General features: G+C 72.9%; 52 protein-coding genes and 2 pseudogenes (1 of these 54 cut by a window edge). 31 read left to right on the top strand and 23 right to left on the bottom strand.

Going from position 1 to position 56335, the window contains the following annotated elements; translation table 11 throughout:
* The 5 genes from AB0F52_RS41380 to AB0F52_RS41360 form a co-directional block, all read left to right on the top strand.
* Positions 1-285 carry the 3' portion of an ABC transporter permease gene (locus tag AB0F52_RS41380; protein WP_360183106.1) on the top strand. It extends 480 nt beyond the left edge of the window, so only the last 285 of its 765 coding nucleotides appear in the window; the start codon falls outside the window, past its left edge; it ends in the stop codon at positions 283-285.
* A complete protein-coding gene (locus AB0F52_RS41375) occupies positions 285-1415 on the top strand; it encodes a streptophobe family protein (protein WP_360183104.1) in 1131 nt (376 codons plus the stop codon). Before AB0F52_RS41380 ends, AB0F52_RS41375 begins: the two co-directional genes overlap by 1 nt.
* Positions 1412-2104 (top strand): response regulator transcription factor, encoded by a 693-nt coding sequence (locus tag AB0F52_RS41370; protein ID WP_360183281.1) that lies wholly within the window; start codon positions 1412-1414, stop codon positions 2102-2104. The genes AB0F52_RS41375 and AB0F52_RS41370 overlap by 4 nt, the downstream gene beginning before the upstream one ends.
* Positions 2101-3555, top strand: coding sequence for a HAMP domain-containing sensor histidine kinase (locus AB0F52_RS41365; protein ID WP_360183102.1), 1455 nt, complete (start codon positions 2101-2103; stop codon positions 3553-3555). The genes AB0F52_RS41370 and AB0F52_RS41365 overlap by 4 nt, the downstream gene beginning before the upstream one ends.
* A gap of 85 nt (positions 3556-3640) precedes the next feature.
* On the top strand, positions 3641-4405 hold the full coding sequence (locus AB0F52_RS41360) for a ribonuclease activity regulator RraA (protein ID WP_360183100.1): 765 nt from the start codon (positions 3641-3643) through the stop codon (positions 4403-4405).
* Positions 4406-4440: 35 nt separating this feature from the next.
* Here AB0F52_RS41360 and AB0F52_RS41355 read toward each other — a convergent pair whose 3' ends face one another.
* The 5 genes from AB0F52_RS41355 to AB0F52_RS41335 all read right to left on the bottom strand — a co-directional run bounded on the left by AB0F52_RS41355 (position 4441) and on the right by AB0F52_RS41335 (position 11256).
* Positions 4441-5709: a mandelate racemase/muconate lactonizing enzyme family protein gene (locus AB0F52_RS41355; protein ID WP_360183098.1), complete on the bottom strand. Its 1269-nt coding sequence runs from the start codon at positions 5707-5709 to the stop codon at positions 4441-4443.
* A complete protein-coding gene (locus AB0F52_RS41350; protein ID WP_360183096.1) occupies positions 5706-7721 on the bottom strand; it encodes an ABC transporter permease subunit in 2016 nt (671 codons plus the stop codon). The genes AB0F52_RS41355 and AB0F52_RS41350 overlap by 4 nt, the downstream gene beginning before the upstream one ends.
* Positions 7718-9142: an extracellular solute-binding protein gene (locus tag AB0F52_RS41345; RefSeq protein ID WP_360183094.1), complete on the bottom strand. Its 1425-nt coding sequence runs from the start codon at positions 9140-9142 to the stop codon at positions 7718-7720. Before AB0F52_RS41345 ends, AB0F52_RS41350 begins: the two co-directional genes overlap by 4 nt.
* Positions 9143-9311: 169 nt before the next feature.
* Positions 9312-10460, bottom strand: a complete 1149-nt coding sequence (locus AB0F52_RS41340) for a Gfo/Idh/MocA family oxidoreductase (RefSeq protein WP_360183092.1) — start codon at positions 10458-10460, stop codon at positions 9312-9314.
* 49 nt (positions 10461-10509) lie between these two features.
* The gene (locus tag AB0F52_RS41335; protein ID WP_360183090.1) at positions 10510-11256 is read right to left on the bottom strand and encodes an FCD domain-containing protein; all 747 of its coding nucleotides are present in this window, start codon (positions 11254-11256) and stop codon (positions 10510-10512) included.
* 73 nt (positions 11257-11329) lie between these two features.
* Between AB0F52_RS41335 and AB0F52_RS41330 the strand changes: the two genes are divergently transcribed.
* From AB0F52_RS41330 to AB0F52_RS41295, 8 genes are all read left to right on the top strand, one after another.
* Complete coding sequence (locus tag AB0F52_RS41330; protein WP_360183088.1) at positions 11330-12487, top strand: mandelate racemase/muconate lactonizing enzyme family protein; 1158 nt, start codon at positions 11330-11332, stop codon at positions 12485-12487.
* A gap of 186 nt (positions 12488-12673) precedes the next feature.
* Positions 12674-13435 carry a 3-oxoacyl-ACP reductase FabG gene (gene fabG / locus AB0F52_RS41325; RefSeq protein ID WP_360183086.1) on the top strand — a complete coding sequence of 254 codons (762 nt, stop codon included), beginning with the start codon at positions 12674-12676 and terminating at the stop codon, positions 13433-13435.
* A 4-nt stretch (positions 13436-13439) separates the two neighbouring features.
* Positions 13440-13892: a MaoC family dehydratase gene (locus tag AB0F52_RS41320; protein WP_013225005.1), complete on the top strand. Its 453-nt coding sequence runs from the start codon at positions 13440-13442 to the stop codon at positions 13890-13892.
* Between the two features lie 89 nt (positions 13893-13981).
* Complete coding sequence (locus AB0F52_RS41315) at positions 13982-14998, top strand: phosphotransferase family protein (RefSeq protein ID WP_360183084.1); 1017 nt, start codon at positions 13982-13984, stop codon at positions 14996-14998.
* A complete protein-coding gene (locus AB0F52_RS41310) occupies positions 14999-16222 on the top strand; it encodes an acyl-CoA dehydrogenase family protein (RefSeq protein WP_360183082.1) in 1224 nt (407 codons plus the stop codon).
* A complete protein-coding gene (locus tag AB0F52_RS41305; RefSeq protein WP_360183080.1) occupies positions 16219-17403 on the top strand; it encodes an acyl-CoA dehydrogenase family protein in 1185 nt (394 codons plus the stop codon). Before AB0F52_RS41310 ends, AB0F52_RS41305 begins: the two co-directional genes overlap by 4 nt.
* Positions 17400-18494: an acyl-CoA dehydrogenase family protein gene (locus AB0F52_RS41300; RefSeq protein ID WP_360183078.1), complete on the top strand. Its 1095-nt coding sequence runs from the start codon at positions 17400-17402 to the stop codon at positions 18492-18494. The genes AB0F52_RS41305 and AB0F52_RS41300 overlap by 4 nt, the downstream gene beginning before the upstream one ends.
* A 310-nt stretch (positions 18495-18804) precedes the next feature.
* The gene (locus tag AB0F52_RS41295; RefSeq protein ID WP_360183076.1) at positions 18805-19683 is read left to right on the top strand and encodes an alpha/beta hydrolase; all 879 of its coding nucleotides are present in this window, start codon (positions 18805-18807) and stop codon (positions 19681-19683) included.
* Between the two features lie 125 nt (positions 19684-19808).
* Here AB0F52_RS41295 and AB0F52_RS41290 read toward each other — a convergent pair whose 3' ends face one another.
* The 4 genes from AB0F52_RS41290 to AB0F52_RS41275 are packed head-to-tail and all read right to left on the bottom strand — an operon-like array spanning position 19809 to position 25531.
* Entirely contained in the window at positions 19809-22247 is a 2439-nt protein-coding gene (locus AB0F52_RS41290) for a hypothetical protein (protein ID WP_360183074.1), read from the bottom strand.
* 9 nt (positions 22248-22256) lie between these two features.
* On the bottom strand, positions 22257-22880 hold the full coding sequence (locus tag AB0F52_RS41285) for a TetR/AcrR family transcriptional regulator (RefSeq protein ID WP_103337831.1): 624 nt from the start codon (positions 22878-22880) through the stop codon (positions 22257-22259).
* Positions 22881-22894: 14 nt separating this feature from the next.
* Entirely contained in the window at positions 22895-23875 is a 981-nt protein-coding gene (locus tag AB0F52_RS41280; protein ID WP_360183071.1) for a phosphotriesterase-related protein, read from the bottom strand.
* 3 nt (positions 23876-23878) lie between these two features.
* Positions 23879-25531 (bottom strand): AMP-binding protein, encoded by a 1653-nt coding sequence (locus AB0F52_RS41275; RefSeq protein ID WP_360183069.1) that lies wholly within the window; start codon positions 25529-25531, stop codon positions 23879-23881.
* A gap of 345 nt (positions 25532-25876) precedes the next feature.
* Here AB0F52_RS41275 and AB0F52_RS41270 point away from each other — a divergent pair, with 345 nt between their 5' ends.
* Complete coding sequence (locus tag AB0F52_RS41270; protein ID WP_360183067.1) at positions 25877-26734, top strand: hypothetical protein; 858 nt, start codon at positions 25877-25879, stop codon at positions 26732-26734.
* A 43-nt stretch (positions 26735-26777) separates the two neighbouring features.
* Here the strand turns inward: AB0F52_RS41270 and AB0F52_RS41265 are convergent, their stop codons facing one another.
* The gene (locus AB0F52_RS41265; RefSeq protein ID WP_360183065.1) at positions 26778-29852 is read right to left on the bottom strand and encodes a glycoside hydrolase family 2 TIM barrel-domain containing protein; all 3075 of its coding nucleotides are present in this window, start codon (positions 29850-29852) and stop codon (positions 26778-26780) included.
* Positions 29853-30024: 172 nt separating this feature from the next.
* On the opposite strand from AB0F52_RS41265, the pseudogene AB0F52_RS41260 reads away from it, so the two are divergent.
* The 3 genes and pseudogenes from AB0F52_RS41260 to AB0F52_RS41250 all read left to right on the top strand — a co-directional run.
* Positions 30025-30153 (top strand): annotated as a pseudogene (locus AB0F52_RS41260) (enoyl-CoA hydratase); the annotation flags it as partial.
* A gap of 77 nt (positions 30154-30230) precedes the next feature.
* Positions 30231-30812 (top strand): enoyl-CoA hydratase-related protein, encoded by a 582-nt coding sequence (locus AB0F52_RS41255; protein ID WP_360183063.1) that lies wholly within the window; start codon positions 30231-30233, stop codon positions 30810-30812.
* A gap of 30 nt (positions 30813-30842) precedes the next feature.
* On the top strand, positions 30843-31358 hold the full coding sequence (locus AB0F52_RS41250; RefSeq protein WP_360183061.1) for a dihydrofolate reductase family protein: 516 nt from the start codon (positions 30843-30845) through the stop codon (positions 31356-31358).
* A 169-nt stretch (positions 31359-31527) separates the two neighbouring features.
* Here the strand turns inward: AB0F52_RS41250 and AB0F52_RS41245 are convergent, their stop codons facing one another.
* The 4 genes from AB0F52_RS41245 to AB0F52_RS41230 all read right to left on the bottom strand — a co-directional run bounded on the left by AB0F52_RS41245 (position 31528) and on the right by AB0F52_RS41230 (position 35035).
* Positions 31528-32298 carry an SDR family oxidoreductase gene (locus AB0F52_RS41245; protein ID WP_103337836.1) on the bottom strand — a complete coding sequence of 257 codons (771 nt, stop codon included), beginning with the start codon at positions 32296-32298 and terminating at the stop codon, positions 31528-31530.
* A complete protein-coding gene (locus AB0F52_RS41240; protein WP_360183058.1) occupies positions 32295-33047 on the bottom strand; it encodes an SDR family oxidoreductase in 753 nt (250 codons plus the stop codon). The genes AB0F52_RS41245 and AB0F52_RS41240 overlap by 4 nt, the downstream gene beginning before the upstream one ends.
* A 112-nt stretch (positions 33048-33159) precedes the next feature.
* A complete protein-coding gene (locus AB0F52_RS41235) occupies positions 33160-34122 on the bottom strand; it encodes a zinc-binding dehydrogenase (protein WP_360183056.1) in 963 nt (320 codons plus the stop codon).
* Positions 34123-34204: 82 nt separating this feature from the next.
* The gene (locus AB0F52_RS41230; protein ID WP_360183054.1) at positions 34205-35035 is read right to left on the bottom strand and encodes an alpha/beta fold hydrolase; all 831 of its coding nucleotides are present in this window, start codon (positions 35033-35035) and stop codon (positions 34205-34207) included.
* Between the two features lie 56 nt (positions 35036-35091).
* Between AB0F52_RS41230 and AB0F52_RS41225 the strand changes: the two genes are divergently transcribed.
* From AB0F52_RS41225 to AB0F52_RS41210, 4 genes are all read left to right on the top strand, one after another.
* Positions 35092-35700, top strand: coding sequence for an SGNH/GDSL hydrolase family protein (locus AB0F52_RS41225; protein ID WP_360183052.1), 609 nt, complete (start codon positions 35092-35094; stop codon positions 35698-35700).
* Between the two features lie 233 nt (positions 35701-35933).
* The gene (locus tag AB0F52_RS41220; RefSeq protein WP_360183050.1) at positions 35934-36299 is read left to right on the top strand and encodes a hypothetical protein; all 366 of its coding nucleotides are present in this window, start codon (positions 35934-35936) and stop codon (positions 36297-36299) included.
* Between the two features lie 180 nt (positions 36300-36479).
* Entirely contained in the window at positions 36480-37622 is a 1143-nt protein-coding gene (locus AB0F52_RS41215) for a cytochrome P450 (protein WP_360183048.1), read from the top strand.
* Between the two features lie 63 nt (positions 37623-37685).
* Positions 37686-40871: a BTAD domain-containing putative transcriptional regulator gene (locus AB0F52_RS41210; protein WP_360183046.1), complete on the top strand. Its 3186-nt coding sequence runs from the start codon at positions 37686-37688 to the stop codon at positions 40869-40871.
* 114 nt (positions 40872-40985) lie between these two features.
* On the opposite strand, the gene AB0F52_RS41205 is transcribed toward AB0F52_RS41210, so the two are convergent.
* The 3 genes from AB0F52_RS41205 to AB0F52_RS41195 are packed head-to-tail and all read right to left on the bottom strand — an operon-like array spanning position 40986 to position 42934.
* The gene (locus tag AB0F52_RS41205; protein ID WP_360183044.1) at positions 40986-41717 is read right to left on the bottom strand and encodes a metallophosphoesterase; all 732 of its coding nucleotides are present in this window, start codon (positions 41715-41717) and stop codon (positions 40986-40988) included.
* Positions 41714-42523, bottom strand: coding sequence for a nucleotidyltransferase (locus AB0F52_RS41200; protein WP_360183042.1), 810 nt, complete (start codon positions 42521-42523; stop codon positions 41714-41716). Before AB0F52_RS41200 ends, AB0F52_RS41205 begins: the two co-directional genes overlap by 4 nt.
* Positions 42524-42553: 30 nt before the next feature.
* Positions 42554-42934: an STAS domain-containing protein gene (locus AB0F52_RS41195; RefSeq protein ID WP_360183040.1), complete on the bottom strand. Its 381-nt coding sequence runs from the start codon at positions 42932-42934 to the stop codon at positions 42554-42556.
* 115 nt (positions 42935-43049) lie between these two features.
* Here AB0F52_RS41195 and AB0F52_RS41190 point away from each other — a divergent pair, with 115 nt between their 5' ends.
* From AB0F52_RS41190 to AB0F52_RS41165, 6 genes are all read left to right on the top strand, one after another.
* A complete protein-coding gene (locus AB0F52_RS41190; protein WP_360183038.1) occupies positions 43050-43514 on the top strand; it encodes an SRPBCC family protein in 465 nt (154 codons plus the stop codon).
* A gap of 8 nt (positions 43515-43522) precedes the next feature.
* Complete coding sequence (locus AB0F52_RS41185) at positions 43523-44350, top strand: MerR family transcriptional regulator (RefSeq protein ID WP_360183036.1); 828 nt, start codon at positions 43523-43525, stop codon at positions 44348-44350.
* 77 nt (positions 44351-44427) lie between these two features.
* Positions 44428-45321, top strand: a complete 894-nt coding sequence (locus AB0F52_RS41180; protein WP_360183034.1) for a hypothetical protein — start codon at positions 44428-44430, stop codon at positions 45319-45321.
* Positions 45321-45749, top strand: coding sequence for a phage holin family protein (locus tag AB0F52_RS41175; RefSeq protein ID WP_360183032.1), 429 nt, complete (start codon positions 45321-45323; stop codon positions 45747-45749). The genes AB0F52_RS41180 and AB0F52_RS41175 overlap by 1 nt, the downstream gene beginning before the upstream one ends.
* Positions 45746-46357 carry a DUF3618 domain-containing protein gene (locus AB0F52_RS41170; protein ID WP_360183030.1) on the top strand — a complete coding sequence of 204 codons (612 nt, stop codon included), beginning with the start codon at positions 45746-45748 and terminating at the stop codon, positions 46355-46357. Before AB0F52_RS41175 ends, AB0F52_RS41170 begins: the two co-directional genes overlap by 4 nt.
* Positions 46358-46436: 79 nt before the next feature.
* Positions 46437-47243: an MBL fold metallo-hydrolase gene (locus AB0F52_RS41165; RefSeq protein WP_360183029.1), complete on the top strand. Its 807-nt coding sequence runs from the start codon at positions 46437-46439 to the stop codon at positions 47241-47243.
* A 249-nt stretch (positions 47244-47492) separates the two neighbouring features.
* Here the strand turns inward: AB0F52_RS41165 and AB0F52_RS41160 are convergent, their stop codons facing one another.
* From AB0F52_RS41160 to AB0F52_RS41150, 3 genes are all read right to left on the bottom strand, one after another.
* The gene (locus AB0F52_RS41160; protein ID WP_360183027.1) at positions 47493-47789 is read right to left on the bottom strand and encodes a hypothetical protein; all 297 of its coding nucleotides are present in this window, start codon (positions 47787-47789) and stop codon (positions 47493-47495) included.
* 97 nt (positions 47790-47886) lie between these two features.
* Entirely contained in the window at positions 47887-49659 is a 1773-nt protein-coding gene (locus AB0F52_RS41155; protein WP_360183025.1) for a GMC family oxidoreductase N-terminal domain-containing protein, read from the bottom strand.
* Between the two features lie 13 nt (positions 49660-49672).
* Positions 49673-50338, bottom strand: coding sequence for a hypothetical protein (locus tag AB0F52_RS41150; RefSeq protein WP_360183023.1), 666 nt, complete (start codon positions 50336-50338; stop codon positions 49673-49675).
* A 434-nt stretch (positions 50339-50772) separates the two neighbouring features.
* Between AB0F52_RS41150 and AB0F52_RS41145 the strand changes: the two genes are divergently transcribed.
* The 3 genes from AB0F52_RS41145 to AB0F52_RS41135 all read left to right on the top strand — a co-directional run bounded on the left by AB0F52_RS41145 (position 50773) and on the right by AB0F52_RS41135 (position 52997).
* Entirely contained in the window at positions 50773-51432 is a 660-nt protein-coding gene (locus AB0F52_RS41145; RefSeq protein ID WP_360183021.1) for a lytic polysaccharide monooxygenase, read from the top strand.
* A 100-nt stretch (positions 51433-51532) separates the two neighbouring features.
* Positions 51533-52123, top strand: coding sequence for an HD domain-containing protein (locus AB0F52_RS41140; RefSeq protein ID WP_360183019.1), 591 nt, complete (start codon positions 51533-51535; stop codon positions 52121-52123).
* A gap of 1 nt (position 52124) precedes the next feature.
* Positions 52125-52997 (top strand): NADP-dependent oxidoreductase, encoded by an 873-nt coding sequence (locus AB0F52_RS41135; RefSeq protein WP_360183017.1) that lies wholly within the window; start codon positions 52125-52127, stop codon positions 52995-52997.
* On the opposite strand, the gene AB0F52_RS41130 is transcribed toward AB0F52_RS41135, so the two are convergent.
* The 3 genes from AB0F52_RS41130 to AB0F52_RS41120 all read right to left on the bottom strand — a co-directional run bounded on the left by AB0F52_RS41130 (position 52981) and on the right by AB0F52_RS41120 (position 55851).
* Positions 52981-53757, bottom strand: coding sequence for a sugar phosphate isomerase/epimerase family protein (locus AB0F52_RS41130; RefSeq protein ID WP_360183015.1), 777 nt, complete (start codon positions 53755-53757; stop codon positions 52981-52983). The genes AB0F52_RS41135 and AB0F52_RS41130 overlap by 17 nt on opposite strands.
* Positions 53758-54377: 620 nt before the next feature.
* Complete coding sequence (locus AB0F52_RS41125) at positions 54378-55247, bottom strand: hypothetical protein (RefSeq protein WP_360183013.1); 870 nt, start codon at positions 55245-55247, stop codon at positions 54378-54380.
* Positions 55248-55311: 64 nt separating this feature from the next.
* Positions 55312-55851: an ABATE domain-containing protein gene (locus AB0F52_RS41120; RefSeq protein ID WP_285990358.1), complete on the bottom strand. Its 540-nt coding sequence runs from the start codon at positions 55849-55851 to the stop codon at positions 55312-55314.
* A gap of 72 nt (positions 55852-55923) precedes the next feature.
* Here AB0F52_RS41120 and AB0F52_RS41115 point away from each other — a divergent pair.
* Positions 55924-56335, top strand: a pseudogene (locus tag AB0F52_RS41115) (MFS transporter); the annotation flags it as partial.

Genomic DNA, 56335 nt, shown 5'->3' with positions numbered 1-56335 from the left:
ATCGCGCTGCTCGCGGTCGGGCTGGGCACGATCATGCGGGCGACGGCGGGCGCGCTCGCCACCCTGGTCGGGATCGTCTTCCTGGTCCCCGGCTTCGCGGGGCTCTTTCCGGCGTGGCTGCACGGCCTGCTCTTCTACTGGCCGACGCTCGGCGCGGCCGCGGTCTTCAAGACGGTCCCCGATCCCGATTTCCCGCACCCGTGGCTGAACCTGGCCGGGATGTGCGCCGGGGTCGCCGCCGTGCTGGCCGTGGCGTTCGTGGTCTTCCAGCGCCGGGACGTGTGATGCGGGAGGCGGGCCGGGGCCTGCTGGCGGCGGCCGCCGCATTGCTCGCCATGGCGGGTGTCGCCGCGGCCGGGCTGGCCCTCCTGGGCGCCGGCCGCTTCGGGGGGCTCGGCGCGCTGACGGCGGCGGCCGTCGCGCTCGCCGTGGGCGGCTCGACCGAGGCCGGCGCGACCCCGGCCGGTGGGCTCCCGATCGCCGTGCGGGGCGGCCTCGAGGTGCTGCCGCTGGGGGTTTCCCTGGCGGGCGCGGTGGTGCTGGGGTCGCTGCTGCTGTGGCGCCGCGAAGCCGGGGTGCTCGTCCGCGGTGCCGTGGCGGCGGTGGCCCTGCCGGTGGGACTCGCCGTGATCGCGCTCCTGGCCCGGGGAACTCTGACGATGCCCGACGGCGTCACGGCGGGTGGTGCGGGTGGCTGCGGGCGAGCCGCCGGTCCCGCGCGCCTGCCCCTTTCCGGCCGGTTCGACGCCGGATTCTCCGTGGCCGTCGGTCCGGCGGTGGTGGGTGCGGCGGCCGGGGCGCTGGTGGTCGTCGCAGTCTGCTGGCTCGTCACGCGATTCCCCGCCGTGGCAACGGGGTTGCGGGCCGCGCGGTGGCCGGCGGCCGGACTCGCCGTGCTGGGCCTGACCGTGGCCTGGGCGTTCGGCGGCGCCGCGGCGGCCGGCGGTGTCCTGCTCGCTCTCCCCCAGCTGGTGTGCGGAGCCGTGCTGCTGGGGCTCGGCGTGCCGTGGACGATCAGTTCCTCGGGCGTCTTCTCGTGCGCGCTGCCCGCCGCGCCGGTCTCGACGGGCGGCCCGCTGCTCGGGCTGTCGGCCGTGGTGTTGCTGGGCTGGGGCCTCGCCTTGGCGGCCGGGCGCCGCCGGCCCGGCGGGCCGCTGCGCCGGGCGGCGGCCTTCGCCGGGTGGTTCGCTCCGGCGACCGGTGCCGTGCTCGCCGTCGTGACGCTGCTGTCGCGGATTTCCGTCGACGTCACCGTCGGCGCGTTCGGCTTGTCGCTGCCGGTCTTCGCCGCACGGCTGACGGCGAACCCGCTGCTCGCCGTGGTGGCCGGGCTCGCGGGCGGCGCGGTGGCCGGCTTCGCGGGCTCCCTGCTCGCCGACGGGATCTCCGTATCCTCGCGGGTATGGAAGCGATGACGTCCCGGCTGCTGGTGGTGGACGACGAGCCCACCGTCCGCGAGCTGCTTTCCGCCGCGCTGCGGTTCGCCGGCTTCCGGGTGACGTCGGCGGCCACCGCGCGGGAAGCCGTCGCCGCGGCCACCGCGGAGCCGCCCGACCTGGTGCTGCTGGACGTCATGCTGCCGGACATGGACGGCTTCGAGGTGGTCCGGCGGCTGCGCGAGCGGCACCCCGGCCACGGCGCGCCGGTGCCCGTCCTGTTCCTGACCGCGCGGGACCGCCAGTCCGACAAGGTCACCGGTCTGTCCCTCGGCGCCGACGACTACGTGACGAAGCCCTTCGACCTGGCGGAGCTGATCGCGCGGATCCGCGCGATCCTCCGCCGGACCGCGGGCCACCCGGCGGCCGTGCTCACGGTGGGCCCGCTCGCGCTCGACGCCGAGGGACACCAGGTGACGCGCGCGGGGCAGGCGATCCGCTTGTCCGCCACGGAGTTCCGGTTGCTGCACTACCTGATGGAGAACGCCGGAAGGGTGGTGTCGAAGGCGCAGATCCTCGACCGGGTGTGGCGCGACGACTTCGGCGGGGACGCCGGCATCGTCGACACCTACATCTCCTACCTCCGGCGCAAGGTCGACACCGCGGAGCCGAAGCTCGTCCACACCGTGCACGGCGTGGGTTACGTGCTGCGGGAGCCCCGCCGGTGAGGCGGCTTTCCCTGCGGGCCCGGCTGCTGCTGCTCACCGCGGGCCTGCTGCTCGCCGGCCTGACCCTGATCGGCGCGCTGGTTTCCGAGCAGCTGGAGCGCTTCCAGCTCGACCGCCTCGACGGCCAGCTGCGGTCGATGACCGAGCTCATCTCCCTGGCGGCGGGGCCGCCCCCGGCCGCGAGCCCGGCCGTGCGGCCCGATCTGGTCGATCCCGCGCTCGCGCTGTTCGGCACCCCGTACGTCGTGTACCTCGACGCGAGCGGCGCGGTGGCGGGCGGCCTGCACTCGTCGCGGGTGGAGGGGGCGGCACTGCCGCCGATCGACGCGTTGCGCACGGTCCCGGCCGACGGGACGGCCGTCGACCTGGACGCCATCGACGGGTCGCAGCGCTGGCGGGCCGTCGCGCGACCCGCCGCCCGCTGGGGCGGGACGGTCGTTTCGGCCGCGCCGCTCGCCGAAGCCGACGCCACGATCGCCCAGCTGCGGACGAGCAGCCTGGTCACCGGCGCCGCGCTGCTCGTCGTGCTGACCGCGGCCGGCTGGCTCGCCCTCGGCCGGGGCCTGCGGCCGCTGCGCCGGATCGAGCACACGGCCGCGGCGATCGCCGGCGGCGACCTCACCCGGCGCGTCCCGGACCTCGCGTCGCCCGGCACGGAGATCGGGCACCTCGCGGGGTCGCTCAACACGATGCTCGGCCAGCTCGAACGGGCCTTCGCCGACCGGGCCGCGTCCGAGGCGCGGATGCGCACCTTCGTCTCGGACGTCAGCCACGAACTGCGCACCCCGCTGTTCGGCATCAAGGGGTCCACGGAGCTCTACCGGATGGGCGCACTGCCCGGACCGTCCGATGTGGACGAAACGATGCGCCGCATCGACCGCGAAGCCACCCGGCTCACCGCGCTGACCGAGGACCTGCTGCTGCTCGCCCAGCTCGACGAGGCACCCGAAGAGCAGCTCGACCGGGCTCCGATGGACCTGCGCACCCTCGCCGGCGACGCCCGGCACGACCTGCGGGCCCTCGACCCGGCCCGCGCCGTTTCCCTGACCGGCCCGGGCGGTGCCGGCCCGCCCGGCCCGGCCCCGGTCGACGCCGACGAAGCGCGGCTGCGGCAGGTCGTCACCAACCTCGTGGGCAACGCCGCCGCCCACACGCCACCGGGCACGCGCGTGCGCATCGGGGTCGGGACTGCGGACGGCCGCGCGGTGCTCGAGGTGGCCGACGAGGGTCCGGGGATGACGGCCGAGCAGGCGAGCCGCGTCTTCAACCGCTTCTACCGGGCCGACCGCTCCCGGACGCGCACGCCCGGCGCCGACGCCGGCCTGGGCCTCGCCATCGCCCGTTCCCTCGCCCGCGCCCACGGCGGCGACGTCGAACTCGAGACCACGCTCGGGGAAGGCGCCTGCTTCCGGCTCACGCTGCCGTTGCCGGAGAACGGGTTCGCGCCCTGAAGCGCAGCCGGACCGGACGTTGTACCGGCGTTCGCGGGTTCGCCGGACTAGGCTGGGGAAGGAACTCTCCGAGGAGTTTCCGCCCATGTGGACCAAGGGAGCTACCGACGTGGTCGAGACGCCCGACATCGTTCGCCCGCCCGCCGAGCTCAGTGCGGCCCTCGCGGCCATCGGCAGCGCGACGGCCAGCGGCGAGCTGAGCCGCATGGGCATCCGCAGCGCCTTCATCCGTGGCCCGGTTTCGGTGACCCCCGGCGTGCGCGTGGCCGGCCCGGCGCTGACGCTGCAGTTCCTGCCGAAGCGGGAAGACCGTTACCCCGTCGACGAATACGAAGAACCGGAGAAGCAGCTGCACCGGCACGTCATGTACCACGCCCGGCCCGGTGACATGATCGTCGTCGACGCGCGCGGGGACATGGAAAGCGGCGTGTTCGGCGAGATGATGCTGACCTACTTCAAGGGCCGCGGCGGCCTCGGCGTGGTCGTCGACGGCTGCCTGCGGGACACCGGCGAGGCCAAGCAGCTCGGCCTCGGGCTGTGGATTCGCGGCGCCACGCCGAACTTCCACGCCCAGACCGGCATCGTCCCGGCCGCCGTCAACGTGCCGGTGGCGTGCGGCGGCACGCTCGTCGAGCCGGGCGACATCGTCGTCGCCGACGACGACGGGGCGGTCGTGGTGCCGGTCAAGCTCGCCCCCGCTTTGGTGGCCCACGCCCAGGAGCACGCGGAGTGGGAGGAGTTTTCCCGGCTCCGGCTGGCCGAGGGCGGCGACCTGCGGCGGTACTACCCGCTGTCGGACGAGGCCCGGCCCGAGTACGAACGGTGGCGGGCCGAACAGGGCCGGGCCTGACAGCGCTTTCGGGCGGCCTGGTCACGGCAGACCACTCAGCTCCACAGCCGGTCGTGGCTCGATTCGGAGTCCCAGTGCGTCGTCTCGGCGAAGAACACCGGGTCGCGCGGGTCGAGGTGGCGGCGCAGCAGGTCCTCGTCCAGATCGCCGAACCCCAGCCCCGGCGTGTCCGGCACCGTGATGTGGCCGTCGCGGATCAGCGGGCGGGGCAGGCCGGTGACGAGGTCGCTCCAGAAGTCCACCTCGGCCGCGTGGTGTTCGAGGGCGAGGAAGTTCTCCGTGGCGGCCGCCAGGTGCACGCACGCCATCGTCGCGATCGGCGACGCCGCCAGGTGCAGCGCCATCGCGATCCCGCGCTCCTGCGCGTAGTCGCCGAGCCGCTTGGTCTCCGCGATCCCGCCCGCCGTCGCCGGGTCGGGGTGCACGATGCGGATGGCGCCCGCGTCCAGCAGCGGCCGGAAACCCTCTAGGAGGTAGATGTCCTCCCCCGTGCACGTCGGGACGGCGACGGCCTCGGTGAGTTGCCGCCACTGGCCGGTCAGCTGCCACGGGATCAGGTCCTCGATCCACGCCAGGGTGAACGGTTCCAGCGCGCGGCCGATCCGGATGGCCGAGTCGAGGGCGATGTGGCCGAAGTGGTCGGCGGCGAGCGCGACGTCGTAGCCGACCACCGACCGCACGATGTCCACATAGGATACCAAGTGCTCGACGCCGCGAGCGGTGACCTGGATGCCGGTGAACGGGTGCATCGTCGTGACATCCTCGCGGGCACCCGGCGGCGCGATCAGCGCCCCCGGCACGTCCCACAGCAGGTCGATGCCCACGTCCATCTTCAGCATCGTGAACCCGCGCTGCTTGCGCTCCAGCAGCCGGGCGCCCATCGCGTGCGGGTCCGGCAGCGACGGCGTGTCCGCGTAGCAGCGGACCTCGTCCCGGAACCGGCCCCCGATCAGCGCGTACGCGGGCACACCGTAGGCCTTGCCCGCCAGGTCCATCAGCGCCATCTCGACGCCCGAGACGCCGCCGCCCTGGCGGCCGTGGAACCCGAACTGCTTGATCTTGCGGAAGATCTTGTCGACGTTGCAGGGGTTCTCCCCGACGAGCCTGCTCTTGAGGATGAGCGCGTAGGTGGCGCTGGCCTGGTCGCGCACCTCCCCGTACCCGACCAGGCCCTGGTTGGTGTCGATCCGGACGATCGACGAGCGGAACGGCACGCCGGCCACGGTGGCCACCCGCAGGTCGGTGATGCGCAGGTCGCTCGGCCGGGACGCCGTCGCGACGTGCTCCTCCGTGATCGCGCTCATCCCTTCACGGCCCCCGCGGTGAGGCCCTCGGTCAGGAACCGCTGCCCGAATCCGTACATGAGCACGACCGGGATGCTGACCAGCAGCGACGCCGCGGCCAGCTGTCCCTGCGGCACGACGTCGTTGAAGATCATCGACTGCATGCCGACGGGCAGCGTCTTGTTTTCGTCCTTGGTGATGAACACGAAGGCGAACAGGAACTCGTTCCACGCGTTGGTGAGCGTGAACAGCGCGACCGCGAGCAGGCCCGGCTTGGCCAGCGGCAGCACGATCCGGCGGAACGCCCCGAACCGCGTGCAGCCGTCGACCAGTGCCGCCTCCTCGAGGTCGGCCGGGATCGACTTGAAGTAGCCGACGAGCAGCCACGTCGCGAACGGCAGGGTGAACGTCGGGTAGGCGAGCACGAGCGACCACAGCGAGTCGTTGAGCCCGATCCCGCTCATCAGCTGGTACAGCGGGATGAACAGCAGCGCGCCCGGCATCACGTAGGTGAGCAGGATCGTCACCGTGAAGCTCTCCGAACCCCGGAATTTCAGCCGTGCCAGCGCGTAGCCGGCCAGCGCCGCGCAGATCAGGGCGATCACGGTGGACGCCACCGACACCAGGATCGTGTTGACGTACCAGGTGCCGAACGCGCCCGTGAACAGGTTGGTGAACTGTGCGGTGCTCCACGGGGTCGGCCAGAGGTCGTCGGTGCGCGCGACGATCTGGTCGTCGGACTTGAACGCCGTGATCGTCATCCAGTAGATCGGGGCGAGCACGAACCCCAGCAGGCCCACCAGCGCCACCCCCGAGCCGCCGCCACCGACCAGGCGGGCGGCCAGCCGCTTGCTCCGGGCGGCGAGCGCGGAGACGAGCCGGCCGACGGCCGCTGCGAGCACCACGAACACGCCCAGCACGAGCACGGCCTTCCAGACGATCTGCGGCGACGCCCAGACCAGCACGAGCACCGAGCCCGCGACGATCACCCACGGCAACGCCCGGCGCTGACCGTCAGTCAGCCGCCGTCGCCCCAGATCGGCCGCGCCCGGCTGGTCGCTGCGGCGCATCATCCGCACGAGGATCACCACGAGCACGGCGATGATCGGCAGCATCACCAGCGTGACCGCGGCGCCCGCGCCCAGCTGCAGCTGCTGGATGGCCTTCGAGTAGGCCACCATCACGTACGGGGCGGTGGCGTCGCCCGGGCCACCTTGCGTCATCAGCCAGATCAGGTCGAAGTTGTTGAACGTCCAGATCGACGACAGCAGCACCGTCACGATCATGACCGGACGCAGCCCGGGCAGCGTGATGTGCAGGAAGCGCTGCCACGGCGAGGCGCCGTCCACCATCGCCGCCTCGTGGAGGTTGGCGTCGATGGCCTTGAGCCCCGCGAGGAACGTCACCGTGAAGAACGGGATGCCCTTCCAGACGTTGACCAGGATGACCGCCGGCATCGCGAGCGCGGGGTCGGACAGCCACTCCGCGGGCCACTTGTCGACAAGCCCGATCGCCGCGAGGGCCGGCCCGATCCCGGAGTCGGTGAGCAGGACGTTGACGCTGCCGAAGATCGGGTCGAGCAGGGACCGCCAGGTGAAGGCCGTGACGACCGTCGGGATCACCCACGGCAGCAGGATCACCCCGGCGATGATCGCCCGGCCGCGGCGCATCTGGTGCAGCATCAACGCCGCGATGAGACCGAAGGTCACCTTGAAGATCTCGGCGTAGGCGGTGAAGACGAACGAGTTGAGCACGCCCTTGTGGAACAAGGCGTCGTCGATGAGGGCGGTGTAGTTGTCCAGCCCGGCGAAGACCGTCTCCGCACCGTGGCGCTCCGTTACGCTGGTGAGGACCGAGCTGACGATCGGGACCAGGATCAGGCCGGCCACCAGCACCAGCGTCGGCCCGATGAACACGGCGGCGAGGCGCCAGTCTCGCCCGAGCCGCCGCTGCGTCGGCGTGAGCGAGGACGACCCGCCCGGCGCCGGGCGGGCCGGCGCCGAGGGTGTCCTTTTCGGACGCAGGATGGTCACTGCCGGTAGCCCTGCTGCTCGAAGATCTGGACGATCCGGCCGTGGGTCGCGGCGACGGCGTCGGCCGGCCGGGTGCCCTGGATGACCGACTGCATCATGTCGGTCAGCAGGTAGGCGGCGGTCGCGGCCTGCTCGCCGGGGCTCGGGGTCTGGGGGAACGCGTAGCCGGTCTTGGTGGTCACCGGGAGCTGCGCGCGGGTCTGCTCCCGCAGCGCGGGGAAGGCCGGATCACCGCTCGTGTAGTACGGGTCGGAGTCCCACACCTTGTCCCACGAGGGGTTGACCAGGCACGGCGCTTCCTTCGCGACCCCGAGCAGCGCGCTCCCGCCGACCATGAACTTCGCCACCAGCTTGGCGAGGGCGGGGTTCTTCGCCCCCTTGAACACGACGAACGAGTTGGACTCGCCGTACGCCAGCGGCCGGTCGAGCGCCGGCCCGGTGGCGCCGTTGAACACGTGCGTGTTGGCGTACACCGGGTTCTTCTTGGTCTTCGAGTCGGCGTAGACGCTGAACTGGTTGAGCGTGAGCCCGAGGATCTGGGCCAGCCAGTTCTCGTTGTTGCTCGAGTCGGTCCAGCTCCCGATCCCGGGTGGCAGCATCGGCTTGTACTTCGGGTTCGTGTAGATGTCGCCGATGAACGTGACGGCGGCGACGGTCTCCGGCGAGTTGAACACCACCTTCGTGCCGGTGTTGTCCGCGATCGCCCCGCCGTAGGTGTTGATGACGTTCGCGATGAAGCCGTTGGCGTCGCCGGAGCGGTTCACCGTGAGCCCCCAGCCGAAGCGCCGCTTCGCCGGGTCGGAGACCGCCAACGCGTTGTCGCGCAGCTCTTCCCACGTGTAGTGCGGCTTGAGCGGGAGCCCCTTTTCCTGGTACCAGTCCTTGCGCAGGTACATCCCGGACGCGATGAAGTGGTACGGGATCGCGAACCAGCGGCCGTCGAACACGCAGTAGTCGTTCGCCTCCGTCGCGGGTTCGCCGTAAAGCGCTTTCATCTCGGTGACCACGTCGGTGACGTCGGTGAGGGCGCCGAGGTTGTGGAGCTGGCCGACGAACCGCCGGTCGCTCACGAAAGCCAGATCGCGGGCGGTGCCCGCCTTCACGTCGGCGTCCATCTTCGCGACCATGTCGCCGGCGTCGCCGGAGACCAGGTCGTTGCGGATCGTGGTGCCGGTGGCGGAGGCGAACACCTGCAGCGACTTGTCCAGCGCCTTGTTGGCGGCCTCCGCGTACAGCTTCTGCGAGAGCATCCCCACCGACCCGCCGCGGAGCGCGGCTGCCTGGTCGAGCAGCGCCTTCGGCACCTGGACGTCGACCTGCGGCGCGGGGGCGGGACCGCTCCCGCAGCCGGCGAGACCGAGCACGCCCAGCGCGCTCAGCCCGAGGAACGAGCGTCTCGACCAGTCCGTGTTCTCTTCCATGACAACTCCTCATACCGACGGGGCGACGGTGCAACCGGCGGGGCAGCGGGGCGAGTGCCGCGCTGTGGGTCCATCAAGCTGTAGGTCCATCAAGCTGTAGGTCCAGCGAGCTGTAGGTCCAGCGAGCTGTGGGTCTGTCGAGCTGTGTGTCTGTCGAGCTGTGGGTCGTTCAAGCGGCGAAGGACGCCGAACTGCTGATGCGTTGTCCTGGCAGCCCGTCGAACAGCCCGGTCGATCCGCGGGGCCGCCACAGCGGCACCGGGCCCGCGCCGGGCACGGGGTCGAGCGCCAGCGCGGCCGCCCGTTCCGCGGAGTCGAACGCCCGCTGGACGACCATCGCGTTGGCGACGCTTTGGGCAACGCTGCCGACCGGCCGCACGCCGAACTGCACGGCGTCGGCGAAGTCGACGAGCTCCGCGCGGTAGCCGTTGTCGCTGCCGCGGAAGACTGTCGTGTGGGTGGTGGCGTCGGGGCCGCTGCGCGTCACGCGGCACTCCGGCTCGGATCCGGCGAGCACGAGCACGCCCTCGGTGCCGTACAGCCGCATTTCGTTGGGTTCGGGCGGCACCGGGATGTCGGGGAAGGACGCGGTGTAGTTGCCGATGGCGCCTCCGGCGAAGACGAGGTTGAGCGCGAGGTCCGACGGTGCGTCGATCGTGCTGTTGGCCGCCTGCACGGCACCGTGCACCCGCGCGATGTCGCCGCAGAGCAGCCGGATCTGGGCGATGTGGTGCACGCCGAAGTCGAGGTGCACGCCACCGCGGTACTGCGGCCGCTGCCGCCACGGCGTGCCGGTGAACCCGCCGGCACGGGGCACCGACCGCACGGCGTACCGCCACGCCATCAGGTGCGGGCGGCCGATCGCGCCGTCGTCGAGCAACGCGCGGGCGTAGCGCAGGTCGTCGCGGTAGAAGTAGTTCTCGCCCACCATGAAGGTGCGGTCCGGGTGCCCGGCCGCCAGGGCGAGGAAGGCCGCGGCCTGCTCCGCGTCGGCACCGGCCGGCTTCTCGCAGAACACGTCCTTGCCGGCCGTGAGCGCGTCTCGCGCCACTTCGTACAGGTGCGGGATCGGCACCGAGATCAGCACGGCGTCCACGTCTTCGCGGGCGAGCAGCGCGGCCCGGCCGGCGACGGCCCGGGCCGGATCGGTCCCGCTGTACCCGGCGAACCGCCTGCCCTGCTCGGCGGAGGAGTCGGTGAACGCGGTGACCGCGAACCGGTCGGCGAGCCCGCGCAACGCCGGCCAGTGCAGCTTTTCGACCGCGAGGCCGGTGCCGATCAGCCCCAGCCGGATCGGCGGGATCACCGGTGCTGCCATGCCTCGTCCGTCCTCGTCAACGGTTGGCGGAGCTCGGTCGTGCAGTGTCCTAACGCCGCTTGGCGGCCCGCTTGCTTCGCTGCCCCTTCTCCGCGAGGAGCGTGGAGTAGTTGTTGCTCAAGTGCGTGCGCATCGCCGCGCGGGCCGCTGCCGGGTCGCGCGCCACGAGGGCCTCGTAGATCTCCGTGTGCTGGGCGGTGGCGCGGCGCAGCCCGGCCGGCGCCTCGTTCGTGACGCGCCGGCTGGCCGTGCCGAGCCAGCGGGCGGAGTACATGATCCGGTCGAGGATGCGGTTGTCGGCCGCCCGGCAGATCTCCATGTGGAATTCGTGGTCGACCTCGAGGTAGGCCTCGGGATCCGCCTCGAGCGCCGCCATGCGGCCGATCTCGCCCCGGAGCCGCTCCAGCGTCTCGTCGGTGATGCTGGCCGCGGCCATGGCGGCCAGTTCGGGCTCGAGCAGCGCGCGCATCTGGTGCAGTTCCTGCAGCAGCTCGTCGACGAGCTCCGCGGGCAGCCACTCGATCAGCAACGGGTTCAGGTAATCCCACTCCGCGCGCGGCCGCACGACGACGCGGCGGCCCTGCGCGACGTCGACGATGTCGAGCGAGGCGAGGATCTTGAGCGTCTCCCGCGCCACCACGCGGGAAACCCCGAACTCGCTCGAGATCTCGAGTTCCGACGGCGCCCGGCCGTCTTCGATTTCGCCGCTGACGATGCGCCGGGTCAGGTGGGCCGCCACCTGCACCGGAAGAGTCCGGACCTTGACAGCGTCCGGAGACTCTTGTCTCCTTGGCATGTCATCAGCTTATAGGACAAGTTGGACTTCGCGACAGTCCGTTTTTCCGGCACTACCCGGCGGCGGGAGAGCAATGCGGATCGTGAACGTGACGACGGCGGTGGTGGCCTACCACGGTCAGGCCACCCTGGTGCGGATCGACACCGACGAGGGTCTCAGCGGGTTCGGCGAAGCCAATCCCGACGCCGGCGCGGGTGCCGTCGTCGGGATGATCCGGTCCTTGACGCCGCTCCTGATCGGCGAGGACCCGCGCAACGTCGAGCGGTGCTGGGAAAAACTGCGCCGCAGCAAGGTTTTCGCGGGCGCGCAGAGCGGGGTGTTCGTGATCGCCCTGTCCGGGATCGAGCTCGCGCTGTGGGACCTCGCGGGCAAGGCCGCCGGGCAGCCGGTCCACCGGCTGCTCGGCGGGAAGTTCCGCGACCGCATCCGCCTCTACGCCGACTGCGGCGACGGCGACGACCCGGCGGGCTCGGTCGCCGGGTGCGTCGACCGGGCCCAGCGGATGGTCGCCGAAGGCTTCACCGCCCTCAAGTTCGACATCGACGACTTACACCACCCGGCCAAGTTCGACGCCTTCAACCACACGGTCAACGCCGCCGAGCTGCGCTCGATGGTCGAGCGCGTGGCGGCGGTCCGGGAAGCGATCGGCCCGGACGTCGACCTGGCCATCGACCTGCACGCCCGCTACGACGTGCCGAGCGCGTGCCGGATCTCGTGGGAGCTCGAGCCGTTCCGCCTGATGTGGCTCGAGGAGCCGCTGCCGGCCGAGAACGTCGACGCGCTGGTGCGCGTGCGCGAGCAGACCCGCACCCCGATCTGCGCCGGAGAAAACCTTTACCTGCGGTGGGGATTCCGCGAGCTGCTCGAACGCGGCGCCGTGGACGTCATCGAGCCGGACGTGCCCAAGTGCGGCGGCCTCGCCGAGGCCAAGAAGATCGCCAACCTCGCGGAGCTGCACTACATCCCGTTCGCCCCGCACCTGGTGTCGACGCCGCTGGGCACGATGGCCACGTCGCACCAGTGCGCGGCGATCCCCAACTTCTTCGTCCAGGAATGGCACGCCCTGGAGGAGCGCGCGGTGTGGGACAGCTACGTCCACGCCCCCGACGGAAGCGGCTCGATCGTCAAGGACGGCTACATCACCCTTCCGGACACGCCCGGCATCGGCGTGGAACTCGACCTGGACGGCGTCCGGGCCCACGCCGTCGCGGGCTACGGGGTGTTCGAGTAGCGGAGCCGATCACCCCACCCGAACCGGTTCCCCCACCCGGAGCAGGCGGCTTCGCGCCGCCGGCACGGCTAAGATCCTGCGCGTGCCTACGTCACATCGGGATCTCCTCCCGCGTATCGCCAAGTGACCAACCGCTTAGTAGGCTCGCGGGCACGAGCCCGTTTCTCAACGACGAGGAGGTCCCCCGTGACCGATTCCCCTTCCCGTGTCGCCGTGGTCACCGGTGCCGGCCGCGGCATCGGCGCCGCCGTGGCCGCCCGGCTGGCCGATGACGGCTTCGCCGTCGGACTGCTGGACCTGGACGAGGCCGGCGTCAAGCAGGGCGCCGAGGCGATCGTCGCCAAGGGCGGCAAGGCCGTCGGGGTCGCCCTCGACGTCAGCGACGCCGAGCAGGTCGAGGCGGCTGTCGCCCGCGTCGCCGACGAGCTCGGCCCGCCGGTCGTGCTGGTCAACAACGCCGGCATCACCCGGGACAACCTGATCTTCAAGATGACCGAGCAGGAGTGGGACTCCGTGCTCGACGTGCACCTCAAGGGCTCCTTCCTGATGACCCGCGCGGTGCAGAAGCACATGACCGAGCAGAAGTACGGCCGGATCGTCAACCTGTCGAGCACCTCGGCGCTGGGCAACCGCGGCCAGGTCAACTACGCCGCCGCCAAGGCCGGCATGCAGGGCTTCACCAAGACCCTCGCGATCGAGCTGGGCAAGTTCAACGTCACCGCCAACGCGATCGCGCCCGGCTTCATCGCCACCGACATGACCGCGGCGACCGCCGAGCGGCTCGGCATGAGCTTCGAAGACTTCAAGGCGGCGGCCGCGTCGCAGATCCCGGTGCAGCGCGTCGGCACGCCCGAGGACATCGCCAACCTGGCGTCGTACCTGGTCAGCGAGGGCGCCGGGTTCGTCTCCGGCCAGGTCATCTACGTCGCCGGCGGACCGAAGGACTGAGCACATGCGCGTATTCGGCACCCTCGACGAGTTCGCCGCCGCGGCCGGCGAGCACCTCGGGTACAGCGAATGGCTGACGATCACCCAGGAGCGCGTCAACCAGTTCGCCGACGCCACCGACGACCACCAGTGGATCCACGTCGACGAGCCGATGGCGGCCGCGGGCCCGTTCGGCGGCACCATCGCCCACGGCTTCCTGACGCTGTCGCTGCTGTCGGCGTTCGGCCCGAAGATCTACCGGGTCGACGGCATCAGGATGGGCATCAACTACGGCCTCAACAAGGTCCGCTTCCCGCAGCCGGTGAAGGTCGGCTCGAAGGTGCGCGCCGGGGCCGAGCTGGTGGAGATCACCGACATCCCGGGCGGCAAGCAGGCGGTGTCGAAGTGGACCGTCGAAATCGACGGCGAAGCGAAGCCCGCTTGCGTCGCCGAGTGGGTCACCCGGTTCCTGGCGTGACGACCCGGCCGGGGTGCGCCCCGGCCGGGCCACTGTACTACATACCGACTAGTCGGTATGCTCCCCGGAATGGAGTTTGAGGAGGCCGCATGAACCCGCCAGGACTCGACCTGGGCCGCCTGCGCGCCCACCTGGACGCGGCGCGGCCCGGCCTGGTCGCCGGCGAGCTGACCGCGGACGTCGTGGAGGGCGGCCGGTCGAACCTCACCTACGTGGTGGGCGACGGCCGGTCGCGCTGGGTGGTGCGCCGCCCGCCGCTCGGGCACGTGCTGCCCACCGCGCACGACATGAGCCGCGAGTTCCGGGTGATCTCCGGCCTGCGCGACACCGCCGTGCCGGTGCCCGAAGCGCTGCTGCTCTGCGAAGACCCCGACGTCATCGGGGCACCCTTCTACGTGATGAGCTTCGTCGAGGGCACGCCGTACCGGACCGCGGACCAGCTGAGCGAACTCGGCCCGGACCGCACCCGGGCGATGGCCGACGCGCTGGTCGGCACCCTCGTCGACCTGCACGCGGTGGACCCGGCCGCCGTCGGGCTGGGCGACTTCGGCCGCCCCGATGGCTTCCTGGAGCGGCAGCTGCGGCGGTGGAAGAAGCAGCTGGACGCCTCCCGCAGCCGCGACCTCCCGGGCGTCGACGAGCTGCACGACCGGCTCGCGGCGGCGGTGCCGGTGTCCGGCGAGCCGTCGATCGTCCACGGCGACTACCGCCTCGACAACGTCCTGGTCGACGGCGACGACCGGATCTCGGCGGTGCTCGACTGGGAGATGTCGACGCTGGGCGACCCGCTGACCGACCTCGCGCTGCTGGTGGCCTACGCCGAGCGCGACAAGGTGTCGCTGCCGTTCGTGTCCAACGCCGGCTCGGCGCCGGGCTACCCGGGCACCGACGAAGTCGTCGCCCGCTACGCCGAGCTGTCCGGGCGGGACGTCTCGCAGCTGGACTGGTACGTCAGCTTCGCGTTCTTCAAGCTGGCCGTGATCCTGGAAGGCATCTACTACCGCTTCAGCAAGGGCCAGACGGTCGGGGCGGGTTTCGAAGGCGTCGGTGCCGGGGTCGCGCCGCTCATCGCGCACGGCAACGAGATTCTCAAAGAGGAGAAGTAAATGGACTTCGCGTTCGACGAGAAGACCGAGGAGCTGCGCGGGCAGCTCCTCGAGTTCATGGACTCGCACATCTACCCCGCCGAGCCGGTGTTCGAGCAGCAGCTCGCCGAACGCGACGACCCGTGGGCCATCCCGCCCGTCGTCGAGGAGCTCAAGGCCGAGGCCCGCAAGCGCGGCCTGTGGAACTTCTTCCTCCCCGGCGACCACGGCGCGGGCCTGACGAACCTGCAGTACGCACCGCTGGCGGAGATCACCGGCCGCAGCATCCGGCTCGCGCCGACCGCGCTCAACTGCGCGGCGCCGGACACCGGGAACATGGAAGTGCTGACCATGTTCGGCAACGAGCAGCAGCAGAAGCAGTGGCTGGAACCGTTGCTGAACGGGGAAATCCGCTCGGCCTTCGCGATGACCGAGCCGGACGTCGCCTCCTCCGACGCCCGCAACATCGAGACGGCCATCCGGCGTGACGGCGACGAGTACGTCGTCAACGGCCGCAAGTGGTACATCTCCGGCGCGATGAACCCCGCGTGCAAGATCTTCATCGTGATGGGGAAGACCGATCCCGAAGCCGCGCCGCACAAGCAGCAGAGCATGATCCTCGTCCCTCGCGACACGCCGGGCCTGACGGTCAAGCGCGGCATGCACGTCTTCGGCTACGACGACAGCGACCACGGCGGCCACGCCGAGGTGCTCTTCGAAGACGTCCGCGTGCCGGTCGAGAACCTCATCGCCGGCGAGGGCGACGGGTTCGCCATCGCCCAGGCCCGCCTCGGCCCCGGCCGCATCCACCACTGCATGCGCGCCATCGGCATGGCCGAGCGCGCGCTGGAGCTCATGTGCCGCCGCGCGATCTCGCGCGAGGCGTTCGGCAAGCCGATCGCCCAGCAGGGCGTGGTGCAGGACTGGATCGCCGAATCGCGCGTCAAGATCGAGCAGCAGCGGCTGCTCGTGCTCAAGACCGCGTGGCTGATGGACACCGTCGGCAACCAGGGCGCGCACACCGAGATCCAGGCGATCAAGATCTCCACCCCGAGCACCGTCGAGTGGATCCTCGACAAGGCCGTGCAGGTGCACGGCGCGGGCGGGGTCAGCCAGGACTTCCCGCTGGCCGCGATGTGGGCCGGGAACCGCACGCTGCGCCTGGCCGACGGGCCGGACGAGGTCCACAAGCGCTCGCTGGCCCGGCGCGAACTGAAGAAGTACCTCTCGGAGGGCGCGAAGTGACTGTCACCGCCGAAGACCTGACCCGCCAGGCCACCGAATTCCTGGCGGCGCACGACCCCCATGACACAGCCCCGCTGGACTTCCTGCGGGCCCGGTTCGACGCCGGGCTCGCCTGGATCCACTTCCCCGCCGGGCTCGGCGGGCAGAACGCGCCGCGCGCGCTGCAGTCCGTTGTGGACGAAGTGTTCACGGCGGCGGGCGCGCCGGACAACAACCCGCGCCGGATCGGCATCGGCCTCGGCATGGCGGCGCCGACCATCCTCGCCTTCGGCACGCCGGAGCAGCGCGAACGCTTCCTGCGTCCACTGTGGACCGGCGAGGAGGTGTGGTGCCAGCTGTTCTCCGAGCCGGGCGCCGGCTCGGACCTCGCCGCGCTGGGCACCCGGGCGGTGCGTGACGGCGACGACTGGATCGTCACCGGCCAGAAGGTGTGGACGTCGGGCGCACACGAGTCCCAGTGGGCGATCCTGGTCACCCGCACCGACCCGGACGTGCCGAAGCACCAGGGCATGACGTACTTCCTGTGCGACATGACCGCCCCCGGCGTCGAGGTGCGGCCGCTGCGCCAGATCACCGGCGAGGCCGAGTTCAACGAGGTGTTCCTGACCGACGTCCGCATCCCGGACACCCAGCGCCTCGGCGCGGTCGGCGAAGGCTGGAAGGTCGCGCAGACCACGCTGATGAACGAGCGCGTCGCGATCGGCGGGTTCGTCCAGCCGCGCGAAGGCGGCCTGATCGGGATCGTCGCGAAGACCTGGCGCGAGCGGCCCGAGCTGCGCACGCCGGAGCTGCGCGACCGCCTGGTCCGGCACTGGGTCGAGGCGGAAACGCTGCGGCTGGCCGGTACCCGGCTGCGCCAGCAGCTGACCGCGGGCGCGCCCGGGCCGGAGGGCTCGGCCATGAAGGTCGCGTTCTCGGAGCTGAACCAGGCCCTCACCGGCCTGGAGGTCGAGCTGCTCGGCGAAGAGGGCCTGGCCTACGACGACTGGACGTTCCGGCGGCCGGCGATCGTCGACTTCACCGGCCGCGAAGCCGGCTACCGCTACCTGCGCGCGAAGGGGAACTCCATCGAGGGCGGCACCTCGGAGGTCCTGCGCAACATCATCGCCGAGCGCGTGCTGGGGCTGCCCTCGGAGCCGCGCGTCGACAAGGACGTCGCCTGGAAGGACCTCCCCCGATGAGTGACCTGCTGTATTCGGACGTCGAAGAGGACCTGCGGGCTTCGGTCCGGGACCTGCTCAAGGCCAAGGCCGGCGCCGAAGCCCTGCTGGCGCGCGTCGAGACGGCGGAGGGCTACGACCTGAAGCTGTGGCGCACGCTGGCCGACGAGGTGGGCGTGGCCGGGCTGGCGGTGCCGGAGGAGCTGGGCGGCCACGGCGCCTCGGCCCGCGAAGTCGCCGTGGTGGCCGAAGAACTGGGCCGCAGTGTCGCGCCCGTGCCGTTCCTCGGCAGCGTCGTGCTGGCGACGACGGCGCTGGTGCACGCCGGCGCGCGTGACTTCGTCGGCCGGCTCGCGGCGGGCGAGGCGATCGGTGCGCTGGCGGTGCCGCTGTCGACGGCGCCGGGCGCGGGCTTCCCGTCGTCGGTGACGGCGGCCGCGGACGGCACTTTGCGCGGCCGCGTGGGCACGGTCGCCGACGCGTCGGTGGCGGACCTGCTGGTCGTCCCGGCCGCGGGCCCCGACGGGCCGGCGCTGTACGCGGTCGAGGCGTCGGCGACGACGGTGTCGGAGCTGGTGTCGTTCGACCTGACGCGGCGCGTGGCCGACGTGGCACTGGACAACGCCCCGGCCACGCTGGTCGCCTCGGGGCCGGAGGCCGCCGCGGCGCTGGAGCAGGCGCTGCTGTTCGGGGCGGGCATCCTCGCGTCGGAGCAGACGGGCGTCGCCGAGTGGGCGCTCACCGAGACGGTGACCTACCTCAAGGGCCGGTACCAGTTCGGCCGCCCGGTCGGCGGGTTCCAGTCGCTCAAGCACCGGCTGGCGAACCTGTACACGGACCTGGTCCTCGCCCGCGCGGCGGCCCGCAACGCCGCGGACGCGCTGGCCACGGGCACCGACGTACCGATCGCGGTGGCGGTGGCCCAGGCCCGCAACGCCCCGATCGCCGTGCACGCGACGGAGGAGGCGATCCAGCTGCACGGCGGCATCGGGATGACGTGGGAGCACCCGGCGCACCTGTACCTCAAGCGCGCCAAAGCGGACGAGCTTGCCCTCGGCACCCCGGGCCGGCACCGGGCCCGGCTGGCGGACCTGATCGACCTGCCCGCGTGAGTTCCCGCCGGAAGCGGCCCGTTCCCGGGGTGGGGACGGGCCGCTTCCGCATTCGGCACATCCGGCGTGCCGTACCGCGGTGGCTCCGCCTCCTCCGGCACGGCGTCGCAGGCCCGCGCGGGTGCCCGACGGGGTACGCGATCGACTTCCAGCGGCCGGGCCGAAATTTCATGAAGAAACTTCAGTTTTCTTCCGATTTTCGCTCATCTGAGCGAAAATTTGTGAGCCAGGCCACTTCACGGGTAAAAGGGTGACAAAAATGCCCTTCTTCCCATGGTTCTTGTCGTCCCCCGGATCTAACCTGTGCGCCATGGAAACAGCCGTCGCGCCGGCCGACGCCGGCGCGCTGGAACAATTGACCGTCGCCATCGGCGGTCACCGCCACAGCGCGCTCGCGGCCGGGCCCGCCTCGGGTGAGCTGGTCCTGCTGCTGCACGGCTGGCCCGAGTTCGCCGACTCCTGGACCGAGCAGCTCCACGCCCTCGGCGAGGCCGGCTACCGCGCGCTGGCCGTCGACCAGCGCGGCTACGCGGCGGGCGCGCGCCCCGAGGGGGTCGAGCACTACACGCTCGACCACCTGGTCGGCGACGCCCTCGCCTTCGCCGGCAGCCAGGGAGCGGACCGCTTCCACCTGATCGCCCGCGACTGGGGCGGCATGGTGGCCTGGGCCCTCGCCGCGGCCCACCCGGAGCGCCTCCGGTCCCTGACGGTGCTCTCGACGCCCCACCCGTCGGCCCTCCAGCGCGCGGTGGCCACCGACGACGGCCAGTTCCACGACCTCGGCTACATCCGCTTCTTCCGCCGCGCGGTCGGCAAAGCCGAGAATTTCCTCTTACGCGACGAAGCCGCCCAATTACGGGCTGTTTACAACCGCCGCATTCCGAAAGCAATCGTCGAAGGCACGGTGACACGCCTTTCCGAACCGGGCGCCCTCACGGCGACGTTGAATTGGTACCGCGGAGCCACGAACGACGAGTTCGACATCCCGGCGGGCCGCATCAAGGTCCCGACGCTGTACCTGTGGGGCCGGGAGGACCCGTACCTGAGCCAGAGCGCGGCCGAGCAGACGGTCCACCACATCGACGCGGAGTACCGCTTCCAGATCATCGAGGGCGCCAGCCAGTGGATGGCGATGGAGGCCCCGGACGAGGTGAGCGCGCTGCTGCTGGACCACGTCCAGCGGCACTAGGCACCGGCCGGCCGCGGCGATGCAGTGAATGACTCATTCCTGGCGTCCGACGACATGAATGAGTCATTCATGTCGTCGGACCAGCCGCCGCCAAGAGACGGTCAACGAACCTCAGCCGCGCGGCACTAGGCACCGGCGGGCTTGCGGACCAGCCCGGTGTAGCCGACGAGCGCGAGCGTGGCCAGCGCCCAGATCGCGGCCTGGACCACCCAGATCGCCACCGTGAACACCGCGCCGGAACCGACGCCGGTGTTGAGGTCGCACCGTCCGCGTACGCCCGGGGACAGCGGCAGCCCGCGGTCCAGCCCGACGCCGATGAGCTCCACCGTCGTGCACGGCGTGCCCGCCGGCGCCTCGAAGGCCGCCACGCGCTCGGCGGCTCGATGGGTGCCGTCGCCCACGTGCCCGGCCCAGAACCCCAGTCCCCCGGCGGCGACCACGGCGAACAGCAGCGCGGCGGCCGCCCGCCGCGCCCGGTAGCCGTAGCCGGCGAAGAGTCCCCACAGGCGGTGGAACCACCGCGCCGGCCAGCCGCCGATCGATTGGGGCGCCCGCCGCCGCAGGTCGCGCTGCTGGGCGATGAGGACCGCCCGGGCCTGGCCGTCGTGCCCGTGCGCGCGTTCCGCCGCGGCCAGCCGCTGGTACGGCCCGGGCCGGTAGCCCGCGGTGCGCGACCCGATCAGCTCCAGCCACTCCCGCCAGGTGATGTCTTCGAGCGAGCCGAACCGGAACCCGTCGAGGAACACCAGGCCGTCGGAGCCGACCACTTCGACGGGGAAGAAGACCGGCCCCTCGACCACGGTGTCCTCGAGGCTCACGAGCGTTCCGCCGTCGCGGTGGACGATCTCCGCGCCGGTGAGGCTCAGCTGACCGCCGACGTGGGCGCCCAGCAAGCCGACGGTCGCGGAGCCGCCGGCACCGGTCGCCCGCAGCCCGGTCAACGCGAGGCTCGCTCCGATCCGGCAGCGGTGGCCCAGCACCGCCGGTCCCCGGTCGTTGGTGACTTCGGCGCCGTCGAAGCTCACCCGGCCGTCGACCCGCGCCCCCCTCAGGCTCACCGCGCCCACCTCCGACGAGCACGTCGCCCGCAGGCCGGTGAGCTCGAGGTCGTTGCCGACGCGGAGGTCGTCGGCGCTCAGCGCGGGACCCGACCCGTTCGCGCACACGACGCCTTCGGCCAGCAGCTGCCTGCCGATTTCGGCGGCGTGGGCCCGGATCGCGCCGCGGTCGCCGGCGCCGGTGGCGTGCGTCCCCGCGAGGTACAGGTTGTCCTCGACGCGCAGCCCGTCGGCGTAGAGCGCCGGGCCGGTGTCGCTGGTGATCCGGGCGTCCTCGATCGTCGCCTGGCCGCCGATCCGGGCGCCGAGCAGGCGGAGCGTGCCCACCTCGCCGGACCCGGTCGCCGTCACCCCGTCGAGGCGCAGGGAGCCGTCGACGCGGAGCCGGTCGGCGCTCAGTGCCGCGCCGGTGTCGTTGGCGAGCTCGGCGCGCTCGAGGTCGACGTGCCCGCCGACGTGCGCCCCGATCAGGCAGAGGGCGCCGTACTCGCCCGAACCCGACGCCCGCACGCCCTCGCCGGAGAGGGTGTCGCCGACCCGGATGCCGTCGGCGCCCAGCGCGCGCCCGCCGTCGTTGACGATCACGGCACCGTCGAAGGTGAACTGCCCGTCGACCCGGGCGCCGGTCAGGCTGATCGTGGCGGCCCCGGAGCCGGTGGCCGTGACCTCGCCGAGGCGCAGCTCCCCCGCGTGGAGCCGGTCGGCCTCCAACGCGGTCCCGCCGCCACCCCGCAGCGTGCTCCCGGTCAGGTCGGCCTCCCCGAGCCGGGCGGCGAGCAGGCGGAGCTCCCCGGTCACCGTGGCCTCGGTCAGGAGCAGGTCACCCTCGACGACCAGGCCGTCGCCGTTCAGCGCGGGCCCGGACTCGTTGGTGATCTCCGCGCCGCCGAAGTTCGCTTGCCCGTCGACGCGCGCGCCGAGCAGCCGGACCACACCGAGTTCGCCGGCCCCGGTCGCCCGCAGGCCGACGGCCCGCAGCGCACCGCTCCGCAGGCCGTCGAGGTAGAGCGCGGGCCCGTCCGCGCCGGTGAACTCCGCGCCGGAGAGCCGGGTCTGGCCGCTGATCCGGGCGTCCAGCAGGCAGAGCGCGCCGTACTCCCCGGAGCCGGACATCCGGGTGCCCGTCAGGCGCAGGTCGGCCACCCGCAGGCCCTCGGCGTCCAGCGCGCACCCGGAGCCGCCGGTCAGCTCGCTGCCGGACAGGTCCAGCCACGGCAGCCGGGCGTGCTGGGCGCTCATCGGCTCGGCGAGCACGCAGTCCACCAGCGCGAGCCCGGCAACGGCCTCGACGTCGTCGAGGTCGAACTCCCCGGTGATCCGGGTTCGTTCCACCCGCACCCCGCGGGGGTCCACCGGGCCCCGGAGGCCGAGCAGCAGTTCACGCAGCACGAGCGCCCGCACCGGGGCATCGGCCGCGAACGAACGGCCGTGCCGGGCGGCGTCGAGCAGCTGCCGCTCCGGTCCGGTCAGGTCGTCGACGACGGGAAGCGGCGGGTACTCGGTCACCCCCGTGAACTAACCAGGCGGCCGCAGGGCGTCGAGCAGCAGGTCCGCGTAGTGGTCACCGATCTGGCGGGCCGTCAACGAGCCGCTCCGGCGGTACCACGACCCCAGGTGGTGCACGGATCCGAAGAAGAAGTCCACCACCACATCGGCCGGCTTGTCCGTGCGGAACTCGCCGGAAGCCTGGCCCTCCTCGACCAGCCCGCGGAACCGCTCGTGGTACTTGCGCCGCTCCGCCCGCACCGCCTTCTGCTTGTCCGGGGACAGCTGGTGCATCGACTGCAGGAAGATCGTGTTGTCGTCGAGGTTGTCGATGCTGGACACCACGACGTCGGACGCCGCCGCCGCCAGCCGCTCCCGCAGCGGCGCGCCCGACGAGGCCACGCTCTCCAGCTGGCGGGTCTGCTCGCGCAGGACGCGCGCGTAGATCTCGTAGAGCAGGTCGTCCTTCGAGCCGAAGTAGTGGTACATCGCGCCCTTGGTGACGCCCGCCGCCTCGACGATCTCCTGGACGGACGTGCGGTCGAAACCCTTCTTGGCGAACAGCTTCGTGGCGTGCTCCAGCAGCCGCCGGGGCACGGCGGCCTGGTCGTCGCCGGTGGCCTCGCCCGGCTTGCGGGTGCTTGCTCGGGTCACCGCGGAACCCCCTCTCAGGACGCACCAGGATAACGCCACGACAGGAACCGCCGCGGGTTGTCCACGAGCATCGTCGTGATGTCCGCTTCGGACACCCCGCGGTCCCGCAGCGCCGGCAGCACGTCCCGGGTGATGTGCAGGTAGTGCCAGTTCGGCGCGATCGCGGGCAGCTGCGCGGCGGGCAGCCAGTCGATGTAGCACGACGCGTCGTGCGAGAGCACCATGCTGCCCGCGTAGCCGCGTTCGCACAGCGCCGCGACGGTGTCGACCCGCTCCTCGAACGGCAGCAGCAGGTCCAGGCCGAACCGGTCCATCCCGAGCAGCGAGCCGGAGTCGGCGAGCTCGGTGAGGTACCCCAGGTCGGTCGAATCGCCCGAGTGCCCGATGAGCACCTTGGTGAGGTCGACGCCTTCCGCTTCGAAGATCGCCTGCTGCTCCAGCCCCCGCCGCGTGCCGGCGTGCGTGTGGGTCATGATCGGCGCGCCCGTCTCGGCGTGCGCCTTCGCCACCGCGCGCAGCACGCGCTCGACGCCCGGCGTCACGCCCGGCTCGTCGGTCGCGCATTTGAGCAGGCCCGCCTTGACGCCGGTGCCCGCGATGCCGTCGCGGAGGTCGCCGACGAACATCCCGACCAGCGGGTCCTCGCCCTGCAGCAGCGTGCCGGGCCCGCGGAAGTGCAGGTAGTGCGGCACGTCGTTGTAGGTGTAGAGCCCGGTCGCCACGACGATGTTGACGTCGACCTCGGCCGCCACCCGCTGCACGCGCGGGATGTAGCGGCCCAGCCCGATCACCGTCGGGTCGACGATCGTGTCGATCCCGGCTGCTTTCAGCTCCTTCAGGCGCCGGATCGCCTCGGGGACGTGCTCGTCCTCGCGGAACCCTTCGTGCTCGGGGTAGTTCTCGGCGAATTCGGGGCTCAGCACGAAGAGGTGCTCGTGCATCAGCACCCGGCCCAGCGCTTCGGGCGCGATCGCGCCGCGGACGGTCTCGATCACGCGCTACCCCCGGGCCCGCAGCTCGCGGCGCAGGATCTTGCCGCTGGTGGTCTTCGGCAGCTCGTCGAGGACTTCGATGGTGCGCGGGTACTTGAAGGCGGCGAGCCGTTCCTTGCACCAGGCGACCAGCTCCGCGGGATCGGCGGTCGCCCCGGGCGCCGGGCTGACGTACGCCTTGACCGTCTCGCCGCGGTAGGCGTCGGCGATCCCGACGACGGCGGCCTCGCGGACCGCCGGGTGCGTGTACAGCACGTCTTCGACCTCGCGGGGCCAGACCTTGAAGCCGGACGCGTTGATCATGTCCTTCTTGCGGTCGACGACGTAGACCCAGCCGCGCTCGTCCATGAAGCCGATGTCCCCGGTGAGCAGCCGCCCGCCGGGCAGCGCCTCCGCGGTGGCGTCCGGCCGGTTCCAGTACCCCGAAACGACCATCGGACCCTCGACGGCGATCTCGCCCGCCTGGCCGGGCGGCAGCTCCTCGCCGTTCTCGCCGAGGATCCGGACGATCGTGTCCGGCACCGGCAGGCCGATCGAGATGGTCCCGGATTCCGGGTCGATCGGCGCTTCGAGGGTGCCGGGGACGACGACGCAGCCGGCCGTGGTTTCGGTGAGGCCGTAGCCGTTGTGGATGTAGTGCCCGGTCTTCGCCCGGAAGGCCTCGACGACGGCGGGCGGCAGCGCGGCGCCACCGGAGTACAGCAGCGCGAACGAATCGAAGTGCTCGCGGCTGAACGACGGGTGCGCCATCAGCGCCATGTAGGCCGTGGACGGCCCGACCGTGTACGACGGCTGGTGCTCGAGGAACGCGTCGAGCACGACGCCGGGCTCGAAGCGGTAGGCCAGTGCCAGCGTGCCTTCGATGTCGATCGCGGAGCCGACCTCGCAGACCATGCCGGTGATGTGGAACAGCGGCGCGAGCCCGAACAGCGTCGAGCCGGCGGGCAGGCCGCTGAACGAGCCGAGGCCCGCGGCGTTGGTGCCGACGTTGCCGTGGGTGTTGGTGGCGCCCTTCGGCGTGCCGCTGGTGCCCGAGGTGTAGCTGATCAACGCGGTGTCGTCGAGGGCGAAGGCGGGTTCCGGGGGCTTCGGGCCCGGCGTCGCCGCGGCTTCGAGGAGCTCGGCCGCCCCCGGCGTCTCCTCCCGTTCGACCTTGGCCAGGACGCGCTCGTCGTCGCGGGTCTGGAACTCGAGTTCGCTGGTGGTGAGCGCGATGCCGACCCCGTTCGCGGCCGCCGTCTCGCCGATGTAGGCGTTCCAGCCGCGCTGCGAACAGACGACCGCCTTGACGCCGGCGTCGGTGAACACGTGCGTGAGCTCGCGTTCGCGGTACATCGGGTTGACCGGCACGACGATCCCGCCGGCCTTCCACGCGCCGAGCAGGGCGATGACGAACTGCGGGATGTTCTGCAGCACCAGGGCGAGCCGGTCGCCGCGGGTGAAGCCGTGGGCCGCCAGGTACCGCGCGACGCCGTCGGAGAGCTCGTCGACCTCGCGGTAGGTCAGCCGCGCGTCGAAGTACGCGATCGCCGCCCGGTCCGGGACGTGGTCCACGGCCCGGCGGAACGACTCGGGCAACGTCGTCGGCTTCGCCGGTCCCGCGGCCCGCACCCGTTCGTCGTAGCTCGCGAGCCAGGGCTTGGCGTCGTACCAGCTCATGCAGTGACCTCCTTTGGACACCGACCGGTCGGTATGTCGAAGCTAGGAGGACACGGCGGCTCGCGTCAAGCCCGCGCAGGCACGCCGAAATTGCGTACGACAATTCCGGTACATCGAAAGAATGCAGCCAGATGCCGCCGTCACAGGGGTACACGTGGCCCGGTTCGAAATGGTTCAAATCTTCTTTTTCGGGTGGATCACACTGGACAAACCCCTGGTGGAGAAGCCACCATGGGCGTCGGCGACCAGATAGGTCCGCCCCATCAAAGAACCCCGCCGTATCCCCCGAACACGGCGGAGTACCCATATGTTCACGCTAACTCACGCACGAAAACGGAGTCATTCATGCCTGCTTCCGGTGGACGACACCGCCTGTCCCGGCGGACGAAGATCGCGACCGGGGTCTTCGCCCTCGCGATCGCGGGTGGAGCGCTGGCGGTCGCCACGACCTTCGGCGAGCCCGGCGCCGCCAACGCCGCCTCGGGCGGCCAGGCCGCCGTCGGCCAGATCAGCTGCCCCGACGTGGCGAGCAAGCTCCCGGCCATCCCCGCGCAAGCCCAGGCCGAGGTGCAACGCAACCTGGACCTGCTCAACACCCAGATCGCCGAAGCCAACAACCGCCTGCAGACGACCGTCGGCCAGGGCGGCCCGAACTTCGTGCAGAACGCCATCCTCGGCCCGCTGGCCGACAAGCGGAAGTCCACGATCGACCGCATCGCCATCTCGATCGGGCGCCGGGCCGAGAAGCCGCAGGGCCTCGACAGCCTGGCCACGTGCGCGGTCGGCGGGCAGGCCGGCACGGGTGCCGGCGCCGGCGCGCCCGCACCGGCTCAGGGCACCGGCAACGGCGGCCAGAACGGCAACAACGGCCAGAACGGGAACACGGGGAACAGCGGCAACACCGGCAACGCCGGGGTCGGCGAGATCTCCTGCCCCGACGTCGCGAGCAAGCTCCCGGCCATCCCCGCCCAGGCCCAGGCGGAGGTGCAGCGCAACCTCGAGCTGCTGAACACCCAGATCGCCGAAGCCAACAACCGCCTGCAGACGACCGTCGGCCAGGGCGGCCCGAACTTCGTGCAGAACGCCATCCTCGGCCCGCTCGAGGACAAGCGCGTGGCGACGATCAACCGGATCGCCACCGCCATCGGCCGCAACGCGGCCAAGCCGCAGGGTCTCGACGCGCTCGCGCCCTGTAGCCGGTGACCACCGGGGTCCGGCGGGGGGTGCGCCCCGCCGGACCCGCGTCTCACCGGGCCAATAGCGCGCTGATCCGCAGGAAGCTCCGGGCGGTCATCGTCACCCGCACTTCCGTGGTGACGACCGGATCGAATGCGAACGACGTCGGGTCGTTCGAACCGGTCCCCCACGTGATCCGCAGGTTCCGCACCGGCTCGAAGCCCCGCGCGGTGCGGCAGGCGACTTCGACGGCGACCGGCAGCGCCAGGTTCGCGTCCACGACGAAGTTCGCCGTGACGGCACTGATCCGCTGAGCCGACGGCCAGGCCAGGGACACCCAGTCCGCGGCCCGCGGCCGGCTCACCGCCTTCAGCGTCGACGTCGCCGGCTTGACGTAGTAGTTGGACCAGCCGGTGGCCGGGTTCGCGTCCAGCATCGCGGCCGGCAGCGTGTCCGGGGCGCCCGAGTAGCTCGCGTCCGCCGTCGAAGCGGCCGGGACCACGGGGGTTTCGACCGCCCGCGCGCCCGGGCCGTTGCGCTGGCCGAGAGACGTGCCGGGCAAGGTGAGCTTCCCCGGGGTCAGTCCCGGAGCGCTCGCCGTGACGGTGATCGGCCCGCGGCCACCGGTCGCCGCGACGACGGCGACCGCCAGCCCCTTGAACGCCGGGATCGCCGGCTGCTGGTAGCTCTGAGCGAGTTCCTGCCGTCCGTTGTCGACGCCGGCGACCCGGCCGGGACCGGCGACGGTGAAGCGAAGCAGCGGCCCGTCGCCGGGCACGACGACCCCGCGGGCGTCCACGACCGACGCCGTCACGAACGTCATCGCCCCGGCCACCACCTCGCCACCGGGCGCGTCCACGCTCAGCTCGACCGCGCGCGGCGGCCCGGCCGTGACGAGCTCGTCCCGCGCCACCTCGCGGCCGCCGGCCCGGGCGATCGCGGTCAGCGTGCCGGGCTCGAAGGGCACGGTCCAGGTCAGGTGCAGCTTGCCGGTGCTGCCGTTCGGGCTGGTGTAGCTGCCGGAGGGATCGTTCTTGTCGTCGCCGGCCGGCTCGCTCGTCTCCAGGTACGCCCGGCCGTCCACTGTGGTCTTGCGATCGAACTTCTTGACGCCGAGCGACTTCCCGTTCAGCACCAGCTCGACGGTGTCCACAGTGGAGTAGACCCACACCGCGACGGGCTCGCCGGGGCGGTGGTTCGTCCAGTCCATGGGGGTCAGGTGCACCATCGGCGCGGTGGTCCACTGGCTGCGGAAGAGGTGGAAGGCGTCCTTGGGCAGGCCGGCGCTGTCGATCGCGCCGAAGAAGGACGTCTTGACGGGGAAGACGTCGTAGGGTGTCGGCTCGCCGAGGTAGTCCTGCCCGGACCACAGGAACTGGCCCTGGCAGAACTTCCGGTCGCGATCCTTCTTCAGCGAGTACTCGCCGCTGAAGGTCCACGAAGCCAGGTTGTTGTCGTAGGACGACGTCGCCCGCTTGCCCGGGGTGTGGTTCTCGCCGGTGTTGAGCAGGTCCGGGTCCTGGTAGACCCCGCGGGTGGAGGTCTCCGACGACGACTCGGACTCGAAGAAGAACTTGTCCGGGTACTGCTTGTGCAGCCCGTCGATGGACTGGGCGGTGTTGTAGTTGACGCCGAGGCCGTCGAGTTGCTTGAGGATGAGGTCCTGCGGCGAGCCCGGCGCGGGCACGCCGCGGTAGCGGTCGGAACCCATGACGATCGGCCGGGTGGCGTCGATCGAGCGGACCGCGGCGATCAGGTCCGCCGCGATCTGCGGGCCGCCCGCCATCGACGCGTCCGGCACCTCGTTGCCGATCGACCACAGCACGACCGCGGGCGAGTTCTTGGCCGCGTGGACCATTTCGGCGATGTCGCGCCCGCTCCACTCGTCGAAGTCGCGGTGGTAGTCGTAGTCGAGCTTGCCGGTCCGCCAGCAGTCGAACGCCTCGACCATCATGACGATCCCGAGCCGTTCGCAGACCGTCACCAGCTGCGGGTCCGGCGGGTTGTGCGCGGTCCGCAGCGCGTTGACACCCATCGCGAGCATCAGCCGCATCTGGTGCTCCAGCGCGGCCGGGTCGATCACCGCGCCCAGCGCGCCCTGGCTCGAGTGCAGGTTGACCCCGCGCAGCTTCATCGGCTTGCCGTTGAGCGAAAATCCGTGGTCCGGGTGGAATTCGGTGTAGCGGAACCCGAAGTCCGCGGTGGTCGTGTCGAGCACGCGCCCGGCGACGACGACGTCGGTGCGCAGCCGGTACAGCCGGGGTGCGCCGATCGACCACAGCTGGGGCCGCTCGACCCGCAGACCGGTCGTCGCCGTCGCGGTCCGGCCGCCGGGGACCGCCACCGTCGTCGAGCCGTTCGCCACCACGCGGCCCGCCGGATCGGTGACGGTCGTGCGCACCTGCGCGGTGACCGCGGCGCCGGAGTCGTTGACCACGTCGGTGGCCACCCGCACGGTGCCGCGGCCGGCGGCGATGTCGGGTGTGGTGACGAACGTGCCGTGCCGGGCGACGTGCACCGGCTCGGTCACCACCAGGCGGACGCGGCGGTAGATCCCGCTGCCGGAGTACCAGCGGCTGCTGGGCAGCGGGTTCGTCGCGCGCACGGCGAGGACGTTCGGCGTCCGCCCGTCGGTGTGCAGCCGGCCGGTGAGGTCGAAGGCGAACCCCGTGTAGGCGTACGGGTGGTGACCGAGCAGCTCGCCGTTCAGGTACACGTGGGGGTCCGAATAGACGCCGTCGAACTCCACCGAGACGCGCTTGCCGGCGAGCGACGGCGGCAGCGTGAACGTCTTGCGGTACCAGCCCAGCCCGCCGCGGAAGAAGCCGGACCCGCTGCTGGTGCCCTGGCCGGTCGGCGGGAGCTCGATGCTCCAGTCGTGCGGGACGTCGACGACCTGCCACGCCGAGTCGTCGAAGCCGGGCTTCGGGGCGTCGGCGAAGCGGCCGCCGGGATCGGTGACGCCGTCCGGGTTGGCCAGTGCGAACCGCCAGCCGGTCGTGAAATCGCTTTCTCGAACCTGTCCCGGCGGCGTGAGCGCGTCGGCGGCCCGGGCGACCGGCGCGACGGCCGACACGGCGACGGCGGCACCCGCCCCGCCCAGGACGACTCGTCTGCGGAGACCACTCGGTTCTGCTTCCGACATCGGGTGAGTCCCTTCCAGCGCGGCGTCGTGCGGGCGGAAAGCACTATGGCACAGAGGTTTCCGGACAATCAAAGGGTTCGATAATTTCGAACTCGGCGCCCGCTCGCCGGTCCGGCGCGTGACTTCTCGCCAAGCGACCGCTTAGTATGGTGCTCGACACGAGGAGGCGGCAATGTCCATTGTGGATGGCGTGCGGTACGAGGCGGACGGCGCGGTCGCGACGTGCACCTTCGACAAGCCGGACCGCAGCAACGCGATGGACGTGCCGATGCAGGCCCGCTACGGCGCCGTGCTGCGGCAGGCCGACGCCGACCCGGCGGTCCGCGCGGTCGTCGTCACGGGGGCGGGCCGGGCCTTCTGCCCGGCGCGGACCTGGAGTTGCTCGGCACGATCGCCACCCGGCCCCCGGTCGAGGACAACTTCCGGGACGTGCTGGCGGCGGCGTCGGTCGGTGTCCCGGTGGTCGCCGCGGTCAACGGCGGCTGCGCCGGCCTGGGGTTCGTCATCGCCTGCTCGGCGGACGTCCGGTTCGCGGCCGCCGGCGCGAAGTTCACCACCGCGTTCGCCCGCCGCGGCCTGATCGCCGAGTACGGCATCGCGAAGCTGCTCCCGGAGCTCGTCGGCCAGGGCCGGGCCCGCGACCTGCTGCTGTCCGGGCGGACGTTCACCGCGGCACAGGCGCTCGAGTACGGCCTGGTCCAGGAGGTGGTCCCGCCCGGCGAGCTGGAGGCGCGCGCGCACGCGTACGCGACCGAGCTGGCGACGTACAGCGCACCGCGATCGATGGCGGTGATGAAGGCGCAATTCGCGCGGGAGGCGCTGCTGCCGCTCGCCGAGGCGGCCCGCTCGGCCACCGGGCTGATGATCGAGTCCTTCGGCCGTCCCGAGCTGGCGGAGGGGCTGGCGAGCTGGAACGAGCGCCGTCCACCGCGGTTCCCGCCGGTTACTTCCGACCGATGAGCTTTCGCCGTCCCGGTCGTCAGTACCGGCATGGCCAAGTTGCTCTACGCGTTCAGCTGCTCGATCGACGGTTTCATCGCCGGCCCGGGCGGCGACATGTCCTGGTTGACCCCGCACCTGCACCCCGACCCGGAGGTCGACGCCCTGATCCCCCGCATCGGAGCCCTGCTGGTGGGCCGCCGCACCTACGACGGCGACGACCCGCACCGCGGTGGCCCGGGCGAAGGCCAGGCGTTCGGCGGCGGCTGGGAGGGGCCGCAGTTCGTCCTGACCCACCGGGCCGCCGCTCCGGCTCCCGGAGTGACTTTCGCCGGCGACCTGGCTTCGGCGGTTTCCGCGGCCAAGGCGGCGGCCGGCGAGAAGTACGTCAACGTTCTCGGCGCCGAGGTGGCCCGGCAGTGTCTCGAGGCCGGGGTGCTCGACGAGGTCCTCGCGCTGCCCGTCCCGGTGCTCCTCGGCGACGGGGTCCGGATGTTCGACCGTCCCGGCGGTGGCACGATCGAGCTGGAACGCCTGCGCCCGAACTGGTACCGGGTGATCCGCTAGTGTCGCAAGTTGTTTGACGTTCGGGGTCACTGCAACCGCCCGGTCAGTGCGGACTTCCGGCCGCGGCGATGCAGTGAATGACTCATTCCTGGCGTCCGACGACATGAATGAGTCATTCACTGCATCGGACCAGCCACCACCAAGGCCACCAAGGCCACCGGGCGACCGCTCACAGCTCCCCGACGGCCTCCTCGACCTTGCGCTGCAGCTTGTTCATCCCGCCGAGCCACCGGTCGGTGTCGGTGGCCCGCGCCGCGTAGTAGCCCGCGACCTCGGGGTGCGGCAGCACCAGGAACCGCTTTTCCGCCATCGCCGCGAACAGCGCGTCGGCGACCTGCTCCGGCTCGATCGCCGAGGCGCCCATCAGCAGCCGGCCCGCCGTGCCGGTGCTCTCCAGCATCGCCGTGCGCACGCCCTGCGGGCAGATCGCCTGCACCGTGATGCCGCGGTGGCGGTAGGTCGCCGACAGCCATTCCGCGAACGCCAGCGCGCCGTGCTTGGTCACCGAGTACGGCGCCGAGCCGAGGCTGGTCAGCAGGCCGGCCGCCGACACCGTCGCGACGAAGTGGCCCCGGCCGCGCTCGAGCCACGCCGGCAGCAGCAGGTTCGCCGCGCGGACGTGCGACATGACGTTGACGTCCCAGGTGCGCGCCCACACCTCCTCGCCGCTCTCCGCGCCGCCGAAGGGCGCGATGCCCGCGTTCGCGCAGAACACGTCGATCTCGCCGAGCGCCGAGCGGGCGCTGTCGATCAGCTTCGTGACGCCGTCCAGGCTCGCCACGTCTCCCGCGAACGCCGTCCCGCCGACTTCGGCGGCCACCTCCGCGGCTTTGTCCCCGTCGAGGTCGGCCACGACGACCTGGGCGCCGTCGGCGGCGAAGCGACGAGCCAGCGCGGCGCCGATCCCGCCGCCGCCCCCGGTGACGACGACGCCGGTCACAGGCCACCGCCGAGGGTCACGCCACCGTCGAGGACCACCGTCTGGCCGGTGATCCAGCCCGCGTCGTCGGACAGCAGGAACGCCACCGCGCCCGCGATGTCGGCCGGCACGCCGAGCCGCTTCATCGGGTACGCCGCGGCGACCTCCTCCTCGCGGCCCTCGTACAGCGCGGTCGCGAACTTCGTCTTGACCACGGCCGGCGCGACGGCGTTGACGCGGATCTTCGGCCCCAGCTCGGCGCCGAGCTCGACGGTCAGCCGGATCAGCGCCGCCTTGCTGACGCCGTACATGCCGATGCCCGGCGAAGCGCCGAGGCCGGCGACGGAGGCGACGTTGACGACGGCACCGCCGTGCTCCCCCATCCACGCGTCGCGGGCCCGCTTGGTCCAGCCCAGCGGGGCGAGCACGTTGACGCCGAAGATCTTCGCCGCGGCGGCCGGGTCGATGTCCAGGGTGGACCCGTAGACGGGGTTGATGCCGGTGTTGTTGACCAGGTAGTCCAGCCGGCCGAAGGTCTCGATCGTCTTGGCGACCGTCTCGTCCTGGTGGTCGGTGTCGTCCGCCTTGCCCGCCACGAACATGGCGACATCGGGGCCGCCGAGGGAGCTGACGGCCTCTTCCAGGGCCTCCGGCTTGCGGGCGGTGAGGCAGACCCTGGCGCCGCGCTCGACGAGCGTCTTCGCGATCCCGAGGCCGATGCCCCGGCTGGCCCCGGTGACGATCGCGACGCGGTCCTTGAACGAGTTCACGGCAGGCGGTCTCCTTCGGCTGTGGTGCCCGGCACATACCAAGCAGTCGGTCAGTGGCCATTATGCGCGATCCGGCCGAGGTCTCAAGGCGGACGCCCGTCACACCCGCGGGTCACCGCACGCGGAGCACCAGCTTGCCGGTCGTCGAACCCGACTCGATGCGGCGGTGCGCGGTCGCCGCGTCGGCCAGCGGCAGGGATTCGACGTCGACGCGCAGGGTGCCGTCCGCGACGGCCGCGACGGCGCGGCGCACGGCCTGCCCCACGGTTTCCGGTGCCACGGCGGAAACCGCGGCGAGGTTGAACCCCGACACGGTCTTGGTGGTGAACCACAGTTCGTTGGCCGAGATGCCGACGTCCTCGGCGCCCGAGGCGTTGCCCATGACCACCAGGCGCCCCATCGGCGCGAGCCGGTCCAGGCTCGCGCGGCGCACCGGACCGCCGACCATGTCCACCACCACGTCGAACTCGCCGGTGCCGGCCACCTCGTCGCGCAGGACGACTTCGTCGTAGCCGAACGCCTTCGCGGCGGCGATCTTCGCTTCGCTCCCGACCGTGCCGACCACCCGGCCGGCGCCGAGCAGGCGGGCGACCTGGCCGAGCTGGCTGCCGACCCCGCCGGCGGCGGCGTGCACCAGGACGCGTTCGCCGCGCGCCAGCCCGGCCACGCGCTCGAGGACGAGGAAGGCGGTGGTGCTGTTGGACGGCACGGCCGCCGCCACCGCCAGCGCGGTTCCGCGCAGCGGGGCGACCAGGGCGGCCGAGGTGGTGACCACCTCGGCGTAGCCACCGCCCGAAACGATCGTCAACGCGGCGACCGGTTCCCCCACCGACAGGCCCTCGACGCCTTCGCCCAGCGCGCGGATCCGCCCGGAGACCTCGATGCCGGGGACGAAGGGCAGCGGGACGTCCACGACCCCCTGCCGGTAGAGGACCTCGGCGAAGTTGGCGCCGGCGTAGGCGACGTCGATCGAGACCTCGCCCGGCCCGGGCTCCGGCACCGCCACGGCGTCGAGCCGCAGGACCTCGGCCGGGCCGAACTCGGGGATGGTGACCGCCTTCATGCTGTTCGTCATGGCCCCGATCCTGCGGCGGCCGCGAGCACCGGACCAGGCCCGGCCGGACCTGGGTCCGCCAGGACCAGGCAGCGCCCGCGGCTCAGCGCGGCACCAGCGACGTCACCGCCTCGACCAGCTCCGGGCCGTCGAGCAGCACCGGGTCGTTGTGGCCGGCGCCGGGGATCTCCACCAGCCGGGCCGACGCCGCGGCCGCCACCTCGCGGCTCTGGGCGGGCGGGACGATCGAGTCCCGGCCGCCCACGACCACCACCACCGGGACGCGCAGGCGTGCGGCCCGCTCCTTGACCGGGAAGCGGTCGCGCAGCAGCAGGCGCACCGGCAGGTAGGGGTAGAGCTCCGCACCGACCGCGGCCAGGTCGACGAACGGCGACCGCAGCAGCAGGCCCGCCGGCGGGTGTTCGAGGGCCAGCTCCGTGACGACGGCGGAGCCGAGGCTTTCGCCGAAGTAGACGAGGCGCCCGGGCGGCACCCGCCGGTCCTCGGTGAGGAAGCGGTGGGCCGCGCGGACGTCGAGGGCCAGGCCCTCCTCGCTGGGCTCGCCCGGATTGCCGCCGTACCCGCGGTAGTCGAACACCAGCACGGCCAGCCCCGCCTGCGCCAGCTTCGCGGCCAGCGGGGCCCGGCCGGCCCGGTTGCCGCCGTTGCCGCCCGCGACCAGCACGGTCGCCGCCGGGTCCCGGCCGGCCGGGCGCAGGTACCAGGCACCCAGCTCCAGCCCGTCGGCGGTGCGGAGGCGGACGTCCTCCACCATCGTTTCGGAGGTTCCGGGCAGCACGCTCGCGGCCGCGGGCACCGGCCGGCGGTCCGGCAGGTAGATCAGCCGCCGCTGGACCGCCCAGATGGCCGCCAGCAGCACCACCACGACCACGATGGCCACCAGCACCACGCGCACGAGCACGGTTCTGGTCACCGTGACCTCCAGCTCGACGGGAAACAATGACGGCGTGGCCACGTTGTACCCCCGTGATGACCGCACCACTCGGATTCTGCGTCCTCGGCGACTCGCTGGCGGCGGGCGTCGGCAGCGCTCGCGAGGACGACACCCTCGGCCGGCGGCTCACCCGCCGCCTCCGCGACGCGGGCCACACCGTGCGCCTGCGGAACTTCGGCGTGCCCGGGGCCCGCTCGGCCGACCTCGACCGCCAGGTCGCGCTCGCCCTGGGTGAGCGCGTGGACCTGGCGCTGATCGTGATCGGCGCGAACGACCTCGCGGGGTTCGTCTCCCCCGCCGTCGGCGCGCGCCAGCTGCACGACGCCGTGGCGCGGCTGGTCCGCGCCGGCGCCCGCGTCATCGTGGTGCCGGCGCCCGATCTGGGGATCGTGGCGCGGGTGCCCGGCCCCTACCGGCAGCTGGTCTCGGCGGCCAGCGGTCACTACGCCCAGGCCCAAGCCGAGGCGGCCATCCGGGCCGGGGGTGCCGTGGCCACCGCCGGTCCCGAACTCGCCACTCGCTTCGCCGCCGAACCGGCCCTCTTCTCCGCCGACCGGTTCCACCCGTCTTCGGCCGGTTACGGCGTGATCGCCGAAGGCCTGGCACCGCACGTCCTGGCCGCGGCCGCGCAGCTGGCCGCCTGAGCCGGTTTTGCCCGGCTTTAACCGGCGCCCGGCAAGATCGGCTTCGTCAGGCGGTCGGTCGAGGGGCTGGGGTCCCGAGCTCACCGGCCGGGGGGACTTGCCGGTGTGAGGGTGCCGGTCGCCTGGCAGCCAGGGGGTACTGGGGGAGCGCTTCCCGCGTCGCTCGCGACGCGCGCTGCAGGCTGGGGGCCTGCAGCGCCCGCCCCTTCCGCTTCAGGGAGAGAGGGCAGAACATGTACCGATCAACCCGGCGCGCCGTCGTCGTGGGCGCGATCGCGGCCAGTGCGCTCGCACTCGCCGCACCGGCCGCACTGGCCACCGTGCAGGGCGGCATTTCGACGACGTGCCAGATCAACACCTGCCAGAACGACCCACCGGTCTGGTTCCCGGGCGGCACCCTTTCGGTCGACGCCGACGTGCACGGCAGCGGCCCGGCCCAATGGGTCGTCCGCAGGGACAACGGCGGCACCATCTGCCAATCCGGGTTCGCCGCCGAGGACCCGCCGCGGTCCTGGGTCTGCACCAACGTGTCCGCCCAATGGCTGTACGGCATCGTTTCCGGCGGCGCCCCGACCTCGAACATCGGCGTCCGCTGGTAACACCCACCGAGAGAAGGAGAACCACCATGAGGACGCTTCGCTTCTTCACCCGGTCCGTGGCGCGCAGCCTGCGGACCCGGGAACTGGGCGCCGCCTGGCGCTTCTACTACGAGATCTACTGATCACCACCGCGGCCGGGGTTCTCCGAACCCCGGCCGCGGCGTTTCCCGGGAGACCTCCGTGCGCCGAGCCACCGCCGAACCCGGCGGGTTCCTGACCGATCCGCTGACCGCCCTCGAGGGGTGGGCGGGCGACGGCGTGCCGATCCGCCGGTTCGAACCGGGCCGGTACCTGGTGTCCGGCGGCGAGCTCGTCCGCACGGCGCTGGCCGGGACCACCACGCCGTTCGAGGCGAAGGCCGCGACCTTCGGCGCCGTCGCGGGCTGGGTGCCCGGCTCCGGCCGCAGCCGCCCGGTCAACGCCGCGCTGGCGCGGGAACTCGACCGCGCCTGGCAGGCCGTGCCGGCCGAGCGGATCACCGCCGAACTCCGGCGGTCCGCCGAAGCCGGCGAGGCGTGGCCGGGCGCGCTTGCGCCGTGCTACCTGCGGCTCTTCGGCGAACAGCTCTTCCCCGGCCTGTCCCCGCAAGCCCGGCGGACGCTGCAGGACGCGCTCGCCGCGTCCGACGGGCTCGACCGCACGAGCACCACCCTGCGGCGGCTGCGGGGCCGGTTCGCGCACAGCCGGGCCGACGCCGCGCTGCACCGCTGGGCGACCGGCCGCGCCGATCCCCTCCCCGATGCGCTGCGGACCGCCCTCGGCTCGGCGGACGACGTGGCCCTGGCCCTGCACGGCCTGACCGGCGCGGTCTGCCGGGCCGCGGCGATGGTGTTCGCCTGGACCGTCCTGCTCGACCGGGGCTGGCGGCCCGGGACCCCGGCGGGCACGGTCCTGCGGGCTGCGCCGGTCACCGAGCCCGCCGCCCACCGCGTCCGGGAGGCCCTGCGGCTGTGGCCGGTGGCCTGGCTGCTGTCGCGCAAGGTCACCGCGGCCACCGAGCTCGGCGGGGTCCGGCTGGTCCCGGGCGACCGGCTGTACCTGTGCACCTACCTCCTCCACCGCGACCCGGACGTCTGGGCCGGGCCCGGCGAGTACCGCCCCGGCCGCTGGGCCCGGCCGCCCGAGGGCCACAAGGCCCGTTACCTGCCCTACGGCTTCGGCAGCGCCGCCTGCGTCGGCTCCCGGTTCGTGAACCAGGCGACGGCGAAGGTGCTCGAGTGCGCCGACGCGCTCGCCGGCTTCGACCTGCGGATCATCGAGCCCGAGCCGGTGTTCGGCTCGCTGCTCTCCCCGCCGGTGGTGCGGCCCGTCCCGCCGGACTGATCGATTCCGGCTACCCTCACCGCGGGATGACCGGTTCGTCCGGTTAGTGGGGGGTACGGAAAAGTGCTGAGTTTCGGGGTGCTGGGACCGTTGCGGGTCCAGCGGGACGGCGTGCCCGTCCCGGTGACCGGGCCCAAGGTGCGGGCCCTGCTGGCGGCGTTGCTGATGCGGGCGAACACGCCGGTGTCGCTCGAGCGGCTCACCGAGCTGCTGTGGGGCGACGACCCGCCGGAGACCGCGCGCAAGAGCCTCCAGGTGCACGCGGTCCGGCTGCGGCGGGCGCTCGGCGACGGCGTCGTCGAGACCCAGCCGGCCGGCTACCTGCTGCGCGTGCGGCCCGACCGGCACGACCTGCTGCGGTTCCGGGAGCTCACCGCCGCCGCGCGGGCCGAGCCGCGCCCGGACGCCGAACGCGAGCTGCTCGCCGCCGCGCTCGCCTGCTGGCGCGGCCCGGTGCTCGCCGACCTCCCGGCCGAGGTGCTGAGCCGGGTGGACGTCGCCCAGCCCACCGAAGAGCGCCTGCGCGCCCAGGAACGTTATTTCGAAGCCTGCCTGGAGCTGAGCCGGCCCGGTGAGATCACCGACGAGCTGGCGCGGGTGACCCGCGAACACCCGTGGCGGGAAGGGTTCTGGGCGTTGTACCTGGCGGCCCTGCACCGTTCGGGCCGCCGCGCCGAGGCCCTCGAGACCTACCGCGAGGTGCACCGGATGTTCACCGGTGAGCTGGGGGTCGGGCCCGGCGAGCGGCTGCGGCGCGCCCACCGGGCCGTCCTCGCCGACGGGGCACCCGAAGACGCGCCCGCGACCGCGCGGCCGGAGTTCCGGCCGCGGCAGCTGCCCCCGGACGTCGCCACGCTGGTCGGCCGGACCCGGCTGATGTCCACTTTGGACGAAGCCGTCGGCCCGGGCCGGGCACCCGGCACGCACCCGCCGATCGCGCTGCTCGTCGGGCCGGCCGGCGTGGGCAAGACGGCCGCCGCCGTGCACTGGGCCCACCGGGCCGCGCGGCACTTCCCGGACGGCCAGCTCTTCGCCGATCTCCAGGGCTACTCGACGGTTCCGGCGCTCGCGCAGCTCGAGGTGCTGACCCGGTTTTCGCACGCGCTCGGCGTCCGGCCCGGTCAGGTGCCGACCGAGCTCGCCGACGCCGCCGCGCTCTACCGCTCGGTGCTCGCCGACCGGCGGGTGCTGATCGTGCTGGACAACGTCGCCGGGCCGGACCAGGTGCGCGCGCTGCTGCCCGGGAGCCCGGGCTGCGCGGTGCTGATCACCAGCCGCGACCGGCTCTGCGGCCTGGCCGCCACCGTGGACACCCGGCTCGTGGAGCTGGCCGAGCTGCCGCCGGACGATGCGCTCGCGCTGCTCGCGTCGGTCGCCGGCGAGGAGCGGGTCGCCGCCGAGGACACCGCCGCACGCGAGCTGGTGCGGCTGTGTGCCGGGCTGCCGCTGGCGCTGCGGATCGTCGCGGCGAACCTCGCGCTGTGGCCGGATCGGTCGCTGCACGGCCACCTCGCCGAACTGGCCGGACCCGACCTCGAGCAGCTCGGCGTCCGGCGGGCCTTCGACCTGTCCTTCGACGCCGTTTCCCCGGCGGCGGCCGGGTTCTTCCGCCTGCTCGGGCTGGTGCCCGGCGCCGACGTCGGCGTGGCCGGCGCGGCCGCCCTCGCCGGGGTGGCCGAGCCCGACGCCGGCCGGCTGCTGTGGGAGCTGGCCGCGAGCCACCTGGTGCAGCCCCGCGGCGGCGACCGGTTCGGCCTGCACGACCTGCTCCGCGCGTACGCGGCCGGGCGGGCGCGGGCGGAGCTGCCGGCCGCCGAGCGGGCGGCCGCCCTCGACCGGCTCTTCGGGTACTACCTGCGTGCCGCGGCCGGCGCGGCGACCGCGCTCTACCCGGACCTGCAGCGGCTGCCCGACGCGCCCGAGCCCGGCGAGGCCGTCGAACCGGCCCGAGCCCGCCGGTGGCTGCTGGCCGAACACGGCAACGTGCTCGCGGCGATCCGCCGGACCGCCGGACAGGAGCGGGGGACGTTCGCCTGGCGGGCGGCCGACCTGCTGCGCGGCTTCTTCCATTCACACCGGCTGGACGCCGCCTGGCAGGCGGCGGCGACCGCCGGGCTGGCCGCCGCGCGGCGGGCCGGGGACGAGCGGGCGGCCGGGGCGATGCGGCACAGCCTCGGGGCGCTGGCCTGGAGCCGCGGCGACTACGAGACGGCGCTCGCGGAACTCGAAGCCGCCCAGGCGGCCTACCGCGCCGCCGGGGCCCGCGAAGGCGCCGACTCGGTCCTGCACGCGCTCGGCGTCGTGCACCTGGACCTCGGCCGGCTCGACCGGGCGATCGAGCACTTCACCGCCGCGCTCGCGGGCACGCTGCGCAGCGGCGCGTCGATCCGGGCGGCGAACGGGCTGATCAACCTGGGTGCCGTGCTCATCGAGCACGGGAGGCTCACCGAAGGCGTCGAGCACAACGAGCGCGCGCTCGAGCTCTGCCGCCGGCTCGGCTCACCGCACGCGGCGGCGATCGCCCAGTGCAACCTCGGGTACGGCTACCGCGTGTCGGGCGACCTCGGCCGGGCCGGAGCGGTGCTCACCGAGGCGCTGGAAGCGTTGCGGGAGCTGGGTTCCCGCGACGACGAGGCGGACGCGCTGGTCCGGCTGGCCGCGGTGCACCGGGTGACCGGCGACCTCGACCGGGCGTGGCCGGCGGCGAGGCTGGCGGTGACGGTGGCGCGCGAGGCGGGCAACCAGCGGTTCGAAGTGGACGCGCTCGGCGCGCTCGGCGACCTCCACCGCCAAGCGGGTGACCCGGCCGCGGCGCTGGCGGAGTACACCGAAGCCCACCGGCTGGCGGAGAAGATCGGCTACCTGCGCGGCCGGATCGCCACCCTGATCGGTCTGTCCACAGTGGATACCCTTGACGCGGCCAAGCACGCCGGGACGGCATTGAGCGAGGCCGAGCAGGGCGGCTTCCGGCTGCTGGCCGAGCAGGCCCGGACCAGCCTGGCGTGGGCGTCCTTCAACGCGGGTTCGCCTGCGGCCGCGGAAAGCCTGGCTCTCCAGGCGATCGCCGGGTTCCGGGCGACCGGGCACCGGCTGGGGCAGGCGTACGCGTTCGTGGTGCTCGGCCAGGCGCGCCTGGCCCTGAACGGCCCCGACGCGGCCCGGGAGTGCTGGCACACGGCCGAGGAGATCCTGGCCGCGGCCAGCGAACGCCCGGTGCTGGCGAGGGTCCGGGCCCTGCTGGCCGGGTGACCTCTCCCGGACCCTATCTTGATCTGCCACATCAGTGTAGCACTTAAATGCCTCATCGAGGTGACAGTTAACGCTAGGGTGGGAGAGTGAGGGCCGACGCCACACGCAATCTCGTCAGCGGCGCGTGGACAACTCCGCCGGATGCAGTTCGTAGAGCGCGTACGCCTTGCGGATCACCGGCTGCGCCACGTTCCGCACCCGCACCCCGCCAGGGGTCACGCCCTGCTCGCACCCGAAGTGCGCATGGCCGTGCAGGGCCAGGTCGGCACCCACCTCGTCGATCGGCTCGCAGAGCAGGTACGAACCGAGGAACGGGTGGATCTCTGGGGGCTCGCCGTGCAGGGTGCCGGGGATCGGGGCGTAGTGCGTCAGTGCGACGACGACGTCCGTGTCGAGGGTTTGCAACGCTTTGCGCAGCGAATCGGCCGAGGCCATCGTGTGCTCGACGAAGTCCTTCATCTCCCGCTCGCCGAAGCGGCTGGCGCACTTGCCGGCGAACCCGCCGCCGAAGCCCTTGACCCCGGCGACGCCCAGGGAGCCGTCGGGCAGGTCGAAGCGGACCGCGTCGCCCTCCAGCACCTCGACGCCGGTCTCGCGGAGCAGGTTCGAGATCATTTCCCCGAGGTCGCTGTGGTGGTCGTGGTTGCCCAGCACCGCGGCGATCGGCACGCCGAGCCCGGCGAGCTCGTCGGCCACCACCCGGGCTTCCTCGATGGTGCCGTGCCGGGTGAGGTCCCCGGCCAGCAGCAGGACGTCGGCGGTGCCCGCCAGGTGCTCCAGGGCCGGCCGGAGCAGGCCGCGGGAGTCCTCGCCCAGGTGCACGTCCCCGACCGCGGCGATCCTCATCGGCCGATCTCCTCCGCGCTCGCCGGTTCGCGGACGTCGGCGACCCGGATGTCGTTGTGCACCAGCTCCCCGGTCAGGTACTCGCCGACGACGGCGTCGACCTCCTCCTTGCGCGCGGCGCAGATCACTTCGCCGCTCAGGTGGACGTGCTCGCCCCGCACGGTCACGTGCACGCCGAGCTCGGCGGTGCGGGGGTCTTCGGCGAGGGCCCGGCTCAGCCGGGCGACGAGGTACTGCGGTGGTTCGGGCACGAGGGCCTCCTTCGGGTCGATCACGGCCAGGTCGCCGAGCAGCGCCAGGAACGCCCGGGCGTAGGGGGACGCCGACACCTGCACGGCGACGTCGGTCCAGTCGACCTGTTCGCGCAGGTCACGGGCGATCCGCAGCAGCGGCGCGAAGTCGCACCGGTGCGCGCTCAGCACGAGCAGCTTGTCCACCAGCAGGTCGGTGCCGGAGACGACCGGCGCCGCGGTGGACCCGATCCGCATCAGCGCGGCGCGGTCGAGCAGCTCGTCGGTCACCGGCCGGTGGTTGGGGCCGTGGATGAGGTCCACGAGGATGTCGCCGTCGTAGACCTTCGTCAGCCAGTCCTCCGGCGGGTGCACGCGGCGCAGGCCGGCGGCGGTGAGCACCTCCGCCGCCCGGTCGGCGTCGCCGGGTTTGAGGAACAGATCGACGTCGTGGTCCGACGGCGGCCCGCCGCGGGCGTACACGGCCAAGCCGCCGGCGACGGCGAACCGGATGCCCGTGCCGTCGAGGGCGGTCACGACGCGGGTCAGGCTCTGCAGCAGCGCCTCCGCTTCCATGGCGGAGGACTACCCGCGCCGGGGCCGGCCCTAACCGCCGTTCGCCGGCCGCTGCCGGATCCACGCGCGGGCCCCGTCGACCGTCGGGTGCAGCGCGAGCGTGCCGTCCAGGCGGGTGACCTGCAGGGAACGCAGCACCGGGCGCCCGTCGGCGACCACCGCGAACGGCCGGTCCGCGACCGCCGTCTCGGTGACGAGCTCGGCGAGGACCTGCAGCCCCGCCGACCCGCAGAAGGTGATGGCGCCCAGGTCCACGATGAGCGCTCCCGCCCCGCCCGCCAGCGCGGCCCTGGCCCGCGCCCGCAGGACCGGTGCGGTGCCGAGGTCCAGGTCCCCGGCCGCCGCCACGACGACGGCTTCGGGCACGGTGCGCACGCGCACCGTCAGCAGGGGCGGCCGATCGTCGGTCACGGGTGCTCCTTCCGTCGCTGTGCCCGACTTTAGATCGGTTGCATCGTTTTGTCATCGATTTGCCGGGTAACCGGGGAGGAGAGCATCCCGACCCAGGAAGAGAGGACAGGCTTCGATGAGCACCGTCACCGAATCCGTCGACGTCGAGACCGACGTCACCACCGCCTACAACCAGTGGACGCAGTTCGAGTCCTTCCCGCAGTTCATGGAGGGCGTCGACGAGATCCGGCAGCTCGACGACACCCACACCCACTGGAAGATCAGTGTCGGCGGGCAGACCCGCGAGTTCGACGCGACGATCACCGAGCAGCACCCGGACGAGCGCGTCGCCTGGAAGTCCGATTCCGGCCCGACCCACGCGGGCGTCGTGACGTTCCACCGCCTCGACGACCGGCACACCCGGGTCACCACCCAGCTCGACATCGACCCGGAAGGCTTCGTCGAGAACGTCGCCGACAAGCTCGGCATCCTGAACCGCCGCGTCAAGGCCGATCTCGGCCGGTTCAAGACGTTCATCGAAGAACGCGGCAGCCGCGAAACCGGCGCTTGGCGCGGTGACGTCGCGCGTCCCGGGAACTGAGCCTGCCGGTGGACCGCCCCGCGGCCGCCCCCGCCGTCACCTGGACGGCGGGGGCGGCCGCACGCATGCTGGGCCTGCCCGCGTCCACGCTGCGCGCGTGGCACCGGCGGTACGACCTCCCGCTGTCCGCCCCGCAGACCGGCACCCACCGCCACTACGGGCGGGCGGACATCGAGGCGCTGCTGCGGATGAAGCACCTGATCGAGCAGGGGCTCAGCGCGGAAGCCGCGGCCGCGCGGGCGTTCCACGCGAGCGCGAGCGACGTGGGCACGCTGCTGGCCGCCGTCCGCGGCCTGAAGATCGACACCGCCGCCGCGCTCCTCGACGCGCACCTCGCCGATCGTGGAGTCCTCGGCACCTGGGACGAGCTCTGCCGCCCGGCGCTGACCGCGCTCTGCGGCCCGGACGCCGACCGCTGCATCGACCTCGTGCACGGGCTGTCCTGGGCCATCGCCGCGGCCCTGCACCGGATTCCCACGCCCACCGGCGCCGGGCCCCCGGTTCTGCTGGCCTGTGTGGACGGTGATCGGCACACGCTGCCCTCGGAAGCCCTGCGCGCGGCGCTGGCCGAACACGGCCGCGAGGCGCTGTTCCTGGGCGCTTCGATACCGGAATCCGCGCTCCGGCACGCGATCGACCGCGTCCGCCCCGCCGCGGTCGTGCTGTGGAGCAGCCGCCCGGTCACTCCCCCCAGCGGGCTCCCGGTGCCGCGGCTCGTCCTGGCCGGGCCCGGCCGGCCACCGGGGACCGCGGGCCCGGACAGCCTGCGTGACGCGGTTTCGCTGCTGACGACGAGCCCCGCCGACGCCCGGTTTATCCCCCGGCCACCCGGGTAGCCAGCCGCCCTACCAGGCCGATGGTCGCCATCGGCACCCACGTAGGCGCGGAAGTGCCTCTCCCGCAGGAGGTCGAGATGACGCAGGGACCCGGCGGTCAGTCACCGCCGCAACACGCCCCCGGATCGCCGTCGATGCCGGAAACCGCCAAGGACGAAGCCCGCGAGGTGGCCTCCACCGCCGCCGACCGGGGTGGCGAAGTCGCCCGAACGGCGACGGACCAAGCGAAGCACGTGGCCGCGCACGCCCAGCAGGAAGCGCGCGACCTGGTCCGCGAAGGCCGGGAACAGCTGCAGGCGCAGGCCAAGGACGGCCAGCGGAAGGCCGCCGAGAGCCTCCACCAGCTGGCCGGTCAGCTCGAGCGGATGGCGCAGCAGACCGACTCCCCCGGCCTCGCCGGCGACGTCGCGCGCCAGGTGTCCGACCGGACGCGGTCGGTCGCCGACTGGCTCGAGCACCGCGAACCGGGTGACCTCCTGGACGAGGTGCGGCGCTTCGCCCGCCGTCGTCCCGGCACGTTCCTGGTCGGCGCGGCCGTCGCCGGTGCCCTCGTCGGGCGGCTCACTCGCGGCGTCGTCGCGCAGCAGAAGGAGGAAAGCTCCCCGAACGGCCAAGCGGGCGCTCCGCGGCCGCACGCCGGGCCCGCCGCGACCCCGCCCGTGCCGCAGCCGGGTGATGCCGGATACACCGCGCCGCAGGGGTTTCCGCAGCCGGGATACCCGGCCGCGGGCGGCTACGACGCACCTCAGCCCCCGGAAGGCGGCCTCGCGCCGCCGAACCGGCCGGGCGGGGCCCCGGGCGGCTACCACGCGCCTCAGCCCCCGGAAGGCCTCGCGCCGCCTCGGCCCACCGAAGGCCTCCCGCAGCCGAGCCACCCGGGCGCGGGGCCCGGTGGGTACACCGCGCCGCAGCCGCCGGACGCCCTGCCGCAGCCGAGCCCGCGCTTCTCCGGGCCGGGGCAGGTGCCGTGATGACGCAGGCACCCGGGCCCGTGCCCCGCACCGGTGAACCCGTCGACGTCGCCGACGCCTCCGTCGGCGAGCTGATGTCCAACGTCATGAAGGACCTCTCCACCCTGGTGCGGCAGGAAGTGGAGTTGGCGAAGGCCGAAGTGAAGGCCGAGGCGGGCAAGGCCGCGAAGGGCGCGGGCATGCTCGGCGGCGCCGGGTTCGCCGGCTACATGGTCGTGCTGTTCCTCTCCATCGCCCTGTGGCAGGGGCTGGCGAACGTGATGGACGCGGGGTGGGCGGCGCTGATCGTCGCGGTCGCGTGGGTGATCGCCGGCGCCGTGCTCTACGCGACGGGGCGGCGCGAAGTCCGCCGGATCAACCCGAAACCCGAACGCACCGTCGAGACCCTGCAGCAGGTCCCCGACGCACTGAAAGGCGAACGACGATGACCGAACCGGAGCGCATCCGCCGCGAAATCGAAGGCACGCAACGCAGTCTCAGCACGGACGTGAACGCCCTCACCGAAAAGGTGACCCCGGGCCGGATCGTCGAACGCCGCATCGGCCGGATGCGCTCGGCGGTGGGCCACGCGCGGGACCGCGTCATGGGCACCGCGTCGGAGCACGCGTCGACGGCGGGCGACAAGGTGGGTTCGGTCGCCCAGACCACCCAGGACAAGGTGAGTTCCGCTGCCGACGCCGTCAGCGAGGCGCCGCAGTCGATCCGCCGCGGCACGCAGGGCAACCCGCTGGCCGCCGGCCTGATCGCCTTCGGCGCCGGCTGGCTCGTGTCGTCCCTGCTGCCCGCGAGCGAGCCGGAGCGCCGGCTCGCCGGCCAGGCGACCGACCTCGCCAAGGAGCACGTGGCGCCGGTGGCCCAGCACGCGGCCGAAGAGCTGAAGGAGAACCTGCGCGAGCCCGCGCAGCAGGCGGCCGAGTCGGTGAAGTCCGAAGCCGCCGACGCGGCGTCCACGGTCAAGGACGAAGCGCGGTCCGCGACCGGCGACGTCACCGACCGCGCCCAGGAAGCCCGGGAGAACGTGCGCTCGCAGGGCTGAGGCGGCGTTCCGGGGCGCGGTCGCCCGGCCGCGCCCCGGCCCGTGCCATCCGGGCCCCGAAAAGCAGGGAAGGACTCCGATGCCCGCGTACGATCCGCCCGGTGGCGACTCCCTGATGTTCGTCGGGACCGCGACCACGGTGCTCCGGCTGGGCCCGTTCACCCTGCTCACCGACCCGAACTTCCTGCACCGCGGCCAGTGGTCGTACTTCGGGCAGGGCCTGTTTTCCCGGCGCCGCACCGAACCCGCGCTGCAGCCGGCGGACCTGCCGCCGCTGACCGCGGTCATCCTGTCCCACCTGCACGGCGACCACTTCGACCGGATCGCCGCGCGCGAACTCCCCCGCGACACCCCGATCCTCACCACCGAGCACGCCGCCACCCGCCTGCTGCGCCGGGGTTTCCACGCCCCGCTCCCGCTGCCGACGTGGACGACGGAGAACTTCTCGGACGGCGACGCGCGGCTGGCGGTGACGTCCGTCCCGGCGCGGCACGCCCCGGGCCCGGCCCGGCGGCTGCTCCCACCGGTCATGGGCAGCGTCCTGGAGTACCGCGCGACGCCGGAGGCCGATCCGCTGCGGATCTACGTCAGCGGCGACACCGTGCTGCACGACGAACTCCGCGCCATCCGGGACCACTTCCCCGGCCTCGACCTCGCGGTGGTGCACCTCGGCGGCACGCGCGCGTTCGGCGTGCTGGTCACCCTCGACCACCGCGGCGGGGTGGACCTGCTGAACCTGCTGGAGCCCCGCCGCACGGTGCCGGTGCACTTCGACGACTACGGCCTGTTCCACTCGCCGGTGTCGAACTTCCTGGAAGAGGTCCGGCGTCGGCGGCCGCCGACGCGGGTGCACCTGCTGCAGCGGGGCGAATTCCTTTCCCTGTGATTCCGGCGCGGTCCCGGTGCCGGTGCGCGGCACCGGGACCTGCGGAGGAACCAGCGTGTCGAAACCGTTGCCCGTGTCCTGCGAACTCGACGGCTCCCGGCACGCCGGCGTCGCTGCCGCGGGGATGCGCCTGGAGGCGCGGTGGCCGGGCCTGCGGAGGTCTCACCGGCCGCTGTCGGGGCAGGCAGCGCACGCCGGCGCCGGGGGAAACCCGGGCGCCGTCACGGCATCACTCCCCTTTCCTCGGTGTCAGTGGGGTTCGGTCCGTGGGGTTCGGTCCGTGCGGTTCGCCGTCCGAAGCCGCGGAGGGGCTCGCTCCCGCCGCGGGCACTTCGCGGCGAGCAGGCGGACACCCGGTCGCCGCCGCGGCACGCCGAGGACGGCGACCGGCCGGGGCACGCCGGGACGGCGTCGGGTGGCGGGAACAGGTGGCGGCGGCTCGAAGTTCGCGGCCACGATCGCGTCGAACTCGGCCCGGACCCACGCGGGGTCGGCCAGCACCAGCTCGGCGAACCCGTCGGCCGCACGGGTGATCCTGTCCGGCATCGTCGTTCACTCCCGGATCGTCTCGCGATGTCACCAGGTCCTGCGCTCCCTTATTCGTATAGCACCGGACGGAGATCGGTTCAAGTCCTCAAAGGACCTAAAGCCCGCGCGCCAGTACCGCTTGCGTGACACGGTCGTCGATGGACGACGTCGGCGCCTCGGTCCCCACCCACGGGTCGCCGCCGAAGCAGGCGCGGAAGATGTTCTCCGCCGTGCGGGTCGCCAGTGCCTGGGTCGTCAGCGTCGGGTTGGCACCGCCCACCGCGTTGGGCAGGGCCGAGTTGTCGGCGATGTACAGCCGGTCCACCCAGCGGGCCTCGGCCGTGCCGTCCAGCACCGAGTCGGCCGCGTCGATGCCCATCCGCATGCTCGACTGCACGTGGAGCAGCAGCGGCGCCCAGTCGAGCCGGTGCACCCGCCGGGCGCCCGCGAGGCGCATCAGCTCGGCCGAGCGCGCCGCGAGGTACTCGCGGTTGCGGCGGGTCCGCTCGCTGCGGGCGCGGTGGCGGACCTCCACGCGCGGCACCGGGCCGTGCGGGTCCGGCGGGATGACCGGCGACCGGGTCACCCGGTTCCCGGGCTGGACGTCGTCGTCGGTGACCACCAGCGCCGTGAGCAGCTTGTTGACGTCGCCCAGCGCGGCCTTGAGGTCGTTCCCGATCAGCCGCCCGAGTGTGTCGGCGCCCTGCAGGCCGACGTCCGCGCCGTTGTCGTAGGAGCCGGACATCCCGGCGTCGCTGTAGGCGAAGGCGAAGGCCTGCAGCGCCGGTGGCAGGCAGACGTTCTCCACACCGCCGTAACCGGGGAAGTCCATCCGGCAGTTGGACCCGGCGCCCTTGGCCTCGCCGGTGTAGGAGTCGAAGACGCCCACGACCCAGTCGAGGTGGTGCTCGGTCAGCCCGCGGCCCACCCAGTCGTTCGGGTTGGGCAGGCCGCTGTTGAGCCACAGGCGCGGGTTTTCGACGCAGCCGCCGGCGAGCACGACCACGCGGGCCTCGACGGTGTGCAGCGCGCCGTCGGGCGTGCGGTAGACGACCCCGCGCGCGACCGTCCGCGAACCGGACTGCCCGGTCAGCACCCGCACGACGTAGGCGTCGGTGCGCAGCTCCGCCGCCCGGCCGCCCGGCGACCACGCGTCGGCGGTGAGCATCATCGGCACGTAGGAGTTGTCGGTCGAGCGCTTGGCCTTCAGGTTGCGCGGGGCGCGCCGCGGTTCGAGGCAGCCCTGGAAGCAGTGCCCGCAGAAGGTGCAGCCCTGCGCTTCCGGGAAGAGCAGCCGGGCGGGGTCGTCGGTGCGGCCGGCCGTGCCGTGCGGCTGCAGGATCGCGTTCTCCTGCGCCCGGTAGGACGGGCCCCGCAGGTCCTTCCAGGTCTGGTGGACCAGTCCCATGCGCTCGGCGCCGCGGAAGAAGACGGCTTCCTTGGTACCCATCGGTGCCGTGCGCACCGGCAGCGTCTCCTCGCACCACTCGTAGTACGGCCGGAGTTCGGCGTAGGTGAAGGGGAAGACGTGCGCGGTGTCGTATTCGGTCCGGTCGGCGCCTTCGTAGCCGGCGAACACGCCGGGGGCCGGGCGCGGGTTGTTGCCGAAGTAGTGCAGCGTCGTCCCGCCGACCCCGGCGATCTGCCAGACGAACGAGTTCTGCGGGAAGTCCCGCAGCCACGGAGCTTCCGCCCGCCGGGCGGGTCCGACCCGGAACCGGCCGGTGATCGGGTCGTTCGTGTCGTCTTCCAGCCGCGTCCACTCCTGTTCGGGGCGCGGGTGCCGGGCCCCGGCTTCGAGCACGAGCACGTCCAGCCCGCGCGCGGCGAGTTCCTTGGCCACGACGGGCCCGCCGCCACCGGCCCCGACGACCACGATGTCGCGCATGCGCGGCGCCTCCCTAGTCCGTCACCCGGTCGATTCCGCGGTAATAACCGCGGAATTCGTTCCACCCGTCACCGACACCCTGGTAGGCGCTGATTCGCCAGCCCACCGGAATCGCGGTCAGCCGGTTCGCCGCCCGGTCGAACACCGCCGCTTCGGAATAGGAGACGAATGCGGCGAGCGTCGGGAGCGTGTCGAGGATGAAACGCACCGGCGTACCGTCGGCCAGTCCCGGTTCCTCGAGCCGCCGGAAGACTTCCACCTTGCCCGCGAAGGACAGGTTGGCGAACGACGCCGCGAACGGGCCGAGCGCGGCCGCCGGGTCCACCTCGATCGCCACGAGGTTGAGGATGGCCGCGACCGCGGCCGCGCCCGGCAGGTTCAGATCGAAGGGACGCCCGACGATCGGGTACGGAATCGCCTGGTCGTAGACATATCGCAACGCCGGTCCGGCGCCGGCCTCGACACCGCCGTCCGCGCTCGACGTCCGTCCCTGCCGCACCGAAAACGCGTCCCGGCCCGGCACGAGGAACGCAGCGAGCCCGGCCAGGGCGTCGTCGACCGGAGGCAGCGGGAGGGTCTCGGCGCGAGCCGTGCCCCAGGCGAGGAGAACGGGGATCGCCGCGGCGCCGCCGAGCACCACCCGCCGCCCGATCGGACGGTTTTCCGGGACAGGAGCCATGATCACCACCACGTTTCGCGTCCGGTCGGGGAATGCATCGGAAACGTTCGTGCCGGACCACTTTAGGCGCGTTTCGCCCGTGCGGCGGCCGGCACCGGCGGATCACCCGATCGGCCCCCGCCGGGTTGTGGCGGCAGACGGATTCCGCCACGCTTCGCCCGCCCTCCGGTGACAATTCTCCGGATGCACCCGTGCGGAGCAGCCGGCCGGTCCCGTGTTCACCGGGCGTCCCCGGCCCGGGACCGATCGGGCGGTCCGGGGTCGCGCTCCTTCCGCCGTTCAGTAACCGTTCAGTCCGGATCAGTGCCGGAAACCGATGCGCCACAACGGTTCCCGGAGATCGTGCGGTGGCCGGTGGCGGGTGGCGCCGCGTATGGTCGTCCGGCGCCACCTTGGGAGCGCTCCCAAATCCGGTCCCGACGAAGGAGGACAGCGTGGTTCCCCGACGCAAGACCTTGCTTTCCCTGCTGGTGACGGCGGTGACCGCCGTGCTGCTGGGCGGCGTGCTCACCGGCGTCGCCGACGCGCACGGTTCGGCCACCGACCCGCCGTCGCGCAACTACGGCTGCTGGAACCGCTGGGGCAGCGACTTCCAGAACCCGGCCATGGCGACGAAGGACCCGATGTGCTGGCAGGCCTGGCAGGCCGACCCGAACGCGATGTGGAACTGGAACGGGCTCTACCGCGAAGGCGTCAAGGGCAACCACCAGGGCGCGATCCCCGACGGAACGCTGTGCAGCGGCGGCCGCACGCAGGCACCCCGGTACAACGCCCTCGACACGGTCGGCGCGTGGCAGATGGCGAACAAGGACAACCGGTTCACCCTCACCATCACCGACCAGGCCCACCACGGCGCCGACTACCTGCTGGTGTACATCACCAAGCAGGGCTTCGACCCCGCCACGCAGCCGCTGGGCTGGGGCAACCTGGAACTGGTCGCCCAGACGGGCCGCTACGCACAGGCCGGGCAGTACCAGGTCGCGGTGAACGCGGGCACCCGGACGGGGCGGCACATCGTCTACACCATCTGGCAGGCGAGCCACCTCGACCAGTCGTACTACTTCTGCAGTGACGTGAACTTCTCCGGCCGCTGACCGGGCTGCACGCACCGGGCCGCGGGGCATCCCGCGGCCCGGCTCCACGAGTAAGTTACGTTACATGCATTGGTCGTAATGCAAGGCGTACGCTCGGGGTATGGAACTCACCCTGCCCGGCGGCCCGGCGTGCGGGCACGCCACCGGGGTCGCGGCGGCCTACTCGGCGCCGTCCCTGCTCAACCATTCGATGCGGGTGTACGCCTGGGCGGTCGCGCTCGGCGGCGTCCACCACGTCGACTTCGACCCCGAGCTGCTGTTCGTCGCGGCCATGCTGCACGACGTCGGGCTCGCGCCGGAGTTCGACAGCCACACCAAGCCGTTCGAGGTGGCCGGCGGGCACGTGGCGTGGGTGTTCGCCGCCGGCGCCGGCTGGCCGCCCGAGCGGCGCGCGCGGCTGGCGGAGGTGATCGTCCGGCACATGTGGGCGGAGGTCGACCCGGCCGAGGACCCCGAGGGTTTCCTGCTGTCGAGGGCCGCCGCGGCCGACATCGCCGGGCGCGACGTCGCGGACCTGCCCGCCGACCTGCGCGCGGCGGTCCTCGAGCGCTACCCGCGGCTGGACCTGGTGGCGGAGTTCCTCCGCTGCTTCGGCGACCAGGCGGCCCGCAAGCCGGAGAGCTCCGCCGCGGCCGCGATGCGCAACGACCTCGCCACCCGCATGGCCCGCAACCCGCTCGAGGAGAACTGACGTGCAAGCCATCACCGTCGCCGACCGGTCCGCCCAGCTCGCCCTGGCCGAACTGCCGTACCCCCACGCCGCCGAGAACGACGTCGTCGTGCGGGTGCACGCGGCCGGGTTCACCCCCGGCGAGCTGACCTGGCCGGCCACCTGGACCGACCGCGCCGGCCGGGACCGGACGCCGAGCGTCCCGGGCCACGAGCTGTCGGGCGTCGTCGCGGAACTCGGCTACGGGACCACCGGCCTGACCGTCGGCCAGCGGGTCTTCGGCATGGCCGACTGCGCCCGGAACGGCTCGCTGGCCGAGTACACGGCGGTCGAAGCGCGCAACCTCGCCCCATTGCCGGCCGACGTCGACCACGTCACGGCCGCGGCCCTGCCGATTTCCGGGCTGACGGCCTGGCAGGCGCTGTTCGACCACGGCCGCCTCACCGCGGGCCGGACCGTCCTCGTCCACGGCGCGGCCGGCAGCGTCGGGTCGCTCGCGGTGCAGCTGGCGCGGGAGGCGGGCGCCCGCGTGCTCGGCACCGGCCGGGCCGCCGACCGCGACACCGTGCTCGGGCTCGGCGCGGAAGCGTTCTTCGACCCGCTCTCCCCGGACATCGGCCCGGTGGACGTGGTGCTCGACGTCCTCGGCGGCGAGGTCCTCGACCGCTCCGCCGAGCTGGTCCGCGACGGCGGCACGCTCGTCACGATCGCCGAACCGCCCCGCCTCCGGCCCGGGATCTTCTTCGTCGTGGAGCCGGACCGGGCCCGCCTCGCGGACCTGGCCCAGCGGGTCCGGGACGGGCGCCTCCGCCCGCGGATCGACACGGTGCGCCCGCTGGCCGAAGCCCCGGCGGCGTTCGGCGCGCGGGGCCGGACGATCATCCGGGTGGCGTGAGGTACCGGCCGTACCAGGCCGCGGCGGCCCGCAGCGGGACGTCGACGGGTGCGAGGTCGGGGTACCAGGCTTTTTCCCATTCGAGTGACACCCAGCCGGACCACGACCGCAGCAGCTCACCGCAGTCATCGAGCGGGACGGCGCCCTCCCCCGGCGGGACGGGCGTCGGCGCTTCCCGGCTCGCCACGTCCTTGACCTGGAAGTAGCCGAGGTAGGGGCCGAGCACCGCCTCGGTGACGGCCGGCGCCTCACCGGCGCGCCAGGGGTGGACGGCGTCCCACAGCACGGCGGCCAGGTCCGGTTCCCCGAACCCGGCGACGAGGCTCAGGGCGGCGGCCCCGGTGGGGTGCGAATCGTGCGTCTCGACGAGCAGCCGAACACCGGCATCCCGCAGGTCATCGAGGACGGCGGCGATGCGGGGCTGCGCGTCACCGTCACCGCCGGGGAAGACGCGGATCGCGGGCGCACCGATGCGGTGCGCGAGGGCGATCAGGGCCCGGAGTTCATCGACAACGGGCCGGTCGTCGCCAGGGGCGGCGACTTTCGCGTATCCGGCGAGGCACGAGATGGCGAGACCTTCGCCATCCAGGAGCCGCCGGACGGCATCGATGGCGGCGCCGGGAAGTCCCAGGTGGACTTCTTCGTCGGGGTGCACGCGCAGTTCGAGGCCGGTGCAGCCGTGGGCGCACGCGGTGCGGGCGGCTTCGCGGACCGGGATGCCCGGCATGCCCAGCGTGCTCACCGCGAACTGCCGGTCCATCGACGACCTCCCCGTTTTGGTTCGGGCGCGAGTGTAAGCGCTTTCAGGAGTGCGTGGGATGGACGTGGCTGGGTTGCGGTGACTGGATTGGGTGACTCGCGGTCGCGGTGCCTGGATGCCAGGGCTGGTGGGCGCTTGTCCGCGGCGGGCGCGGGGGCAGGAAGCCTCGCTCTGTCTTGGCCCGAGGGTGGCGGTTCGCGGGCTCGGCAGCACGGGTACGCCAACTTCGGTGGGCCTGGCTCTAGCTCTTCGCCCGCAGGCGGCCGTTCGCCCGGCAACACCCGGCCTGCCGACTCAGCGCGCCTCACTCAGCCCTCACCTCGCGAGCGCCCGCCCGCAAACCCCGCAGCACCAGGCCCGCCGCCTCAGAGAGCCTCACGCCGCCCCGCCCCGCCAGCGGCCGTTCGCCCGGCAACACCCGGCCCGCCGACTCAGCGCGCCTCACTCAGCCTCACCGCGCGAGCGCCCGCCCGCCCGCAAACCCCACAGCACCAGGCCCGCAGCTTCAACGAGCCGCACCCCGCCTTCAACCGCAAGCGCGGCCGTTCGCACCTCGCCGTACCCGGGCATGCCGGTGCCCGCGCCCGTGATCACCTCGGGCGCGGGCACCGGCGCGCGGCCTAGTGGGCCTTGTTCTGGCCGCGGCCCGCGGGGGCGCGGCCGTTCGCGCCGTCGGCGGCCTTGGCCGCCTGCTGCGCGGGCTTCTCACCCGGCGCCGGGGCCGGCTTGGCCGCCGGCTGCGAGGCCGGGGTCGCCGGCTTGGGTGCGGCCGCCGCCGGCTTGTCCGCCGCTGTCCCGGTCGGCTGGGTCGCCGGCTTGTCCGCGGTCGTCCCGGCCGGCTGGGTCGCCGGCTTGTCCGCCGCAGTGCCGGCCGGCTTGTCCGCCGTGGTCCCGGCCGGTTTGTCCGCCGTGGTCGCCGTCGGCTGCGTAGCCGGCTTCTCGGCCGGCTGGGCCGGAGCGTTCTCGGCCAGCGGGTTCGGCCGCCGGACCTTGACCACCGCGACGACCGCCGCCGCCACCGCGCCCAGCGCCAGCAGCCACGGCCAGCGGGCGCGCTTCGTGCGCTCGCCGCGGGCCACGCTCTTGGCCTCCTGGAGCGCCACCGCCAAGTCGCGCTTCGCCGTGGCCACGGCCTTCCGCCGCTTCCGGCCGGACTCGCCCGCCGAGCTCACCACCGTCGCCACCGCCTGGGCCGCCTTGCGGCCCGGGTCGCGCAGCTTCGCCGCGCGGGCCAGGACCTCGTCGCGGGCCGCACCGGAGTTCGTCAGCACGTCACGGCGTGACGACCGCGTGCTCTTGTCGAGGTCCTTGGTCGCCGCGCGGCCGACCTTCGTCAGTTCGTCCTTGCCTTCGGCCAGCTTCCGATCGGTGATTTCGACCGCCCGCGCGGCCGCGGCCGCTCCCACCCGCGCGGCCTCCGCGGCGAGATCCCGTACGCCGGCCGCCGCCGTCTTCACCGATCGCCCGACCGGGGCGTCGCCCTGGCTCATGTGATCACCTCTCACTCGTCGCAGCAGGCGTCACCTGCTCAGCTCACACCTGTGGGCTACCCAGTCAAGGCGCATCCGGAACCTCGACCACCCGACGGCGCCGCCGGTACCCCGCGGACTTGACCTTGGTGCCGCACGCGGTCATGTCGCACCAGCGGCGACGGCCGGCGTGCGACGCGTCCAGGAACAGGCGGCTGCAGTCCGGGTGCGCGCACTCGCGGATCCGGGCGGCGTGCGGGCCGGCGAGCAGGTCGACGGCGTCGCGGGCGAGCGTCGAAAGCGCCTGGCCGAGGTCGCCGCGGTACTCGACCGCGGTGCCCGTCCAGTGCGGCACCAGCGGCGGCGGCGCGGCGAACGCGTTCAGCTCGGCTCGATCGCCGTCGCGCCCGGCCCGGCGGCACAGCCGGTGGACGGTTTCCCGGAGCGCGACGGTCCGGCGGAGCCCGGCGTCGTCGACGGCGATGCCGGCGCCGTACCCCGCTTCCGCCAGCCAGCGCGTGACGTCGGCGGGCGCGGTCAGCAGCTCACGCGGGTGCTCGTGGTGGCGGACCTGCAGCGTGGTCGTCAGGTCCAGGCAGGGGCGGCCGCTGAGGAAGGTGAACACGTCACCATATTGACCGGTGATGCGGTCGCCTGCCAAGGTGGCGTCACCAGACAATGGGGTGACGGAGGTGCGATGTCCGGGTTGACGCGGTACCTGACGGCCGCGGTGCTGGTCCGCGGCGCCGACAGCGGCGCCTCGGTCGGGCTCCTCCTGCTGGTCGCCGACCGGCACCAATCCGCGGCCACCGGCGGGTTGCTGATCGCCGCGCTGACCGCACCGCACCTGGTGGGCCCGTGGCTGGCCGTCCACCTCGACCGCGCCCGCGACCGGCGCCGGCTGCTGGCGCTCGCGTACCTGGTGTACGGGGTCGCACTGACCGCGGGTGCGCTCGCGACCGGCCGGCTGCCCACGGCCGCGGCCCTCGCCGCGGTGGCGGTCGCCGGCGCCTGCGGCCCCCTGCTGACCGGCGGGTTGAGCAGCGTGCTGGACGACCTCGGCCCCGGCCGCCGCGGCCGCGGCTGGGACGCGCTGACCTACGGCGTCG

This window comes from Amycolatopsis sp. NPDC024027 (genome assembly GCF_040638975.1).
Taxonomy (GTDB): domain Bacteria; phylum Actinomycetota; class Actinomycetes; order Mycobacteriales; family Pseudonocardiaceae; genus Amycolatopsis.
The sequence above is the reverse complement of the archived record's forward strand: the minus strand, read 5'-3'. Positions and strand labels throughout refer to the sequence as shown.

Excerpts from the sequence above, each read along its gene's own strand:
- AB0F52_RS41265 (WP_360183065.1), bottom strand. The coding sequence starts at position 29,852 with ATGTCGGAAGCAGAACCGAGTGGTCTCCGCAGACGAGTCGTCCTGGGC.
- AB0F52_RS41330 (WP_360183088.1), top strand. The coding sequence starts at position 11,330 with ATGCGGATCGTGAACGTGACGACGGCGGTGGTGGCCTACCACGGTCAG.
- AB0F52_RS41165 (WP_360183029.1), top strand. The coding sequence starts at position 46,437 with ATGCCCGCGTACGATCCGCCCGGTGGCGACTCCCTGATGTTCGTCGGG.
- AB0F52_RS41295 (WP_360183076.1), top strand. The coding sequence starts at position 18,805 with ATGGAAACAGCCGTCGCGCCGGCCGACGCCGGCGCGCTGGAACAATTG.
- AB0F52_RS41360 (WP_360183100.1), top strand. The coding sequence starts at position 3,641 with ATGTGGACCAAGGGAGCTACCGACGTGGTCGAGACGCCCGACATCGTT.
- AB0F52_RS41125 (WP_360183013.1), bottom strand. The coding sequence starts at position 55,247 with ATGAGCCAGGGCGACGCCCCGGTCGGGCGATCGGTGAAGACGGCGGCG.
- AB0F52_RS41310 (WP_360183082.1), top strand. The coding sequence starts at position 14,999 with ATGGACTTCGCGTTCGACGAGAAGACCGAGGAGCTGCGCGGGCAGCTC.
- AB0F52_RS41375 (WP_360183104.1), top strand. The coding sequence starts at position 285 with ATGCGGGAGGCGGGCCGGGGCCTGCTGGCGGCGGCCGCCGCATTGCTC.
- AB0F52_RS41200 (WP_360183042.1), bottom strand. The coding sequence starts at position 42,523 with ATGGAAGCGGAGGCGCTGCTGCAGAGCCTGACCCGCGTCGTGACCGCC.
- AB0F52_RS41225 (WP_360183052.1), top strand. The coding sequence starts at position 35,092 with ATGACCGCACCACTCGGATTCTGCGTCCTCGGCGACTCGCTGGCGGCG.
- AB0F52_RS41335 (WP_360183090.1), bottom strand. The coding sequence starts at position 11,256 with ATGCCAAGGAGACAAGAGTCTCCGGACGCTGTCAAGGTCCGGACTCTT.
- AB0F52_RS41180 (WP_360183034.1), top strand. The coding sequence starts at position 44,428 with ATGACGCAGGGACCCGGCGGTCAGTCACCGCCGCAACACGCCCCCGGA.
- AB0F52_RS41370 (WP_360183281.1), top strand. The coding sequence starts at position 1,412 with ATGACGTCCCGGCTGCTGGTGGTGGACGACGAGCCCACCGTCCGCGAG.
- AB0F52_RS41340 (WP_360183092.1), bottom strand. The coding sequence starts at position 10,460 with ATGGCAGCACCGGTGATCCCGCCGATCCGGCTGGGGCTGATCGGCACC.
- AB0F52_RS41220 (WP_360183050.1), top strand. The coding sequence starts at position 35,934 with ATGTACCGATCAACCCGGCGCGCCGTCGTCGTGGGCGCGATCGCGGCC.
- AB0F52_RS41155 (WP_360183025.1), bottom strand. The coding sequence starts at position 49,659 with ATGCGCGACATCGTGGTCGTCGGGGCCGGTGGCGGCGGGCCCGTCGTG.
- AB0F52_RS41250 (WP_360183061.1), top strand. The coding sequence starts at position 30,843 with ATGGCCAAGTTGCTCTACGCGTTCAGCTGCTCGATCGACGGTTTCATC.
- AB0F52_RS41130 (WP_360183015.1), bottom strand. The coding sequence starts at position 53,757 with ATGGACCGGCAGTTCGCGGTGAGCACGCTGGGCATGCCGGGCATCCCG.
- AB0F52_RS41315 (WP_360183084.1), top strand. The coding sequence starts at position 13,982 with ATGAACCCGCCAGGACTCGACCTGGGCCGCCTGCGCGCCCACCTGGAC.
- AB0F52_RS41170 (WP_360183030.1), top strand. The coding sequence starts at position 45,746 with ATGACCGAACCGGAGCGCATCCGCCGCGAAATCGAAGGCACGCAACGC.
- AB0F52_RS41140 (WP_360183019.1), top strand. The coding sequence starts at position 51,533 with ATGGAACTCACCCTGCCCGGCGGCCCGGCGTGCGGGCACGCCACCGGG.
- AB0F52_RS41275 (WP_360183069.1), bottom strand. The coding sequence starts at position 25,531 with ATGAGCTGGTACGACGCCAAGCCCTGGCTCGCGAGCTACGACGAACGG.
- AB0F52_RS41235 (WP_360183056.1), bottom strand. The coding sequence starts at position 34,122 with ATGACGAACAGCATGAAGGCGGTCACCATCCCCGAGTTCGGCCCGGCC.
- AB0F52_RS41300 (WP_360183078.1), top strand. The coding sequence starts at position 17,400 with ATGAGTGACCTGCTGTATTCGGACGTCGAAGAGGACCTGCGGGCTTCG.
- AB0F52_RS41270 (WP_360183067.1), top strand. The coding sequence starts at position 25,877 with ATGCCTGCTTCCGGTGGACGACACCGCCTGTCCCGGCGGACGAAGATC.
- AB0F52_RS41345 (WP_360183094.1), bottom strand. The coding sequence starts at position 9,142 with ATGGAAGAGAACACGGACTGGTCGAGACGCTCGTTCCTCGGGCTGAGC.
- AB0F52_RS41355 (WP_360183098.1), bottom strand. The coding sequence starts at position 5,709 with ATGAGCGCGATCACGGAGGAGCACGTCGCGACGGCGTCCCGGCCGAGC.
- AB0F52_RS41175 (WP_360183032.1), top strand. The coding sequence starts at position 45,321 with ATGACGCAGGCACCCGGGCCCGTGCCCCGCACCGGTGAACCCGTCGAC.
- AB0F52_RS41320 (WP_013225005.1), top strand. The coding sequence starts at position 13,440 with ATGCGCGTATTCGGCACCCTCGACGAGTTCGCCGCCGCGGCCGGCGAG.
- AB0F52_RS41190 (WP_360183038.1), top strand. The coding sequence starts at position 43,050 with ATGAGCACCGTCACCGAATCCGTCGACGTCGAGACCGACGTCACCACC.
- AB0F52_RS41160 (WP_360183027.1), bottom strand. The coding sequence starts at position 47,789 with ATGCCGGACAGGATCACCCGTGCGGCCGACGGGTTCGCCGAGCTGGTG.
- AB0F52_RS41150 (WP_360183023.1), bottom strand. The coding sequence starts at position 50,338 with ATGGCTCCTGTCCCGGAAAACCGTCCGATCGGGCGGCGGGTGGTGCTC.
- AB0F52_RS41205 (WP_360183044.1), bottom strand. The coding sequence starts at position 41,717 with ATGAGGATCGCCGCGGTCGGGGACGTGCACCTGGGCGAGGACTCCCGC.